Raw genomic sequence first — 43,746 nt, 5'->3', positions numbered from 1 at the left:
CAGAGCGAAGGGCTCGGTCGGAAGACCGGGCCCTTTGTTTTGGGTTTTCGGGGGAATGACCGGTTGAGCCGGGTCAAGGCACCCAGCGCGCACTGGTTAACACCGGGGCTTTACTGGATATCGTCTGGGCGGCAGCCTGAGACAGCGGGTCAGTCACCTCTACAGTGTCATATGTGGACTTCTTCACCCGGGCATCGGTTCCACCCTCGCTCTCATACCTCATCCGTTCTCCTCTATATCCTTGTTGTTTTTCCCCCATTATCGAGGCTTCACTAAACCCCACTCTGCCTTGATCTTCGCTCTTATGCTAAAGATGGATATACAAATCGAATTTCTTATGAAAGATTTTCAACCAGAGGGTTATGCGCTCGACATTGCCGCTGAAAATCGCTATCTTTGGCTGCCTAGAAGTCTAAACGTATAAACGTATAAACGTGTGCAGTGAGGTGTAGGCTATGCCAATCCGGGTTCCTGATGAGTTGCCAGCAGTCAGCTTTTTGCGTAATGAAAACGTCTTTGTGATGGCGTCTTCCCGAGCAAAGACACAGGAAATTCGCCCTTTGAAGGTGTTGGTGCTTAACCTGATGCCAAAGAAGATCGAAACGGAAAACCAGTTTCTGAGGTTGCTGTCGAACTCACCACTGCAGATAGACATTCAATTGCTGCGTATCGATAGCCGAGAGTCGAAGAACACGCCGGTAGAGCACCTCAACAACTTTTACTGCGATTTTGAAGATATCGAGCACGAGAACTTTGACGGCCTGATTGTGACCGGCGCACCGTTGGGATTGGTCGATTTTTGTGATGTGGTGTATTGGCCACAGATCGAGCGTGTTGTTAAGTGGGCCAAAGAACATGTTACGTCCACCCTGTTTGTGTGCTGGGCGGCTCAGGCGGCATTGAATGTCCTGTACGGTATTCCTAAGCTGACCCGCGATGCGAAATTATCCGGTGTATATTCGCACCTTACGCTGCAGCCTCATGCCTTGCTGACGCGTGGTTTTGATGAAACCTTTCTGGCTCCGCATTCCCGTTATGCCGATTTTCCTTCCAGTGTTATCCGCGAGCATACCGATTTGGATATTCTGGTAGAGTCTGATGAAGCAGGCGCCTATTTGTTTGCCAGCAAGGACAAGCGGCTGGCGTTTGTTACCGGCCATCCTGAGTATGATGCGTTGACCCTGTCGGGTGAGTATTTCCGTGACCGTGAAGCAGGTCTGGAGCCGGTGATCCCGGTAAATTACTTTCCAGACGATAACCCTGAGAAAACCCCAAGGGCGACCTGGCGTAGCCATGGGCATCTGCTGTTTTCCAATTGGCTGAATTACTACGTTTACCAGATCACGCCGTTCGACTTGCGTCATATGAACCCTACACTGGACTGATTCTCCTTACCTCCATTTTTCCTGTCAGGCGCCTAACGGCGCCTTTTCTTTTTCCTGTTGGTATACGACAGGCTCCTCCTTGTACCTGTTTTTATAATGTATGAAATAGGTTTCTCTATTGCATAAAAATTTAACTTTTTATTAATCAAATAGTTGTTTGTTATTTTTTTATAAAATGGAAATAGTTTTTGATTTTTAATTTTATTGGATTAGGCTTAGTTCTGTTGGCTGAAAAACGTTCGAGTTAAGTTCGCAGATTGAGCAGCCAATAAGGCGAAGATGGCGGAGCAAAAAGGAACGACGACATGACACAACAGACGATAAGCAGGGAACTGGTATTCACCGCAGCGTTAGGTGACGCGGAACGGCAGATTCTGACGACGGAAGCGGTTGATTTTCTCACTGCGCTGGTAAGCCGGTTTACATCGCAGCGCAATCACCTGCTGGCCGAACGTCAGGTAATACAGGCGCGGATTGATAGTGGTGAATTACCGGGTTTTATTTCGGAAATGGATTCCATAAAAAATTCTGACTGGAAAATTCGTGGTATTCCGAATGACTTGTTGGATCGCCGGGTAGAGATTACCGGCCCGGTGGAACGCAAAATGGTGATTAACGCCCTGAACGCCAATGTGAAAGTCTTCATGGCAGACTTTGAAGACTCACTGGCACCCAGTTGGTCAAAAGTGATCGAGGGGCAAATCAACCTGCGTGACGCTGTGCGTGGCTCCATCGCCTACACCAACGAGGCAGGAAAGATTTATCAGCTCAAGCCCAATCCCGCGGTGTTGATTTGTCGGGTTCGTGGGTTACACCTGCCGGAAAAACATGTGCTGTGGAATGATGAGCCTATCCCCGGTAGCCTGTTTGATTTCGCGCTCTATTTTTTCCACAACTACCGCCAACTGTTGGCAAAAGGCAGCGGCCCGTATTTCTATTTGCCGAAAACCCAATCCTGGCAGGAAGCAGCCTGGTGGAGCGAGGTGTTCAGTTATGCCGAAGACCATGTTGGTTTAGCGCGCGGCACTATCAAAGCCACCGTATTGATTGAAACCTTGCCTGCTGTGTTCCAGATGGACGAGATCCTGTATCACCTGCGTGACCATATCGTCGGGCTGAACTGCGGTCGTTGGGACTATATCTTCAGTTACATCAAAACGTTGAAGAATCACCCGGACCGCGTATTACCAGACCGTCAGTCAGTGACGATGGACAAACCGTTTCTGAGCGCTTACTCGCGTTTGTTGATCAAAACCTGTCACCGGCGCGGTGCATTCGCCATGGGCGGTATGGCTGCGTTCATCCCCAGTAAAGAGGCGGAACGCAACGCGTGGGTGCAAGAGAAGGTCAGGCAGGACAAAGAACTGGAAGCCCGCAATGGTCATGACGGCACCTGGATTGCCCACCCCGGTTTGGCTGACACCGTGATGCCGGTGTTTGACCGCTTACTGGGTGATCGCCCCAATCAGTTGGATGTGCTGCGTGAGGATGATGCCCCGGTGACCGCTGATGAACTGCTGGCCCCTTGCCCAGGCGAGCGCACCGAAGCGGGTATGCGCGCCAACATCCGCGTAGCCGTGCAATACATCGAAGCCTGGATTTCCGGCAACGGTTGCGTACCGATTTACGGTCTGATGGAGGACGCTGCCACCGCAGAGATCTCCCGCACCTCCATCTGGCAGTGGATTCACCATGGCAAAACCCTCAGCGATGGCCGCGTGGTAACCAAAGCCTTGTTCCGCCAGATGCTGGCTGAAGAGATGCAGGTTATCCGCGGTGAGCTGGGCGATACCCGCTTTGATGGCGGCCGTTTCGAGGATGCAGGCCGACTGATGGAGCGTATCACCACGCAAGACGCGCTAATCGATTTTCTTACCTTACCCGGTTACGACTTACTTGATTAATCCTGTTTAAAAAAGGAATCGCTATGAGCACCTCTCGTACCCAACAAATCGAGCAACTGGAAAAAGAGTGGAATACCCCGCGCTGGGAAGGCATCACCCGCCCGTATCGCGCTGAGGACGTGGTGAATTTGCGTGGTTCAGTGAACCCTGCCTGCACACTGGCGCAACTGGGAGCGGAAAAACTGTGGAAGTTATTGAACGGTAAGTCACGTAAAGGCTACGTCAACTGCCTTGGCGCGCTCACCGGCGGGCAGGCATTGCAGCAGGCGAAAGCCGGGCTGGAAGCGGTGTATCTGTCCGGCTGGCAGGTGGCGGCTGATGCCAACCTGGCCGCCAGTATGTACCCGGACCAGTCGCTGTATCCGTCTAACTCGGTACCGGCGGTGGTGCAGCGCATTAACAATACCTTCCGCCGTGCGGATCAAATCCAGTGGGCTAACGGTATCGGGCAGGATGACCCGCGTTACACCGACTATTTCTTACCGATCGTGGCCGATGCGGAAGCTGGTTTTGGCGGGGTGTTGAATGCGTTTGAGTTGATGAAATCGATGATTGAAGCCGGTGCGGCCGCCGTCCACTTTGAAGATCAACTGGCGTCGGTGAAGAAGTGCGGCCATATGGGTGGCAAAGTGCTGGTGCCGACGCAGGAAGCGGTTCAGAAGCTGGTAGCGGCCCGTCTGGCGGCCGATGTATTGGGCGTACCGACATTGCTGGTAGCACGAACTGACGCTGATGCGGCGGATTTGCTGACCTCGGATTGTGATGATTACGATCGGGATTTTGTTACCGGTGAACGTACGGTGGAGGGTTTTTACCGCACCCGCGCCGGTGTAGAGCAGGCCATCAGTCGTGGGCTGGCTTATGCCCCTTACGCCGATTTGGTGTGGTGTGAAACCTCTAAGCCGGATCTGGAACAGGCGCGGCGTTTTGCCGAGGCGATTCATGCCCGCTTCCCCGGTAAGCTGCTGGCGTATAACTGCTCGCCGTCATTCAACTGGAAGAAGAATCTGGACGATCGCACCATCGCTCATTTCCAGGATGAACTGTCGGCGATGGGCTACAAATACCAGTTCATTACGCTGGCGGGTATTCACAGCATGTGGTTCAACATGTTCGATCTGGCGCATGCCTATGCGCAAGGCGAAGGGATGAAACACTATGTGGAGAAAGTACAGCAGCCGGAATTTGCGGCCATTCAGCAAGGTTACACCTTCTCTTCTCATCAGCAGGAGGTGGGGACCGGTTACTTTGACAAAGTGACTACGCTGATTCAGGGAGGTGTGTCGTCGGTGACGGCGCTGACCGGATCGACAGAAGAACAACAGTTCTGATGCGGATTATCCGCCCTATCGCGGCCAGCCTGATGCTGGCCGCGTGTCGTTATGTCGATGGACAAAGAGGAGAGTTGGATGAGTCGGGGACGGGAAAAACTGGTGGCACAGACCATTCTGCAAGGATTCGATGCGCAGTATGGTCGGTTTCTGGAAATCACCGCCGGGGCGCAGCAGCGCTTCGAACAGGCAGACTGGCATGCGGTACAGCAGGCGATGAAGCAGCGTATCCAGCTCTACGATCACCATGTCGGGCTGGTCGTCGAACAACTGGGTTGTATCACTGACCAGCAATGTTATGACGCCACCTTCGTTGCCCGGGTTAAACAGATTTACACTGCCTTGTTGCCGGATTATCCCCGTTTCGAAATTGCCGAGAGTTTCTTCAACTCCGTGTATTGTCGGTTGTTTCATCACCGGGAACTGACGCCGGATAAGCTGTTTGTATTCAGCTCGCAGCCCGCGAGACGCTTTCAGGAGATTCCACGACCACTGGCCCGAACTTATACGCCTGACAATGGGTGGGCGTCCATGCTGGAAGCGGTGTTGACGGCACTGCCGTTGCGGTTGCCGTGGGAAGATCTGGCACGGGATATCGGCTATGTGGAGCGATCGCTGCGGGAGGCGTTTCCGACGGCATCGCTGGCTAAAGCCTCGCTGCAGGTAGCCAACGAGCTTTTTTATCGCAATAAAGCGGCCTGGCTGGTGGGGAAACTGCGTTTACCGGGGGGGGTATTTCCCTTTTTACTGCCGATTCACCATAACGAACGCGGTGCGTTGTTTCTTGATACCTGCCTGACTCGTCACGCAGACGCCAGCATTGTATTTGGTTTCGCCCGTTCCTACTTCATGGTCTACGCGCCGTTGCCGTCGGCACTGGTGGCCTGGTTGCGGGACATTTTGCCGGGCAAAACAACGGCCGAGTTGTATCTGGCGATTGGGTGTCAGAAGCACAGCAAGACCGAGTACTACCGGGAGTATCTTGACTTTATTGCCAGCACGCAGGAGCCATTTATTATCGCGCCGGGCGTGAAGGGCATGGTGATGCTGGTGTTTACACTGCCGACGTTTGATCGGGTGTTCAAGGTGATTAAAGACAAGTTTGCGCCGCAAAAAGAGGTCAGCGAGGCACGGGTACGCGAGTGCTATCGGCTGGTGAAGGAGCATGACCGAGTTGGACGCATGGCCGATACGCAGGAGTATGAAAACTTCGTGCTGGAGAAAACGCGCATCAGTCCTGAACTGCTGGCGGAGCTGTGGCGGGAAGTGCCGGACAAGCTGGAAGACTTGGGCGACCGGCTGGTCATCCGCCATCTGTATATGGAGCGGCGAATGACACCGCTGAATCTTTATCTGGAGCAGGCTAGCGGGCAGGCGCTGCGCGATGTGATTGAGGAGTACGGCAACGCCATCCGGCAACTGGCGGCCGCCAATATTTTTCCCGGCGATATGCTGTTCAAGAACTTCGGTGTGACCCGTCACGGCAGGGTGGTGTTTTATGACTACGACGAAATCTGTTACATGACCGAAGTGAATTTCCGCGATATACCTCCACCGCGCGATCCGGCGGACGAGCTGGCGGCAGAGCCCTGGTATAGCGTTGGGCCGAATGATGTCTTTCCCGAGGAGTTCCGCCAGTTTTTGTGTAGCGACCGCCGTTTGCTGCCGCTGTTCGAAGAACTGCACGCGGACCTGTTTCGGGCCGAGTACTGGCGGGCGTTACAGCAGCGGATCCGCAGCGGCCATATCGAGGATGTCTACGCCTATCGGCGCAGAAAGCGCTTTAGTTTGCGCTATGCCGACCCGGTGACGTCAGACAGAGTGCTGACGTCATGATGTGCTGATGTCGTGATGCAGCTTAACGAGCGCCGCCGTATTGGTAGCTAATCTCTTTGGCGGCCTTAATCACCAGTGCACCCAATTCGGTAATGCGGCTGTCGGTAATGCGGGACACCGGCCCGGAAATAGAGATAGCGGCAAAGGCTTCGTGGTGTTCATCCAGAATGCAGGCGGCGACACACCGTAAGCCTAACGCATGTTCTTCATCGTCCAGCGAGTAACCCTGGCGGCGAATCGCCGTCAGATTCTCTTTCAGCGTCTGGGCGCTTAGGGTGTGTGGGGTATAGCTGTGTAACCCTTTGCGGTGCAGTAACTGGGTGACTTTGTCATCCGGCAGCATGGCGAGAAACGCTTTTCCGGCACCGGAGGCGTGCATCGGCAACTTGCCACCGATAGGCGCTGACATACGCATCAGCGCGGTACACTGCACCTGATCGATGATGATCGCCTGATAATCGGTTTGGTCCAGCACAGCCAGATTCACCGTTTCACCGGAGCTTTCCATCAACTGACGCAGCATCGGGTGCACCAGGCTGAGCAGATTTCGGCTTTGCAGAAAGCTACTGCCGACGATAAACGCATGAGTACCGATGGTCCATAACCCTAAATCACCTACCTGACGAACAAAGCCCTGCTGTTGCATGGTGGTCAGTAATCGGTGTGTGGTGGAGTTGGGCAGGCCTGCTTGTTGGGCCAGATCGGTCAGCGCGATGCTGCCGTTGGCTTTGGCGATATATTCCAGCAGTGTCAGGCCACGGGTCAGCGATTGTACCTGACCGGCGGGCTGCGCTGTGCTGGCTGTGGTAGCGCGGGGTTTTTTACCGCGTTTGGCGGGTTCGGGTGGCGTCATCATCGGTTTCCTTTTTCATATCATGGAATCGATTTTCGTTTTTTTAGCGCAGAATGCAACCGTCTTATCAGATGGGGTTATCAACGGCGCGCAGCGCTGGCACGACGCACTCTTGTGCTAGGATAAGTATTCGCACAGACGAGGGTAATAACGAGAATAAGATGATGGCAAATCGGTTACAGGCATTACAGCAGCAACTGGCGCAGCGCATTATGATTCTGGATGGCGGCATGGGCACCATGATCCAGAGTTACCGTCTGCAGGAGGAAGATTATCGCGGTGAACGTTTTGCCGACTGGCACTGCGACCTGAAAGGGAATAACGACCTGCTGGTGCTGAGTAAGCCGGAAGTCATCACCGCCATCCATCACGATTATCTGGCCGCGGGCGCGGATATTCTGGAAACCAACACCTTCAACGCCACCCGTATCGCCATGGCCGACTACGAAATGCAGGCGCTGTCGGCGGAAATCAACACGGTTGCTGCCCGGCTGGCGCGTGCCTGTGCCGATGAATGGACGGCACGTACTCCAGAGCGTCCACGCTATGTGGCCGGGGTCTTGGGGCCGACTAACCGCACCGCGTCAATCTCACCGGATGTGAATGACCCGGCGTACCGTAATGTCAGTTTTGACCAACTGGTGGAAGCCTACCGGGAATCGACCCGCGCGCTGATTGACGGCGGCGTTGACATCATCCTGATTGAAACGATTTTTGACACGCTGAACGCGAAGGCCGCTATTTTTGCGGTCGAAACCGAATTCGAGGCGCTCGGTGTCACGCTGCCAGTGATGATTTCCGGCACCATTACTGACGCTTCCGGCCGTACCCTGTCCGGGCAAACCACCGAAGCGTTTTATAACTCGCTACGCCATGCCCGGCCGCTGTCGTTCGGTTTGAACTGCGCACTGGGGCCGGATGAGCTGCGCCAGTATGTGGCGGAGTTATCGCGCATTGCTGAATGTTATGTCACCGCGCACCCCAACGCTGGGCTGCCGAACGCCTTTGGTGAATACGATCTGGATGCGGATGAAATGGCGCGCCAGATTGGCGAATGGGCACAGTCTGGTTTTCTGAATATCATCGGCGGGTGCTGCGGTACCACGCCAGAACACATTGCTGCAATGGTGAAAGCCGTCGAGGGTGTCGCGCCGCGCGTTCTGCCGACGCTGCCGGTCGCCTGCCGCCTGTCCGGGTTGGAGCCGCTGAATATCGGGGACGACACGCTGTTCGTTAACGTCGGCGAGCGTACCAACGTTACCGGCTCTGCCAAATTCAAACGCCTGATCAAAGAAGAGAAATACAGCGAAGCGCTGGATGTGGCGCGTCAACAGGTGGAAAGCGGCGCGCAAATCATCGACATCAACATGGATGAAGGGATGCTTAACGCCGAAGCGGCGATGGTGCGTTTCCTGAATCTTATCGCTGGCGAGCCGGATATCGCCCGTGTGCCGATCATGATCGACTCCTCAAAGTGGGACGTGGTGGAAGCTGGGCTGAAGTGCATTCAGGGCAAAGGCATCGTCAACTCGATCTCGATGAAAGAAGGTGTGGAAGCCTTTGTGCATCACGCCCGGCTGGTGCGCCGTTACGGTGCTGCCGTGGTGGTGATGGCGTTTGATGAAGTGGGGCAGGCGGATACCCGCGCGCGCAAAATTGAAATTTGTCGCCGTGCTTACCAGATCCTGACCGAAGAAGTCGGTTTCCCGCCAGAAGACATCATTTTCGACCCGAATATTTTTGCTGTTGCCACCGGTATTGAAGAGCACAACAACTATGCGGTGGATTTCATTGAGGCCTGCGCCGATATCAAAGCCCAGTTGCCGCACGCGCTGATTTCCGGCGGTGTGTCTAACGTGTCGTTCTCGTTTCGTGGCAATGAACCGGTACGTGAGGCGATTCACGCTGTGTTCCTGTATTACGCCATCCGTAATGGTATGGACATGGGCATCGTCAACGCCGGTCAGTTGGCTATCTACGACGACCTGCCCGCTGAACTGCGTGACGCCGTCGAAGACGTCATTCTCAACCGGCGCGACGACGGCACCGAGCGGCTGCTGGAGATTGCTGAGAAATACCGGGGCAGTAAATCCGACGACGACAGCAACAAAGGCGCGGCTGAATGGCGCGGCTGGCCGGTGAAAAAACGACTGGAATACGCGCTGGTTAAAGGGATCACTGAGTTTATCGAGCAGGATACCGAAGAGGCGCGAGCGCAGTCGGCGCGCCCCATTGAGGTGATCGAAGGGCCGTTGATGGACGGCATGAACGTGGTCGGCGATCTGTTCGGTGCCGGTAAGATGTTCCTGCCGCAGGTGGTGAAGTCGGCGCGGGTCATGAAGCAGGCGGTGGCGTACCTGGAACCGTTCATCCAGGCCAGCAAAGACCAGGGTTCCAGCGCCGGTAAAATTCTACTGGCGACGGTGAAAGGCGACGTACACGACATCGGCAAGAACATCGTTGGCGTGGTGTTGCAGTGCAACAACTACGAAATTATTGATTTGGGCGTGATGGTGCCGACCGACAAGATCCTCAAGACCGCCCGCGAAGAGAAGGTCGATATCATCGGCCTGTCGGGGTTGATTACCCCGTCGCTGGATGAAATGGTCAACGTCGCCAAAGAGATGGAGCGACAGGGTTTTACGCTGCCGTTGCTGATTGGCGGGGCGACGACCTCCAAAGCGCATACTGCGGTGAAGATCGAGCAGAATTACAGTGGCCCGACGGTGTATGTACAGAATGCGTCGCGCTCGGTGGGCGTGGTGTCGGCGCTGCTCTCGGATACGCAACACGACGATTTTGTGGCGCGTATCCGCAAAGAGTACGAAACGGTGCGTATCCAGCACGGTCGTAAAAAACCGCGCACACCGCCGGTGTCACTGGAGGTAGCACGCAATAACGCGATGCCGATCGACTGGGACAGTTATACACCGCCGGTGGCGCACCGCCTCGGCGTTCAACCGGTGACCGCCAGTATCGAGACCTTGCGTAACTATATTGACTGGACACCGTTCTTTATGACCTGGTCGCTGGCAGGCAAATACCCCAACATTCTGGAAGACGAGGTGGTGGGGGAAGAGGCCACGCGGCTGTTTGCGGATGCGAATGCCATGCTGGATACCCTGTCTGCCAACGGCACGCTGAATCCGCGTGGTGTAGTGGGGCTGTTCCCGGCTAACCGGGTAGGCGATGACGTTGAAATCTATACCGATGAGCGACGCACTGAGGTGCTGACCGTCAGCCATCATCTGCGTCAGCAAACCGAAAAGACGGATTTCCCTAACTACTGTCTGGCAGATGTAGTGGCACCGAAAGCCAGCGGCAAGCCGGATTACCTCGGCGCGTTCGCGGTGACCGGCGGTCTGGAAGAGGACGAACTGGCAGCACAATGGGAAGCGCAGCATGACGACTATAACAAGATCATGCTCAAAGCGCTGGCGGACCGGCTGGCGGAAGCGTTTGCCGAGTACCTGCATGAGCGGGTGCGCAAGGTCTACTGGGGGTATGCGCCGAACGAGAACCTCGGTAACGACGAGTTGATCCGCGAAAATTACCAAGGCATCCGCCCGGCACCGGGCTACCCGGCTTGCCCGGATCACACCGAGAAAGCCGTCATCTGGCAATTGCTGGACGTGGATAACACCGTTGGCATGAAGCTCACCGAGTCCTACGCCATGTGGCCGGGGGCGTCGGTGTCTGGCTGGTACTTCAGCCACCCTGACAGCAAGTATTTCGCCGTGGCGCAAATCCAACGCGACCAGGTGGAAGATTACGCGGTTCGTAAGCAGATGCCGGTACAGGAAATTGAGCGCTGGCTGGCGCCGAATCTGGGGTATGACGCAGACTGATTAACCAGTAGCGTCGATAAGAAAAAACAGGCCGGGGTAACCCGGCCTGTGCTTTTTTTGATGTCTGACAGGCTTAGTAAAGGCCGATGGTTTTCCACCATAACAGGCCAACGGACATGAATATGGCCTGATTAATCAGGCTGATGATAAAGCCAGTGCGCCACCAGACGGCGGTGGGGACGTAACCGGCACCGAACAGAATCGGACCACGGGCGTGGGTGTATTGGGTCAGCGAACAGTACAGGCTGCTGGTGAACGCCAGCATCAGGGCCATCGGTGCCGCAGGGATATGCAGATTAATGCCGACGCCGAGAAACACCGCGTACAGCGCTGCAATTTGCGCGTTACCGCTGGCGAAAAAGTAGTGGGTGTAGAAATAGGCGGCATTGAGTAACAACAGCACCAGCACCCAACTGGTGCCTTGCATCAGGTGACCAATATTATTGCCGATCAGGTCGCCAAACCAGTTAGTAAAACCGAGTTTCTTCAACTGGTTAGCCATCATCAGCAACGCGGCGAACCAAATCAGCGTATCCCACGCGCCCTTTTCGCTCTTGATGTCTTCCCAATTGAGTACGCCAGTCAGCAATAAGAAGGACAGGCCGACAAAGGAGGCGGTGGTGGCATCCACTCCCAGCATGTCGCCGAAAATCCACAAGACCAGCAGGATCACCACGGTGGCTGCCATCAGCCATTCGCCGCGCGACATGCGCCCCATTTTTTCCAGTTCGCTATGTGCCAGTTTCGGCGCATCCGGTGTGTGGCGGATTTCCGGTTTCGCCAGCACATACACACACAGTGGTACCAGCAACAGCGAAATCACACAGGGTACTACCGCAGCGACAAACCAACTGCCCCAGGTGATGGTTACACCGGCGTTGGCTGCCAGTTTCACCGCCAGCAGGTTGCCGGTGTAACCGGTCATGAACAAAGCAGCGGTGACATCATTCACGTTGCCGATACAGGTAATCAGGAAGGTGCCGATCTTACTGCGGGAGGCGTCTTCCGGTTTGGAGTCGAAACTGCGCGCTAACGAGTCGGCAATCGGGTAAATGACCCCGCCACAGCGTGCGGTGTTACTGGGCATGGCGGGGGACAGCACCAGATCGGCGAAGGCTAATCCATAAGCCAGCCCTAGCGTGCGTTTTCCCAACAGGCGGATCATTTGCAAAGCGATACGGCGACCCAGACCGGTTTTGATAAAACCGCGGGCGATCATGAATGCCACTACGATCAACCAGATAAGCGAACTGTTGAGATCGCTCAATGCGGTTTGAATCGAGGCGCTGGCATTGGTGTCGCCAGCGGCATAGGTCAGAGCGAACAACGTGATACTGATGAGGCCAATAGCGCCAATAGGCAAGACATTTGCCACAATGCTGATGATAGTAGCGACAAACAGCACGGCGGAATGCCAGGCGGCGGGTTTCAGTCCGGTAGGTGGCGTCAGTTGCCAGAAGAAGGCGGTCACAATCACAATAATGAGCAATGCGAGCCAGTTCAGGCCATAGGCGGTTTTAGTCTTCATCCGTATTTCCTTTGCTCAGGGCTGAAACGTTACCGTTACCGGTATTGACTGCAACGGCTGATGAAAAAAGCATAACGCCAGAAATGGGCGGCGTGGGGGAAATACACCTTGTTTTTGATTTAGACCGTGTTTTTAAAAAATTACGTGTATTTACCCCCGTTAGCTCACGTAAGAATAGATAAGATATCAGTAAGATGGCAGCCTCAAGAACGGATACAGGCAGGAGGCGCCTGGTTTAGGGAGGGATACCTGTGTTAATCACCACGGTTTTAACTGAAGGAGGCCGGGCTCTGTGCTGACGTTGTTGAATTTGCTGTCTGCCATCGCATTGTTGGTGTGGGGGACGCATATTGTTCGTACCGGAATTATGCGGGTGTATGGCGCGCGTCTGCGTCGCACCATCAGTGATAGTGTGAGCCGCAAGCCGCTGGCCTTTCTCGCCGGGATCGGCGTCACGGCGCTGGTACAGAGCAGTAATGCAACCGCGCTGCTAACCATTTCTTTTGTCTCGCAGGGGTTGATCGCACTGGCTCCGGCGCTGGTCATCATTCTGGGAGCCGATGTCGGCACCGCCTTGATGGTTCGTGTGCTGACGTTTGATCTCTCCTGGTTGTCACCCTTGTTGATATTCCTTGGCGTGGTGTTCTTCCTCGGCCGAAAACAGACCCGTGCCGGTCAACTGGGGCGTGTTGCTATCGGGCTGGGGTTGATTCTGCTGGCGCTGGAATTGATTGTGCAGTCGGCGACACCGATTACCCAGACTGCGGGTGTTCAGGTGCTGTTTTCGTCCCTGACCGGGGATGTGATGCTGGATGCGTTTGTCGGCGCGGTGTTTGCTGTAGTGAGTTATTCCAGTCTGGCGGCGGTATTGCTGACGGCGACATTGACCGCCAGCCATGTGATTTCCCTTGATGCGGCGCTGTGTCTGGTCATCGGTGCCAATCTGGGCAGCGGCATTGTGGCGCTGGCGAATGCCAGTGCGCAGGGCGCGTTGGCACGGCAGGTGGCACTGGGAAGTATGTTCTTCAAACTGATCGGTTGCCTGCCAGCGTTGCCTGCTATCGGCTATCTGGCTGGCCTGATGGAGGCGTTGCCATTACCGGATGCGGAGCGGGTGATTTACTTCCATCTGTTGTACAACCTGGTGCGCTGCCTGCTGCTGTTGCCGTTTGCCGGACGTATGGCAGAGTTATGCAGCAATCTGGTGCGGATTGAGCCCGATCTCGACCCACGACTGCGCCCCCGTCATCTCGATGCCAGCGCGCTGGATACCCCGACGCTGGCGCTGGCTAACGCCGCGCGGGAAACGCTGCGCATTGGCGATGTGATTGAACAGATGTTGAAGATGTTTCAGGATGCACTACAGGGCAATCGCCCGCCGGTGCGCGAGATCCGTAAGCTGGATGATGATGTGGACGTGCTCTACAACGCCATCAAGCTCTATCTGGCGCAGATTGAAAAAGCCGGCCTGCATAAGCGTGATTCCCAACGCTGGGCGGAAGTGATCGAAATGGCGCTCAGTCTGGAACAGGCTGGCGATATTATCGAACGGGTGATTTGCGATGTAGACGCCCACGCGCCTGACGGGTTGCGCGGATTTTCAACGGCAGGCCAGGACGAGCTGAACACCTTGTATGAGCAACTGATGAACAACCTGCGTCTGGGGATGTCGGTATTCCTGTCGTCGGATGTGACCAGCGCCAGACGCCTGCGCCGCGCCAAACACCGTTTCCGTATTCTGAACCGGCGTTATTCCCATGCGCATGTTGACAGGCTGCATCAGCAAAATGTGCAAAGTCTGGAAACCAGTTCGCTGCATCTTGGATTACTGGGCGATATGAACCGACTGAATTCATTGTTTTGCGCGGTGGCCTATAACGTGTTGATGATGAACGAAGACGAGGATGACGGGCGGGAAGAGTCTTCTGCGTCGGCGTAACGCTGTGGTAATCGTCAGTGAAGGTAAAAAAGCCGAAACCCTATGGATTTCGGCTTTTTTGTTACGGCAGTCTGGAAGACTTATTCGAACAGGTTGTGGTGCAGTGTCTGTACTACCTGCTCGGCATCGCTGGACGGTACCAGGAAGCACAGGTTATGGCTGCTGGCACCATAGCAGATAAGGCGAATGTTGAACGGCTCCAGTACCCCGAACACTTCTTTGCCGACACCGCAGGCTTGCGACAGCTTGTTACCGATCAGCGCTACCAGCGACATGTTCTCTTCCACTTCCACCCGACACAGCGAGGAGAGTTCAGTCAACAGAGCGCTGGACAGCAGGCTGTCGCCGGTGGAGGTTGAGCCGGTTGTATCCAGCGTCAGCGCGACATTGACCTCAGACGTGGTAATCAAATCTACCGAGATATTGTGGCGAGCCAGAATGCTGAACACTTCCGCCAGAAAGCCGCGTGCGTGCAGCATGTTGAGGCTGTGCAGGGTCAGTAGCGTCTGTTTGCGGCGCAATGCCAGCGCACGGAACAGCGGCGGGTTTTCGGTGTTGTTGCACACCAGCGTGCCGCCCGCCGCCGGGTCTTTGCTGGAGCCGACAAATACCGGAATATCGCTGCGCACGGCGGGCAACAGCGTCGCCGGGTGCAGCACTTTGGCACCGAAGGTTGCCATTTCGGCGGCTTCTTCAAAGGTAATCTGGTCGATGCGGTGGGCTGATGGCACCACGCGCGGGTCGGTCGTATAGATACCGGGTACGTCAGTCCAGATATCAATGCGGCTAACGTTTAACGCTTCGCCCAGCAAGGCGGCGGTGTAATCACTACCGCCGCGGCCCAGTGTGGTGGTGCGGCCTTTGGCTTCGCTGCCGATAAAGCCCTGGGTAATGATCAGACCTTGTGCCAGACGCGGTGCCAACTGGCTGCGGGTTAACTCGCCGAGCGTGTCGCAGTCTGGTTCGGCGCGGCCGAAGCGATCATTGGTGCGCATGATTTTACGCACGTCAAACCATTCTGCAGCGACATTACGCTCACGCAGGATTTCCACAAACAACAGGGTGGACATCAGTTCGCCGTGGCTGACCAGCTCGTCGGTCAGGGCATTGGAGGTCGCCAGTGACGCTGCTTCCGACAAGCGGGCTACGTTTTCCAGCATGCGTTCAATTTCTTCGCGGATAACCGCAGGCTGGTTGAGACGGTTGATAATGGCGTATTGGATCTGGCGTAGTTTTTCCAGTTGCGCCGCACGTTCCTCCGGCGGCAAACCTTCAGCCAGCGCGACCAGCAGGTTGGTGACGCCAGCAGAGGCAGACAGCACCACCACGCGTACCTGAGCGTCAGACAGCACAATGTCGGCGCTGCGGTTCATGGCGTCGAAATCTGCGACGCTGGTGCCGCCGAATTTGGCGATAATCAGTGAGTTATTCGTATTAACAGACATTCAAAAAACCTCGTGTCAGGGGCGTCATCGTCGTTATCGACAACAGCATTCCATCGTTAAGCCTTGGCACAAGGGAAGAGCGGTAAGCAGGGGGCAGGCGTAGGAACTGGCTACGGCACACCCAGAAGCGCTCCACCTTGCTGATCGTTTCGCGTTGCGAAGCGATGCGGGTGACAACCCAGGGGATTCAGCCCCTGCAGTCGACAGCGTAAACACCGTAGGTTACGTCCGTCTCGGCGCTGCTCCCCCTCTGGTATCGTCATCGGATACGGTTCCTCCGATACCTTGCCTGGGCGGCGCTCCTCTTCTGGCTTGCGCAACACGTGCGCAAGTAGTCTTTTACAAATAGCGGGTAACGCGTCGGCTGTCAATCAACATTGGATGGGGGCGGGGCATTTCGCAAGAAAAGGGCTTCCCAGCACGGCGTTAAGGGATACAATCGGGAAAAAGTGGGTGGGGTTTCCCGCCTGTCGACCTATTTATTATTAAACCGACTTGTTCTCAAACCGAAGAGTAGTGTGATGAAAAATATCAACCCAACGCAGACTGCCGCCTGGCAGGCATTGCAGCAGCATTTTGCCGCGATGAAAGAGGTTCAGATTAGCGATCTTTTTGCCCAGGATCCTGATCGTTTCTCGCATTTTTCCGCCACGTTCGGCGATTTGATGCTGGTGGATTATTCCAAAAACCGCATCACTGCTGAAACGTTGGAAAAACTGCAGGCGCTGGCGCGTGAAACCGAACTGTCCACGGCCATTAAATCCATGTTCTCCGGCGAGAAGATCAACCGTACTGAAGATCGTGCCGTGCTGCATGTCGCGTTGCGCAACCGCAGCAATACGCCGATCGTGGTTGATGGTAAGGATGTGATGCCGGAAGTGAACGCCGTGCTGCAAAAGATGAAGCAGTTCAGCGAGCGCGTTATTGGCGGGGAGTGGAAAGGGTATACCGGTAAGGCGATTACCGATGTGGTGAACATCGGTATCGGTGGGTCCGACCTGGGGCCGTTCATGGTGACAGAGGCGCTGCGCCCCTACAAAAATCACCTGACCATGCACTTTGTTTCCAACGTTGACGGCACCCACATTGCTGAAGTGCTCAAACGCGTCAACCCGGAAACCACCCTGTTCCTGGTGGCCTCCAAGACGTTCACCACCCAGGAAACCATGACCAACGCCCACAGCGCGCGTGACTGGTTCCTCAAGGCTGCCGGTGATGAAAAACATGTCGCCAAGCACTTTGCCGCGCTGTCTACCAATGCGAAAGCGGTTGGCGAATTCGGCATCGATACCGATAACATGTTTGAGTTCTGGGACTGGGTCGGTGGCCGCTACTCACTGTGGTCCGCCATTGGTCTGTCGATTGTCCTGTCCGTCGGCTTCGATAACTTCGAACAATTGCTGAGTGGCGCACATGCCATGGACCAGCATTTCGCTACTACCCCGGCTGAGAAAAACCTGCCGGTACTGCTGGCGTTGATCGGCATCTGGTACAACAACTTTTTTGGCGCGGAAACTGAAGCGATTCTGCCGTACGATCAGTACATGCATCGTTTCGCGGCTTACTTCCAACAGGGCAACATGGAGTCCAACGGTAAGTACGTTGACCGCAACGGCAATGCCGTAGATTACCAGACTGGTCCTATCATTTGGGGTGAGCCGGGTACCAATGGTCAGCATGCGTTCTACCAGTTGATCCATCAGGGGACCAAGTTGGTGCCGTGTGATTTCATTGCACCGGCGACGACCCACAACCCGTTGAGCGACCACCACAGCAAGTTGCTGTCGAACTTCTTCGCGCAGACTGAGGCGCTGGCATTCGGTAAATCCCGCGAGGTGGTGGAAGCTGAGTTCTCCGCAGCGGGCAAATCCGCCGCTGATGTGGCGCATGTGGCACCGTTCAAGGTGTTCGAAGGCAACCGCCCGACCAACTCCATCCTGTTGCGGGAAATCACGCCGTACAGCCTGGGGGCGTTGATCGCGCTTTACGAGCACAAGATCTTCACGCAGGGCGCTATCCTGAACATCTTCACCTTCGATCAGTGGGGTGTGGAGTTGGGCAAACAGCTGGCTAACCGTATCCTGCCTGAACTGCAGGATGACGCGGTGGTCAGCAGTCATGACAGCTCCACCAACGGGCTTATCAACCGCTTCAAACAGTGGCGTGCGTAATGACGGCGGCGCAGCGGTGTATTGAGCGCTGCGCTATCGCTGTCACGTCATGACGATAAGTCATAAAACAGGCCCCGATTCCGGGGCCTGTGAGTTCGTAGGGGACGTGATCGCCGTCATGGTGACAGAAATAGTTGCGCCATGAACAATGACTGCCATGCTGATGGTGGTAACATGAGACTGTTTCGGCATAAGTTTTCGGTTGTCGGGTCGGGTTAGCCCGGCTTCGGCCAGTGTATCGATCATCACGGAGAGAAGCATGCGGACTCGAATACTGATGGGATTGGCTGCCATCACGCTGTTGGCAGGGTGCAGTACGAATAACGATCTCAGTGCTGCCGGTCAGGCGGTGCGTTTTACTGACACCAAACCGGCAGCGCAATGCCAGTTATTGGGTAGCGTTACTGGCACACAGTCTAACTGGTTGTCGGGCAGTGGTAATGAAGGCAGCTCCATGCGTGGTGCGGCGAACGATCTGCGCAATAAAGCGGCAGCCATGGGCGGTAACGTGATTTATGGCGTGAGCACGCCGAGTCAGACGTTCCTGTCCAGCTTCGCGCCGCTGGACAGCAAAATGCAAGGCCAGGTTTATAAGTGCCCTTGATATTCAAGACTGTCAGCGCCATGGGCAAATAACCGTGGCGCTGACAGCGTTTCAGCCCTGATTTTCCTGGCGCATACCAATATCCAGCAGTGTTTTGCTGGCCTCACCGCCGATTTCCCGCGTCAGGTTCGGCACCAAATAGCCCGAAACCTGCGTCATCAGCCCCCGAACCAACGTACGAGCTTCATCATCCGGTACCAGAAAGTGCGCGGCACCTTGAACCTTATCCAGCACATGCAGGTAGTAGGGCAGAATACCGGCATCAAATAAGGCGTTGCTGAGTGCCACCAGCGCGTCAACACGATCGTTAATGCCACGTAGCAAGACACTTTGGTTGAGCAATGTCACCCCGGCCCGACGCAGACGCGCCATACTGTCGGTGAGTTCCGCGTTGATTTCATTGGCGTGGTTGATGTGGGTGACCAGCACCACCTGCAGCGGAGATTGCGCCAGCCGCTGGCAAAGCTCCGCCGTGATACGTGCGGGGATCACCACCGGCAGGCGGGTATGGATGCGTAAGCGCTTGAGATGCGGAATCTGTTCCAGTTCGGTTAGCAACCAGTCCAGCTCGTGATCCTTGGCCATCAACGGGTCGCCGCCGGAGAAGATGATTTCGTCCAACTGCGGGTGCTGGCGGATATAATCCAGCGCCTGACGCCAGTTAGCTTTGTTGCCCTGATTATCCTGATAAGGGAAATGGCGGCGGAAACAGTATCGACAGTTGACCGCGCATCCACCTTTCACCAGCAGCAGGGCACGGTTGTGGTATTTATGCAGTAACCCCGGAACCACACTCTGCTGTTCGTCCAGTGGGTCTTGGCTAAAGCCCTGCGCGACAATAAACTCGTCTTGTGCGGTCAGTACCTGTAGCAACAGTGGGTCGTGGGCGTCACCGGGCCGCATGCGAGCGGCAAAGGCACGGGGTACCCGCAACGGAAATAGCGTGCGAGCTTCGCGTCCGGCGGTCAGTTGCGGATGCTTATCCAGTGCCAGAAGTCTCAGCAATTCATCGGGATCGGTAATAACGTCGGCGAGTTGCTGCAACCAATCTTCTCGGGAGGGTATATTTAGGGTTACAATGTGTGCCATTTTTTTGGCTAAGTACCAGTATCAATGTAGAGGGCCATTATGGCGACTTATTTTAGCAACGATTTCCGTTCCGGTCTTAAAATCATGTTCGAGGGCGAGCCGTATGCTATCGAATCCAGTGAGTTTGTGAAGCCGGGTAAAGGCCAGGCTTTTGCTCGTGTCAAAATGCGTCGTCTGTTGACGGGCTCCCGCGTTGAGAAAACCTTCAAGTCTACTGACTCGGCAGAAGGCGCTGACGTAATGGATACCAACATGAACTACCTGTATAACGACGGGGAGTTCTTCCATTTCATGCACCCGGAAACCTTTGAACAGCATCAGGTTGACGCGAAAACCGTAGGTGATTCCGCCAAGTGGTTGCAGGACAACGCTGAATGTATCGTTACCCTGTGGGATGGTCGTCCGATCGCCGTTCAGCCGCCGAACTTTATCGAAGCTGAAATCACCGAAACCGATCCGGGCCTGAAAGGGGATACCGCCGGTACCGGTGGCAAACCGGCAACGCTGTCTACCGGCGCTGTGGTGAAAGTACCGTTGTTCGTACAGATCGGCGAAGTCATCAAGGTCGATACACGTTCTGGCGAATACGTTTCCCGCGTGAAGTAAACCTTCCCGGCGCGTAAACTGTCCATCGGGCGGTTTACGCGTTGCCATTGCTCTGATTCCCGTCTGAAAAACTCTTTCACACAACCAGAATGTTCCCTGATGGTATTTTATCCCGGCTAACGTAATAATGCCGCGTCTTGGTTAAGGAGAGAGCAGAGCTATGTCCCCACTTATTATCACGGTATTCATGCTGACCCTCAGCAATGTATTTATGACCTTTGCCTGGTACGGGCACCTTCGCTATTTTAGTGGACGGACCTGGATGGTGGCTGCGCTGGTCAGTTGGGGGATTGCACTGTTTGAATATTTGTTGCAGGTGCCTGCGAACCGTATTGGCTATCAGGTCGCCTCAGCCGGACAACTGAAAATCTTGCAGGAAGTGATCAGTCTGTCGGTGTTTATTCCTTTCTCGATAGTGATTCTCAAAGAACCCTTCCGTACCGACTATATTTGGGCCGGACTGTGCCTGTTGGGCGCGGTATTCTTTATGTTCCGCGACAAAATTATGGGCTGATCGGCCGTTACGTTATTCGATAAAACAGCCGGTATAACAACCGGCTGAAAATACGCCGATGAACGGCATTAGCATGACCAGAAATAATAATATCAAAACGATGTTTTATTTATTTTCTCTTTCTGTTGGTTCCCGCTGTTTATTTCCCTGTACTGGCTTTCGTGTTTACCCAAATTAATTTATCCGTCTGAAAGCCATTACGTTGCGCGCTCGCCAGCAGCGCCTGCTTCACAAGGGGATGAAGGTCGGGTGTCCGGGAGAGAATCCACAGGTATTCACGATTTGGCCCGCAAACCAGTGCATAACGGTAGTCGCTGTCCAGTGCTATCACATTGTAGCCGCCATAGAATGGCCCGAAGAAAGACACTTTCAGCGCAGCGCGTTGTGGCGAGCCGGTGAAGTACCCCTTGCCAATACTTTCGCGCCAGACGCGTTTCACCGGGTCGAAGCCACGGTTCACCACGGTGATGCCGCCATCGTCCCGTGGGCTGTAAGTCGCGGTAACCTGCTCCAGACCACGCTCGAAACGGTTGTCCAACCGGGCGATTTCATACCAGGTTCCCATATAGCGAGCAGGGTCGAAATTATCCACGACCTGAACGCCCTGCGGCGGTGTGGTGCTGCAGGCTGTCGTGAATAAGGTGATCAATGAGGTCAGCAATACGCGCCAACTTTTCATTTGCGGCTTCCTGTGTTGGTTAATCTCGGGGTTAAAGGTAGGAAGCGGAATGCAAAGATGCAATAAAAAAGGCCCGCATAGTGCGGGCCGTGACGCATAACAATTAAGTCGGTGTTACAGCGTTGCCACACCAATGACGGTGACGACGGAGAGGATGGCCGCCAGACCGTAGAACACCCATTTACCGGCCGGAACATGAATCTTCAGGTCATGCATGGCGTGGTGGATACGGTGCAGACCGCACCACAGCGGCAGTACAATCATCAGCAGCAGGAATGCACGGCCAATCAGGCTGTGGCTGAACGCGGCGATACGATCGTAGGTCAGCGCCTGTGGGAACAGGCCAAGCGGCAACAAAATCCCGATAAGCAGGATGATAACCGGCGCGAACATCGCGCTCCACATGCCGCCAGCGCCGAACAGGCCCCAGAACGGTGGTTCGTCGGAACGTTTGGGTTGTTGATTACTCACGAGATTCCTCCTGTTCAGAACAGCAAGGCGATGGCCAGCACCGCCAGCGTGATGACCACAGTGGCCGCCCACAGCCCTTTAACGACCGGCTCCGGCCCCATTTTTTCATCTTTCACGATGATGATGGAGGCCTTCGGTGCCAGATCAAACCAGGTCTTGGTGTGCAATACCGCCGCCAGCAGGGCGATGATATTGAGCAGCAGCACCAGCGGGTTTTGCAGGAAGCCGATAAACTGGTTCCAGCCTTCTGGACCGGCTTTGAGCGAAAACACGCCATGCAGCAGGACGATGCTGAACCAGACCGCAGGCACCGCAGTACCTTCGCGCAGCATATAGAAACGGTAGAAACCGAGCTTCTGCCACCAGGTGGGCGTCATGCCACGGACATACGCTTTACGTTTGGTGATCATTTGTTGCCTCCCTTATTGTGGTCTCAGCATGGCGATCATGAAGTCTTTGGCGCTTTCCACTTTGCTTTGCTGGATAGCAGCCGCCGGATCGACGTGCTTCGGACACACTTCAGAGCAGTAACCGACGAAGGTACAGGACCAGACGCCGTTGTCGCTGTTCAGTTGCGGCATACGCTCTTTCTTACCGTGGTCGCGATTGTCCAGATTGTAACGGTGTGCCAGTGTAATCGCGGCAGGACCGATGAACTCTGGATTCAGGCCGAACTGCGGGCAGGCGGCATAGCACAGCCCACAGTTGATGCAACCGGAGAACTGATGGTATTTCGCCATCTGTGCCGGTGTCTGTGTGTTCGGGCCCTGATCCGGTGTGCGGTTGTTGCCGATGATATAAGGCTTGATAGCTTCCAGACTTTCGATGAAGTGGGTCATATCCACCACCAAATCGCGTTCAATCGGGAAGTTGCCCAGCGCTTCAACCTTCATGCCGCTGCTGGCATAGTCACGCAGGAAGGTTTTACAGGCCAGCTTCGGCACGTTATTGACCATCATGCCGCAAGAGCCGCAAATCGCCATACGGCAGGACCAGCGGTAAGACAGGTCCGGTGCCAGGTTGTCCTTGATGTAGCCGAGCGCATCCAGCAGCGAGGTTTCGCGGGTATACGGCACGTCGTAGGTATCGAAGTGCGGGGCGTTATCCTGCTCTGGGTTATAGCGCATGACTTCCATTTTCAGGGTTTTCATATCAGCCATTCGCTTGCTCCTTCTTGTTTTTCTCCTGAGCTTCTGCTTCGGCACCGTAAACGCGTTTTGCCGGCGGCAGCTTGGTGATTTTCACATCGCTGTATTCCAGACGTGGTGCGCCTTCCGGGTTGTAGAACGCCAGCGTGTGCTTCAGGAAATTGACGTCATCACGTTCGGTGCAGCCTTCATCCAGACGCTGGTGTGCACCACGTGATTCTTTACGGTTGATGGCGGAATGCGCCATACACTCGGCGACGTCCAGGCTGTGGCCCAGTTCGATGGTGTAGAGCAGATCGGTATTGAACACGCTGGAACGGTCGGTGATTTTCACGCGTTTGAAGCGTTCTTTCAGCTCGGCCATCTTGTCGACGGTTTTCTGCATCAGCTCGGTGGTACGGTAAATACCGCAGCCTTCTTCCATCGACATACCCATTTCGTCGCGGATTTTAGACCAGCTTTCGGTACCTTCCTGCTTGAGCAACGCGTGCAGGCGCTGTTCCACGTCTTTCGCCTGAGCATCCAGTGCGCTGGCGTTGGCCGGTGCGGCTGACTGCGAACGTTCTACGGCTTTTTCACCGGCTACGCGGCCGAACACCACCAGTTCTGCCAGTGAGTTGGAGCCAAGGCGGTTGGCACCGTGCAAACCAACGGACGAACATTCGCCAACGGCGAACAAGCCCTGAATGCGGGTTTCACACTGCTGATCGGTTTCGATACCGCCCATGGTGTAGTGCGCAGTCGGACGAATTGGAATCGGCTCTTTGACCGGGTCGACGCCGACGTAGGCTTTTGCCAGTTCGCAAATAAACGGCAGACGCTCTTTCAGTTTCTTCTCACCCAGATGACGCAGGTCGAGGTAGACCACATCGCCCAGCGGGGTCGATACGGTGCGTCCGGCGCGCCATTCGTGCCAGAAGGCTTGCGATACTTTATCGCGCGGCCCCAGTTCCATGTATTTGTTTTTCGGCTCGCCCAGCGGCGTTTCCGGCCCGAGGCCGTAGTCTTGCAGATAGCGGTAGCCGTCTTTGTTGACCATGATACCGCCTTCACCGCGGCAGCCTTCGGTCATCAGAATACCGGAACCCGGCAGACCGGTCGGGTGGTACTGAACGAATTCCATGTCACGCAATGGGACGCCGTGACGGAACGCCATGCCCATACCGTCACCGGTGACGATGCCGCCGTTGGTGTTGTAGCGATAAACGCGACCCGCGCCGCCTGTTGCCATTACGATGGCGTTGGCACGAATCTGAATCAGTGACCCTTCCATCATGTTGATGGCAACGACCCCACGGGCATGTCCGTCATCCACCAGGATGTCCAGAACGAAATGCTCGTCGAAACGCTGAATCTGTGGGTATTTCAGAGAGGTCTGGAACAAGGTGTGCAGCATGTGGAAACCGGTTTTATCCGCAGCAAACCAGGTCCGTTCGATCTTCATCCCGCCGAAACGACGTACGTTAACCGAACCATCCGGTTTACGACTCCACGGGCAACCCCACTGCTCAAGCTGGGTCATTTCGCGCGGGCAATTCTGCACGAAGTGGTCCACCACGTCCTGTTCACATAACCAGTCTCCCCCTGCCACGGTGTCGTGGAAATGGAAGTCGAAGCTATCATGATCCTGTGTGACCGCCGCCGAACCACCTTCTGCCGCCACCGTGTGGCTACGCATTGGGTAGACTTTGGAAATCAGCGCAATCTTGAGTTGGGGATTTGCTTGCGCCGCAGCAATCGCGGCCCGTAAACCTGCTCCCCCGGCCCCGATAATGGCCAAATCGGCATTAAAGGTTTGCACTGCATGCCTCCAGTTACTTAAGTTAAATAAATTAAATTAAGAAAATAATATGCAATCCAACGTCGTCACTTATTTTCCGTTTTAATTTCAAGACAGTAAATCGAGTGAAAAAATATCTGATCTACCTATAAAGAGAGATTCAATCACTCTTTTTTTGTATGGGAATGATTATAGCGATTTGAAGATGTCTGAAATTTGATGTGATCCAGTATTTTGCTGTTTTTTAATATCCGCACGGACATATTCCGGAAAACGTGACGGGAAATGTGATTTATTCATAAATATCACTTTTATTTCTTTAATAATCTCGACAAATCAAATTGAAGAAAGTCTTCCGCTGGATAAATTTGTCTGGTTGTGGGGATACGGGTAGACTGCATCTCCAGTTTGAGTGTGGAGTGGAAATCATGAGCGAAACGGCCAGTTGGCAACCCAGTGCCCCTGTCGCCAATCTGTTGAAACGGGCGTCGATAATGAAAGAAATCCGACGTTTCTTCTCAGACCGTGGCGTGCTGGAGGTGGAAACACCGGCCATGAGCCAGGCGACGGTGACGGATGTGCATCTGTTCCCGTTCCAGACCCACTTTGTTGGCCCCGGTGCTGCGGATGGCATGGCGTTGTATCTGATGACCAGTCCGGAATACCACATGAAGCGCTTGCTGGCAGCGGGGAGTGGACCGATTTACCAATTGTGTCGCAGCTTTCGCAACGAAGAGTCCGGCCGTTATCACAATCCTGAATTCACCATGCTGGAGTGGTATCGCCCCCACTACGATATGTATCGCCTGATGAACGAAATGGATGACCTGCTGCAACAGGTGCTGGAATGCGACAGCGCCGAAATGCTGTCTTATCAGCAGGCGTTCCAGCGTCATCTGGAAGTAGACCCGTTGTCGGCCGATAAAGCACAGCTGCGTGAAGCGGCGGAGAAAATCGGTGTCGGTGATGTGGCGAACCGGGAAGAGGATCGCGATACCCTGTTGCAGTTGCTGTTCGCATTTGGCGTCGAGCCGCAGATCGGCCGTGATAAACCAGCATTCGTCTACCATTTCCCGGCCACGCAGGCCGCGCTGGCGGAAATCAGCACCGAGGATCACCGCGTGGCGGAGCGGTTTGAGGTGTATTACAAAGGTATCGAGCTGGCCAACGGTTTTTGCGAACTGACGGACAGTAAAGAGCAGCGTCAACGCTTCGAGCAGGACAACCGCAAGCGCGCCGCGCGTGGGCTGCCGGTACAACCGATTGACGAAAACCTGCTGGCGGCCTTGGCCGCGGGTATCCCGCCGTGTTCCGGCGTGGCGCTGGGCGTGGATCGTCTGGTGATGCTGGCGCTGAATGCCGAGTCTATCGGCGAGGTGATGGCATTTACGGTGGATCGCGCCTGATACCGTTTTCTCTTATTCAGAATCGAGTTTGACAGAAACCACGGAAGCCATTGCTTACCGTGGTTTTCTTTATTCAGCGAAATAACAGCATTCAGTGAAATGACCACGTAAGCGCCATTACAACCCCCCCGTAGTACGGGTGGCGGTTGTGGCGTTGCGCCCGGCGATTTGTACTGAGTCCATCTGCACCTGGAACGGTGGGAACGGCATCACCAGATTGTGTTCGCGGTAGCTTTCCAGAATCAGCTGGTGCAGTTCGTGGCGCAACGGCATACGGTGACCCATCTCGGCGGCGAAAATACGCAGCTCGAAAATTTGGATGCCCTGACGCAGGTCGACCAAAAACACTTCCGGTGGCGGGTTATCCAGCACCAGCGAACAGCGTTTCACCGCATCCAGCAGTAGTGTGGTGACTTCCTGCGTGCTGGCATCGGCGGGAGCGGGAATGGTCAGAACCACACGGGTGACCGAGTCAGACAACGACCAGTTGATGAACTGTTCGGTGATAAAGGCTTTGTTGGGTACGATGATCTCTTTGCGATCCCAGTCGGAGATCGTGGTAGCACGAGTATTAATGCGCATCACACTGCCGGTCAGATCACGAATGGTCACGGTATCGCCAATACGGATCGGCTTTTCGAACAAAATGATCAACCCGGAAATAAAGTTGGCGAAGATCTCCTGTAAGCCAAACCCCAGCCCCACGCCGAGTGCCGCCACCAGCCACTGCAATTTCGACCACTCGATACCGATCAGTGAGAACCCCATCAGCCCGCCAACCAACATCATCAGGTACTTGCTGATGGTAATAATGGCGTAGCCGGTACCGGGCGACAGTTCAATGTGTTGCAATACCGCCAACTCCAGCAACGCGGGCAGATTCCGCACCAACTGGGCGGTAATAATAAACACCAGCAGCGCTATCAGTACCGAGCCCAGCGTAATCGGTTGTACGCTTTCTACACCTTTCACCGTGCTGGTGACGTCCCACAGGCTGATATTCTCCATAAACGCAAAAGCGGAATGGATTTCCGACCACAGCGCGATGACCGATACCAGCGCGACCAATGTCAGGATAGACCGCACCAGTTTCAGTGAGCGCGCGCTGATGGCATCCAGATCCACCACCGGTTCTTCCACCACGTCACCGCTGGCTTCGTGTGACGACAGTGTCGTATTGTCGTCTTCGCCCCGGGCACGTTGCGCCAGCATGTCGGCCCGGCGTTGTCTGGCGCGGTCAAACGCGATGCGGCGGCGTTGTATCAGCATCCAACGGCGGATGATGTGATAAATCACCAGCAGGAAGAACCAGATAGCGACCGAGGTTTCCAGTCGTGCCAGCAATGCCTGCGATGTGGTGAGATAGCCCAGGCAGGATGCCAGCGCGGCAATCAGTGGAATGCAGATCATCAGATTCCACATCGCACGGTTTAACGGGTTCTCACCGGATCCTTCTTTATCCAGATACAACGGGATCCCGGCGCGTTTTAAGCTGGTGGTCACCAGACTGAGCGCCATGCACAGCAGGATAAAGCACAGCCGCCCCAGCGTACTGGAAAACGCCCGATCGTTGAGGTTATCGAAGGTGATCAACGCCATCACCAGCGGCACGATAAAGCCGATAGAAAGGCGGTAGTAGCGCATGGCGCGCGCCACCTGCTTCGGCGACCAGCCGAAATGCACGATGAACAGTCCCTGACGGTGAGAAAACGCAGCGCCAATCATCACCACCCACATCAGCGGCACGGTGGCGGTCACACTGTCGCCAATGGCAACGGCGACCGGGTAAGGCCAGGCGTTTTGTAACCCGTAGCCGAGTGCTGCCCACAGTACCGGCAGCGGCATCGCTACCATCACCGACCAGAACACGGTACGCAGCGTCAGCATGAAGTAATCGAGCGTCACCTTACCGACCCGGCTACTGGCACGGTCCAGAAAGGCGTGGTAATGACGACGCGAGCTGATGCTAAGACCAACCAGCAGTAACGCGCCCAGCAGCGGTAACAGGGTTCCCTGACTGGTGACCATCATCAGCATGGCGCCACTGAGTTGGGTGAGGGTATCGAGCGAGAGCAGGCGCGACAGATCGCGTAACAGGTTCAGCGGGTAGGCAAAACCAATCGGGTCGACATCCGCCACCCAGAACAGGTAGCGGTGTGCTGCATCGCGGATCTCAATCAGGGCGTCTTCCAACTGGTTGCTGGCGACCTTCAACTTGGTCAGTTCCAGAATTTGCGTGTCGCAACCGGAAATCAGCGACGTGAGTAGATCGCGCTGGGTACGTTGCTGATCGTTGACGATCTTTTGCTGAGCGGCAGTCAACGGGGTACCGTTATCCTGCCGGGTGGGATCACCATTTGCCGACAGCTTGTTGAGCTGATCTTCATAATGCAGGCGCTGGGCGCGCAACTGCGCCATGTCGCCATCGAGTTGCTGGGGTTTGGGCATTTCCGGCAGTCTGGCGACCTGAGCGCGCAACGTTTCTCCTAGCGCGGGTGAGGAACCGAGCCATTGCGCCTGTTCGCGCAGCGTACTCAGCGCCTGACGCACCTGTAGCGTTTGGGCAGCGGTCTGGCGCTGGCGGGCGGCAATCTGATCCATGCGCTGTGCCTGCTGGTTTAACGCCATGGACAGTTCACGGTTGGTTTGCAGCAGGCTGGCGACGGCAATAGGTAACTGACCTTCCTGCTCAGCCAGTTGCTCCGTTCTTTCTAATGCCTGCTCCGCCTCACGCTGGCGTAAGGTATTCAGCGTGCTGCGTAATAATTGGAGCTGATTATCCAGCCGGTCACGCCGCTTTTTATAGACCTCTGCTTGCAGACGCGAGAGCTCCTGACGGTTACTGGCGGAAAGCTGCGCCAGTTCCAGCTCTTCCAGCCGACTTTTACGCAATGCGGCTTCAGCCTGTAACGCGGCCAGTTGTGCCTGACCGAGGGGGGTCGTGGGGTTGCCCAGCGCCTGCACGCGCCGCTCGACGTCGCTCAGCGCGCGGTTGGCTTCGGTTTGCTGCTGTGGCAACTGGGCCAGCGAGTCGCTGATTTCACGCTGGTGGTCCTGCTCTTGTTGTAACTGGCGGGTTTGCTCCAGTAACTGGCTGCTGATCTGGACGATTTGCTGTTCCAGGTCGTTAACCGAGGTGGTTTTGGGGGGGGCCGCCGGTTTAGCGTCTTCCGCGTCAGACTGCTGGCGCAGTTCGCGGGTCAGTTTGGGGAAGTCATCAATCGCACGCTGGTACTGGTCGGCCCGTTGGCGGGTCTCCCGGCGCTCATCCAGCAGCCGCAACGCCGATTGTAGCTCTTTGACGATGTCGGCTTGCGCCGGAGCGTTCTTATTGGTTTCAGCCTGTTGCAGCTCCTGTTTCAGTTGCGTTTCGTCAGGCAACTGGGCGGCCAGCGACGTGGTTGATAACAGGCATCCCATCAGGAAAATCAGAATCAGACGCACGGCTGGCCTCCTCAGGTTATTGATGGGGTCAGGGGGTGGTATCGGTTGTATCGCTGTCGTTGGCCGCACTCATGCGTGCCCGTACACTCTCATCCAACGCTTCGGCCATGGCTTCCCCCATACGGGTAATGCTCTGGCTGGCCAGTCCGGGCATTAACTCTACACGACCTTTCGCGAACAGGTTAATGACCGTGGAGCCGAGTTTGAAACGGCCCATTTCGTCGCCTTTTTCCAGAATAACCGCGTCTTCGCCTTCCAGCGGATAGGCCCAACGTTTGATGATGCCTTCACGCGGCGGCGTAACCACACCCGCCCACACCGTTTCGATACTGCCGACGATGGTCGCGCCCACCAGTATCTGCACCATGGGGCCGAATGGCGTATCGAACAGGCAGATCACCCGCTCGTTGCGGGCAAACAGGTTCGGCACGTTGGCAGCGGTCAGTGGGTTAACGGAAAACAGGTCACCCGGCACGTAGATCATGTCGCGCAAAATACCGTCACACGGCATATGCACGCGGTGGTAATCACGCGGTGAGAGATAAGTTGTGACGAACACGCCATCGCGAAACAGGTCAGCGAGAATGACGTTACCGGCCAACAGCGCTTCCAGCGAATAGTTGTGCTGTTTGGCTTGCAAGACCTGAAGATCGTCAATGGTGCCCAACTGAGAAATGGCGCCATCGGCAGGGAATACTAACCGGTTCGCCAGCGGGTCAACCGGACGGATCCCCGGTTTTAGCGGGCGCACAAAAAAGTCGTTGAACGTACGGTAGGATGCGGCCTTGGGTTGCTGCGCTTCCTGCATATTGACCTTGTAGATGCGCGCAAACAGTTCAATCACCAGTCTGGTAAGCAGGCCAGCCTGGCGGTTGGCTCCCCAACCGGCCAGCTGCGTCAGCCAGACCTTCGGGAGCAGATGTTGTAGAGCAATCTTGATTCTGTCCAGCACAGTGAGCCTCGTCGTTTTCTAAGGGTACGCCGTAAAAAGGGGCGCATTGTAGCGGTGGATACGATAAATGTCAGTTATCCGAAGCAGAAAAGGATTTACGCGTTTTTACCTGCGCCATGCTCTCCAGAATGCGGTGGTAGTTATCAAAACGCTCAGCGGCTATCTCACCTCGCTCCAGCGCGGCGCGGATGGCGCAGCCAGGGTCGGTATCGTGTTTGCAGTCACGGAATTTACAACTGCCCAGATAGTCGCGAAACTCGATAAAACCCCGTGTGACCTGCTCAGGCTCCAGATGCCACAGGCCGAATTCGCGTACGCCCGGTGAATCGATAACGTCGCCGCCGTGGGGGAAGTGGTACAACCGTGCGGCGGTGGTGGTGTGCTGGCCAAGCCCTGAAGCATCGGACACATCGTTGACCAGAATTTTGGCGTCATCAGGGTAGAGTAACGCATTGAGCAGGCTCGACTTGCCGACGCCGGACTGCCCGGCAAAGATACTGACTCGGCCGGTCAACGCGGCTTCCAGTTCGGCGATGCCCTGTTGGGTGTGGCTGGACAGCATCAGCACCCGGTAGTGCAGGTTGCGATAGATATCCATCACCTCTTCTACGAACGCCCGGCCTTCGTCATCCAGCAAGTCGGTTTTGTTGAGCACGATCAGCGGCTCGACTTCCAGCGTTTCACAGGCCACCAGATAGCGGTCGATAATATTGAGTGACAGCTCCGGCAAGATGGCGGAGACAATCACAATCTGGTCGATGTTAGCGGCGATCGGTTTGATACCGTCATAGTAATCCGGCCGGGTCAACACCGACTGACGTGGGTGTACCGCTTCGACAATACCGCTGATGCCAGCCAACGTTTCATTACCGGCGCGCCAGACGACCCGGTCACCGGTGACCAGTGAGGGGATAGTACGGCGAAGATTACAGCGGTGCACCTCGCCATCCGGCGCTTCCACATCGGCATGCATGCCAAAGCGGCTGATAATGATGCCTTCCTGCGGTTCGCCCAATTGGTTGTCATCCCACTCGACCTTGCTGTCGGCATGCTTCAGGCGGCGCTGATGGTTGGCGCTAACCCGCCGTTGCTGACCTTTTGACAGTTTCTTTTTACTCACGCAGTCTCTCTTGGTTCGGCGCTTATCGCCGGTGGCGATGGAAGCGACTATAATACACGCTATTTTATTTTAATTAACCGCCGCCGGGCCTGTCAGCCTGCTGGCGGTGAAACTTTCAATAGCAAGGGCGACACGGGAACGCGACGATGGTAAATGAAAACAACCTGATCTGGATCGATTTGGAAATGACGGGGCTGGATCCTGAACGGGATCGGATCATCGAGATCGCAACACTGGTGACCGACGCTAACCTGAACGTGCTGGCAGAAGGCCCGACGCTGGCGGTGCATCAGCCTGATAGCCAGCTGGCGCTGATGGATGACTGGAACGTGCGTACCCATACCGCCAGCGGGTTGGTGGAGCGAGTGAAAGCCAGTCGCGTTGACGAAGACGCGGCGCAGCGGGAAACCATTGCCTTCCTGCAACAGTGGGTACCGGCGGGCAAATCGCCGATTTGCGGCAACAGCATCGGGCAGGATCGTCGTTTCCTGTTCCGCTACATGCCGGAACTGGAAGCCTACTTCCACTACCGCTATCTGGATGTCAGTACGCTCAAGGAACTGGCGCGCCGCTGGAAACCCGAGATTCTGGCGGGCTTTAAAAAGCGCAATACTCACCAGGCGCTGGACGATATCCGTGAATCGGTCGCGGAACTGGCGTACTACCGCGAGCACTTTATTCAGTTGTAACGGTTGGCTGTCGCGGAGATTTTCAGCGTATTGCTGATTTTGTCGGCACTTGCACACAATTTTTTGTCAGGGGGGTTGCGGGAGAGAAAGTTTCTCGTATAATGCGCTCCCCGTAACGACAGTAAATTACGTTACGTCACACCCCTGCGGGAATAGCTCAGTTGGTAGAGCACGACCTTGCCAAGGTCGGGGTCGCGAGTTCGAGTCTCGTTTCCCGCTCCAAATTCAGTTGTGCAGATGAATGTCTGCATAATGCAGAAAGCCACCGAAAGGTGGTTTTTTTGTGCCTGCGGTTTGGTGCTCGCTAATCATATTGCTTGTGCTCTGTCGTCTGGCGATTACGTCGTTGTTGATCCTCTCAGCAAATTCATAACCTGATTCTATCTCTCATCGCATTCCCGTTTCTGCTGATTGACTATACTTGCCAAAATAACCAGGGCTAATCGGTGAAAATTCAGGGGCTTGTTCTTGATGTCTTCTGATGGGTACACATCTTTGCGCAACCAAGGCAGGTTAGTGTGAACAATTTCAATCACGCCGTTTTCCGTCGGGCGCTTGGGCTGATGGCGGTTTGTGCTCTGGCTTATCATGTGCAGGCGCAGGCTGATGACCCGCTATTGATTAATCCGGCTCATCCAAATCAGATGGCGGCATCGTCGGACAATCAGGCGCGTGGAATAGTGGTGGCGGTGGATCAGGCGACCATTTCCAGCGACCTGGCCGGACGCATTGTGGAGATGCCGTTCAGAGAAGGGGAGTCGTTTAAAAAAGGCGATCTGCTGGCGCGTTTTGATTGCGCTATCTATCAGGCGCAATTGTCGGCATCGCAGGCGGCGATGCGGGCGGCGGAAGCAGAACTGAGCCAGAACCAGCAACTGGCGGAGCTCAAATCGGTGGGCAGACACGCTGTAGCTTTATCTGCCGCTCGTCTGGCGCAGGCGCAGGCAGAAAGTCAGGTCTACCAGATTCAGGTCAACCGTTGCCGCATTCTGGCACCGTTTGACGGCCAGGTGGTCAGGCGTCGTGCGCAGGCGTATGAAAGCGTAGCGCCGGGGGCGCCAGTGCTGGATATCGTCAACAATCGCCATCTGGAAATTAACCTGCTGGTGCCATCTCGTTGGTTGCCCATACTCAAGTCCGGCCTGGCCTTCACCTTTACGCCAGATGAAACCGGCACGCCGTTACAAGCCCGCGTTGCCCGACTAGGTGCACGCATTGATGAAAGCAGCCAGACACTTAGCCTGACGGGGGTGATTGAAACCAAAGACGCCGCGCTGATGGCTGGGATGAGCGGCACGGCACATTTTCCGGAGAAACCGTGAGTACTACGCCCCCCGTTTCCGGCGAACGCATCTTCGCCCGTTTTCTCGATATCGAACGTCAGGCGCGTTCGGCTGACACGGTCGACGAGCTGGCGTATTGCATCGTCAATGACAGCCAGACGTTGTTTGGCTTTCGTCATGCCGCGTTGGTGATCAACGGCACGGTGCGAGCGGTGACCGGCGTGACCCAGCCTGCGCCCCATGCCCCTTTTGTGGCGTTTGTTGAACGCGCCTGCACGCAACTGCTGCGAGAACCGCAATACGAGCAGTGTGTGGTGGTGGAAGCGACAGCGTTAGATGATCAAAGCCGTAACGACTGGCTGGCGTTATCGGTGCCCGAAGTGCTGTGGGCACCGCTGAAAGACAGGCAAGGGCGTTTGTTTGGCGGCATCTGGTATGCCCGTGAGCAGCCCTGGCAGCCCGCCGAGCAATTGCTGTCGGAACAACTGGCCCATGCGTTCAGCCACGCCTGGCTGGCGCTGGAGCCGCAACCGGTCTGGCGGCGCACGCGCTGGCGCTGGAAACTGGCTATCCCGCTTTTGGTTGTGGTGGGGTGTCTGTTTATTCCGGTGCGGCAGTCGGTGCTGGCACCAGCCGAAGTGATCCCGCTTAACGGGCGTGTGGTCGCCGCACCGCTGGATGGGGTGATTCAGGCGTTTGCCGTTCAACCTAATCAGAATGTGCGAAAAGGCGATGTGCTGGTGCGTATCGACGATACCACACTGAAAGCGCAGGCGGATGTGGCTGAAAGATCGTTGAACGTGGCGGAAGCGGAGTACCGTGCCAGCTCGCAACGCGCTTTTCAGGATGCTGACTCCAAAGCCCGGCTGGATTTTCTTGCCGCGCAGGTGGCGCAGAAGCGTGCCGAGCGCGATTATGCCAACGCGTTGCTGAGCCGTACCGAGATTCGGGCGGAGCGGGATGGTATCGCGGTATTTGCCGATGCCGAACGCTGGACCGGTAAACCGGTCCGCACCGGCGAACGGCTGATGGATTTGGCCGACCCGGCTTCCGTCTCCTTGCGTATTGAGCTGGATGTCGGCGATGCGATCCGGCTGGCGCCGGATGCGCCGATCACCTTGTTTCTTGATAGCGATCCGATAACGCCGCATGGCGCACTGCTGGATCGTATTGCGTATGAATCGGAACTGACCCCGTCGGGCAACCTGGCTTACCGGCTGGATGCGCGTTTCACCGGTGAGCCGCCGCGCATTGGGCTGCGTGGTACGGCGAAAATTTCTGGTGAATATGTACCGCTGGCAGTGTATCTGTTCCGACGGCCACTCGCCGTTTTACGTCAGTCGGTTGGATTATGACCCGTAGCGGAACGGGGCAGCTTTTGCCCGCGCTGAGAACAGATTTGCAATTGGTGGAGTCGGCGACCGGTCTCGATGGCGCACCGCAATGGGTGCTGGCCGACCCGGTGACCGGACGTTATTTCACACTAACACCTTCGGCAATACGTCTGTTACGGCACTGGTCGTTGCGTCATCCCCAATCGGTGTTGGAGGCGGCTAACCGTGAGCCGGGCTTGCCGTTGCAGAGCCGCGAGCTGGAGCAGTTATTGCGGTTTCTGCGTAATTACGACTTGATAGCCGCCAGTGACCCGGTGCAACGACAAGGGTATGCCATCAAAGCAGCGGCATGGCGTGTCAGCCTGTGGAAAACCCTTCTACATCAATATTTGTTTTTCCGCATTCCGCTATGGCGCCCTGATCCGGTGCTCAACCGTTGCTGGCCCTGGCTGCAACGTTACGGCCTGCTATTTTTGCGGGTGGTGTTACCGTTAATACTGCTACTGGGGGGCTTTCTGGTGAGCCGTGACTGGGTGCGTTATACCCACTCGTTTCCTCACTTGTTCAGCCTGCAAGGGGCCGCGGCCTTTGGTGTCGCATTGGTCTTCGCCAAGTTTATCCACGAACTGGGGCATGCTTTCATGGCTAAGCGTGCCGGTTGCCGGGTGCAGACCATGGGCGTGGCGTTTATCGTGCTGTTCCCGTTGTTTTATACCGATGTCAGTGATGCCTGGAAACTGAAAGAGCAGCGCGCCCGATTATTGATTAGCGCAGGCGGTATTCTGGCGGAACTGATGCTGGCTGGTGTTGCGTTACTGGCCTGGGCGCTGTTACCGGATGGTCCATTGCGTACTGCGGCCTTCATGCTCTCCAGCGCCACCTGGATAACAACGCTGGTGGTTAACCTCAACCCGCTGATGCGTTTTGACGGGTACTTTTTGCTGAGCGATTTCTGGCGGGTGGAAAACCTGCAGGAGCGCGCCTATGCCCTGTGCCGATGGCGGCTGCGCGAGGCGTTGTTTGGTTATGGTCATCCGGCACCGCATACCTGGTCGCCATCGATGCAGCGCAAGCTGTTGATATGGGGTTATGCCTCGTGGGTATGGCGCTTTTTTCTGTTTTTCGGCATTGCGCTGATGGTGTACCACTTTTTCATTAAGGTGGTTGGTATTGTGTTGATGTCGGTGGAAATTGGCTGGTTTATCGCGCTTCCGGTGGTGAAGGAGGCCCGTATCTGGTGGTCCATGCGTAAGAATGCTCATCCCGTTAACCTGTTGCGTTCAGGGTTAATTGTGGCGGCGGTATTAGTACTGCTGCTGTTTCCCTGGCGCGGCAGCATCCGTATTCCCGCTGTGCTGGAGGCAGAAAATGTCAGCGCGCTGTATGCCCCTATTCCTGCGCAGGTCAAAGCGCTGTATGTCGCTGACGGTCAGCAGGTGCAAGCCGGTGAAAAACTGCTGGATCTCACCTCGTCCGATTTGGACTACCGCATCAATATCGAACGTCAACAAATTGCCATTTTGCAACAGCAGCGGCAGCGGGGAGCCGGGCGTCAGGAAACTGCCAGTGAAACCCAGGTGCTTGATCGCCAGCTGGCGGAATCATTGGCCCGCTATCGGGGGCTGGATGCGCAACGCCAGCGTTTGTCTCTCACCGCGCCGCAGGCAGGCCAGGTGAGGGATGTGGTGCGAGATATGACGGAAGGCCGTTGGCTGACGTCGGATATGCCATTGCTGCGTGTGGTCGGGCTGGGGGCTGGCAAAGTGCAGGGGTATTTACCCGACGACACGCTAAAACGCGCGAAAGTGGGGATGCAAGGCTATTTTATCGCCGATGACCCCGCGTATCCCCGCCTGGTCGTACAACTGAAAGAGATTGCGCCCACCGGTACCGCCTGGTTACAGCAGGAAATGCTGGCGTCGGATCGCCACGGCCCGATCGCTGTGCGTCGCGACCGCGACCACAATCCTCAACCCGTGCAGGCGCAGTACCGTGTACGTTTCGCGGTGCAGGAGGGGCAATTCTCGCCACCGCAACAGCCGTTACGGGGCAGCGTGATGCTGGAAGGGGAAACAGAATCCATTCTTGGCGCGGTGTGGCGTCGGATTGCTGCATTGGGTATCCGGGAAAGCGGATTTTGACACGTTGAAAGTAAAACCTGTCGATAGTGATAAATGTATTATTCGGTTAATTCTATTAAATAGTTTTTTATGTGACGCTATAAGAAATAATTTATTCTGCCAGCGGAAAATCTCTCCCACCTGGACTATGTTCTTATTGTGGTTGGGTTTCTAACCACATCACCGTTTTACGACATGACATCCTGATTGCCCCGCCCTCTGGGGGTTACAACAATATGATTAAAATTATCAGATGCGCTTCACTATGCGGTGAGGCCGCCATCTGCCTAAGGAGAGATGTGTAATGAAGCGAGTTCAGCGTTTGCTTATCAAATCAGTTCTTGCTGGCGCATTAGGTTTTGCCATGCTTCCGACGTCAGCAAATGCGTGTGCTTACGAGCCTTATTTGGGTTCCGTTTGTTACATGGCGAGCAATTATTGCCCAGAGTCCTACTTGCCTGCCGATGGTCGAACGCTGAACGTATCTCAAAATCAGGCGCTCTATGCAGTGATTGGCAACCTTTACGGTGGTAGCGCGCCTAATACCTTCGCGTTGCCTGATTTGCGGGGAAGGACGGCGATAGGTACTGGTCCACTGAATGGTTCTGTTCCAGTTTATAGTTCTGGGCAGAAAGTCGGGCAGGAAGGTTCAACGGTTATTGCGTCTACATCAGTCACGCTGGCTGCTCCTCAGGTACCACCGCATACTCACCCCGCCACCCTGACGTTGAATGGGACTGCCGGTACGACGCCTGTGGCCAGCGGTTCCGTTTCGTTGGCGCTTTCTGGCAGTATCACCAACCTGCCTTTTAGCGCCGTAGCCAGTCTTCCTGTCACCGGTATCGCCAAAATTGGTTCGTCCACCACCACCGCGCGTAGCGCTAACCTGACCGATAAAGCCTTGTTGACCACGGTTGTTGGGCCGGCGGCCCAAATCTACGCCCCTTCTGGCACCAACGATCGGCAGGTGGGGCCGGATGGCGGCGTGACGGGTACCGCGAGTGGCTCGGTCAGTGGTACGGCTAATGGCGGGCAGTTGTCGGGAACGGCGTCTGGCAATGTCAGTCTGCCGTTAACCGCTGCCGTTTCGGTGGGGCCGAATGCGACGGCTCCTGCTCCGGTAGTCATTCAAGTGCCCGTACCGTTGCCGGTGCGCGATCCGTCGTTAGCGTTGACAGCCTGTATCGCGGTGAATGGTATTTATCCGGTTCGCCCTTGATGTGACGGCTTTCACAAGGAAAGCAGGTAACCTGCTTTCCTTTTGAGTAGATGGCAACGCGTTGCTAAAGTAATACATACAAAAATACAAATTGAAAAAAAGTACCTTGCTTGCAAGGTGGATATCGATGACATCCTTCTTGTAAATCCCAACTGTCATTCCCGATTTAAATGGTTATGTTTTTATTATTTAACGGTTTTTTAATTATAACCTTTTTGTGAGCAGTTATTTCTGGTGTCGGGGTGTTTTTATGTTATGGCGTCATTTGTTTCGTAAGAAAAGCAGCCATCCGGCTTGCTCTGTTGAACCGGTTTCCGACATCCCGATAGGGTATGCACTGGAAGCCCGTATGTTATTTGATGGCGCGATTGTCGCTACGGCCGAGCAAACCACAGAAACGCAAACGACGACTTCGCAAACAACAACCACGCAAACCGCCTCGGCTGATACAGCAACTCAGTCCGACAATAGCCACGCCGATGGCACAACCGATCAATCCGATACCTCTTCTCAACATACCAGCACGCAGAGCGCCACGGCTGATAGTCACGATGTGGCAGCCGTAGCGACGGGGGCAACGGCCCACAAAGAAGTGGTGTTTATCGATACCTCAGTGGCGGATTACCAGACCTTGGTTGACCAGGTGCCTGCCGGAACGGAAGTCGTATTGCTAGACAGCAGCAAAGACGGACTGACCCAGATGGTGGAATGGGCGCAAACACACAGCGGCTATGATGCGATCCATATCATCAGCCATGGCAGTGAAGGGCAGGTTTCGCTGGGGACGCTGACGTTAAATACGACGACGGCAGCGTCACGCTCTGCTGATTTAGCGACGCTGGGTTCCGCGTTGACGGAAGATGGGGATCTGTTGCTGTACGGATGTGATATCGGTGCCACGGGTAGCGGCGCGTTTCTGCAATTGCTGCATGATACAACAGGCGCTGACATTGCGGCTTCCAACGATAACACCGGTGCTGCTGCGCTAGGCGGCGACTGGGTACTCGAAACCTCCGTGGGCGATATTCAGGCCCATTCCCTGAGTGTATCCGATTACTCACATTTGCTCTCAACGGTGACATTTGTCGACGGTTCGCAAGAAGATAGCGATGCGAATAGTAATAACATGTTCGTGCGCACTATCGACGGGGCGAGTTTCACGTTTAAAGCAGGCTCAACGATCACAGGAAAGAACGCGAGTTATCTCGATATTCAGGAAGATACAAACCCTAATTATCAGACCTCTGGTGGTGGGATCGGCCCGGGGATCTATTCGCTATCTGACCGTAATGGCGGCAGTGGTATAGATTTCGAGATCTCGGTACAAAGTGGCTATACCTTTGATGTGACGGGATTCGAAACGCAGCTTCGAACCGGCACCGTGACGATTTATTATGTTAAAGATGGCGTTACCAGTTCTTTCTCTCTTACTCCTGGCGCGGATGCATTTCATACCTACAGTGGCTTAACCACGCTGAATGATGTCACGTCGGTGGTATTTACCTCAGAAGACTATGGCCTTTTTCAAAACATCATTATCACCGATGTTAAAACTGCTGCGCCAAAAGACTCGACCTCCACGCTGACTGCGGGTGCTGCCAGCGAGGCGACCACGTTTTCTACCACGGCGACGTCAGTGGGCAGCGCGACGTCACTGATGGATTTCACGATTACGGATACCGGTGCGTCGGACGGGGTAGCCACGACCGTCAGCGCGTTATACGCCAACGTCAGTGGAAGCGCGACATCATCAGAATTGAGCAAGATGACCTTTCTGCTCAGTGGGCCTGATGCCACTAACGTCGCGGGTACATACGACAGCAGCACCGGGCGAGTCACGTTTTCCGGGCTGAATGTGTCGATTGCTGATGGCGGTAGCGAAACTTACACCATTAAGGCGTATTACAACGACAACACCAGTAGTAATGACATTACCGATCACCACACGGTGGTACTGTCTATCAATGCCAGTAATGTGACCACCGGGTCGGGAAGCTCCACCTTTGCGGGTGCCCAGAGCAGCGTGACCAACGGTAGCGGTGCCAGCATTGATGTGGCGGCAACCCAACTGATTTACAGTCAGTCGCCATCCACCTCAGTGGTCAGTGGTATTAATTTCACTACTCAGCCGGTGGTGTACGCGGTTGACGCTCGAGGCAATATCGACACCGATTTCAATGGCTCGGTAACGCTAAGCGAAAATGGCAGCGGCTCGCTGACCGGTACCACTCAGGTGACCGCTTCAAACGGTATTGCTACCTTTAGCGGTGTGAAGTACACCTCGGCCAGCGATGCTGACGCTAACTTCGTGCTGACGGCGGCATCTGCTAGCCTGGCCAGCGTCACATCCGCATCGATCAATCCGGATGTGGTAGCGACACGACTGGTTTTTTCCACCCAGCCAGTCCCCACAACGATTCAGAACGGACAAAGCACCAGTTTTACCACGGTACCTGTCGTTCAGGCGGTCGATGCGAATGGCATGGTGGATCAGGATTACACCACCAATATCGTGCTCTCGGTGACTGACCCTAACGACAGTGTCGTCGATGGTACCGTCAATAGCCTGACGGTCACCTCGGGCGATAATGATGGCAGCGCTACGACGGTAACATTAACGCCGTCTGGCGGTATCGCCACCTACACGGGACTCATCATTCAGTACACCAACAGCGGCAGTTCCAATACGCTGGCGCTACGTGCCACATCAGGCGGCCTGACGGCGATTAACAGTTCGTCGATAACCTCAACCACCAACACCGCCCCCGTATTCAGCAACCTGAACGGCGGAGCCACCTATACCGAAAATGGCAGCGCGGTGGTGATAGACAATGATGTCACGGTCGCAGATACCGAGCTGAATAACCAAGGCAACTATAACGGTGCGTCTATTTCAATCGCCCGTAACGGTGGGGCGAACAGTGTCGATACCTTCGGCAATAGTGGGCTGCTGGGGACGCTGACTCAAGGGCAAAACTTCACCTATAACGGTACGGCGGTGGGCAGTGTCACAACGAATTCCTCCGGCACGCTGACGCTGACGTTCAATAGCAATGCAACGTCGGCGATAGTGAATGCGGTACTGCAATCCCTGACCTATGCCAACACTTCTGACGACCCACCGGCCAGTGTGACGCTCAACTGGACCTTTAATGACGGTTCGCTCAACAGCACGGGTACCAATCAGGCGGTGCTGAGTATCACGCCGGTCAACGACTCACCAACGCTATCCAGTGGTGCGACGGTCACCCTGACTTCCACGACGGAAGACGTTACCTCGTCGTCCACGACAGTGTCGTCGTTGCTGAGTTCTGCTGGCTACGCGGATGTGGACAGTGGTTCTGTGAGCGGTATTGCGCTGACGGCACTGACCGGCAACGGAACGTGGCAATACTCGACGGACAGCGGGACTAACTGGTTTAGCGTCGGTACGGTATCCAGCTCGTCGGCGCTGCTGCTCAGTTCGACGGCACGAGTCCGCTACGTGCCGGACAGCGTTAACGGCGAAACCGCTACCTTCAGTTTCAGAGCCTGGGATCAGACCAGTGGTACAGCAACAACGGGGGCGACCAAGGGGCTGGCGGATACCTCGACCACGGGCGGCAGCAGTGCGTTCTCTACCAATAGCGCGCACGCGTCACTGTCGGTGAGCGACGTCAACGATGCGCCGACGTTAGTCCAGTGGCACGACGGTGACGTTGACCACCACGACGGAAGACGTTGCATCATCGTCCACGACGGTATCGTCGTTGCTGAGCTCTGCTGGCTACGCCGATGTGGACAGTGGTGCTGTGAGCGGTATCGCGCTGACGGCGCTGACCGGCAACGGAACGTGGCAATACTCGACGGACAGCGGGACCAACTGGTTCAGCGTCGGTACGGTATCCAGCTCGTCGGCGTTGCTGCTCAGTGCGACGGCGCAAATTCGCTACATGCCAGACAGCGCCAATGGCGAAACCGCCACCTTCAGTTTCAGAGCCTGGGATCAAACCAGCGGTACGGCAACCAACGGTGCCACCAAAGGGCTGGCGAATGCCTCGACCTCCGGCGGTAGCAGTGCGTTCTCCGCCAACAGTGCACAGGCATCACTGACGGTGAGCAGCGTTAACGATGCGCCAACGTTATCCAGCGGCGTGACGGTCACCCTGACATCAACGACGGAAGATGTGACATCGTCTGCTACTACCGTCTCGTCGTTGCTCAGCAATGCGGGTTATGGGGATGTCGACAGTGGGGCGTCCAGCGGCATTGCGATTACGGCGACGGCAGGGAACGGTGGCTGGCAGTATTCCACGGATAGTGGCGCGAACTGGTTTTCTATCGGGACGGTATCAGGCTCATCGGCATTGCTGTTAGGGTCGACGGCGCAGGTTCGCTATGTGCCGGACAGCGCCAACGGTGAAACCGCAACCCTGAGTTTCCGCGCGTGGGATCACACCAGCGGTATCGCGACGACGGGGAGCAGCAAAGGCCTGGCGGATACCTCGACCACTGGCGGCAGCAGTGCGTTCTCTACCAATAGTGCGCAGGCATCGCTGGTGGTAACCAGCGTGAATGACGCTCCTACCGTGGGGAGCCCGGTCAGTATCCAAAGCGCCACCAAAGACACGGCGTTCAGTTTCACCGTGCCTGGCGGTACCTTTGTCGATGTGGATAGCGGCGGTACCTTGACGCTGAGCGCGACACAGTCGGATGGCTCGGCACTGCCGACCTGGTTGAGCTTTAACCCGTCCACCCGTACCTTCTCCGGCACGCCGGGCCACAGTGATGTCGGCAACCTGACGATCCGGATAACCGCGACGGATGGCAGTAATGCATCGGTCAGCACCACCTTCGGGCTGACGGTGAATAACAGTAATCTCCCGCCGGTGGTGTCCAACCCGGTTACCGATCAGTCCATCGCACAAAATGGCAGCTTCAACTTCACTGTTCCTGGGGGGACTTTCACCGACCCGGATACCGGCGACACGCTGACGCTGAGTGCGACTCAGGCAGATGGCTCGGCACTGCCGGGTTGGCTGAGCTTTAACCCGGCTACCCGCACCTTC

At 55.6% G+C, this 43,746-nt stretch carries 29 protein-coding genes, 1 tRNA gene, 1 pseudogene and 1 riboswitch; of the genes and pseudogenes, 18 read left to right on the top strand and 13 right to left on the bottom strand.

The features are described from left to right. Positions 1-73 precede the first annotated feature (73 nt). On the bottom strand, positions 74-223 hold the full coding sequence (locus DZE2538_RS21050; protein WP_161624059.1) for a hypothetical protein: 150 nt from the start codon (positions 221-223) through the stop codon (positions 74-76). A gap of 232 nt (positions 224-455) precedes the next feature. Here DZE2538_RS21050 and metA point away from each other — a divergent pair, with 232 nt between their 5' ends. The 4 genes from metA (at position 456) to aceK (ending at position 6,456) form a co-directional block, all read left to right on the top strand. Continuing rightward, positions 456-1,385: a homoserine O-acetyltransferase MetA gene (gene metA, locus DZE2538_RS17390; protein WP_012886323.1), complete on the top strand. Its 930-nt coding sequence runs from the start codon at positions 456-458 to the stop codon at positions 1,383-1,385. Positions 1,386-1,690: 305 nt separating this feature from the next. After that, positions 1,691-3,289: a malate synthase A gene (gene aceB / locus DZE2538_RS17385; RefSeq protein WP_012886322.1), complete on the top strand. Its 1,599-nt coding sequence runs from the start codon at positions 1,691-1,693 to the stop codon at positions 3,287-3,289. Between the two features lie 23 nt (positions 3,290-3,312). After that, positions 3,313-4,620: an isocitrate lyase gene (aceA, locus tag DZE2538_RS17380; protein WP_019843260.1), complete on the top strand. Its 1,308-nt coding sequence runs from the start codon at positions 3,313-3,315 to the stop codon at positions 4,618-4,620. A 78-nt stretch (positions 4,621-4,698) separates the two neighbouring features. Beyond that, positions 4,699-6,456 carry a bifunctional isocitrate dehydrogenase kinase/phosphatase gene (aceK, locus tag DZE2538_RS17375; protein ID WP_038916877.1) on the top strand — a complete coding sequence of 586 codons (1,758 nt, stop codon included), beginning with the start codon at positions 4,699-4,701 and terminating at the stop codon, positions 6,454-6,456. 22 nt (positions 6,457-6,478) lie between these two features. Here the strand turns inward: aceK and iclR are convergent, their stop codons facing one another. Then, positions 6,479-7,309, bottom strand: a complete 831-nt coding sequence (iclR, locus tag DZE2538_RS17370; RefSeq protein ID WP_012886319.1) for a glyoxylate bypass operon transcriptional repressor IclR — start codon at positions 7,307-7,309, stop codon at positions 6,479-6,481. A gap of 164 nt (positions 7,310-7,473) precedes the next feature. On the opposite strand from iclR, the gene metH reads away from it, so the two are divergent. Next, a complete protein-coding gene (metH, locus tag DZE2538_RS17365) occupies positions 7,474-11,157 on the top strand; it encodes a methionine synthase (RefSeq protein ID WP_038917218.1) in 3,684 nt (1,227 codons plus the stop codon). Positions 11,158-11,230: 73 nt separating this feature from the next. Here metH and DZE2538_RS17360 read toward each other — a convergent pair whose 3' ends face one another. Further along, entirely contained in the window at positions 11,231-12,685 is a 1,455-nt protein-coding gene (locus DZE2538_RS17360) for a DASS family sodium-coupled anion symporter (RefSeq protein ID WP_038916876.1), read from the bottom strand. Between the two features lie 292 nt (positions 12,686-12,977). On the opposite strand from DZE2538_RS17360, the gene DZE2538_RS17355 reads away from it, so the two are divergent. Continuing rightward, positions 12,978-14,624 carry a Na/Pi cotransporter family protein gene (locus tag DZE2538_RS17355; protein ID WP_019843267.1) on the top strand — a complete coding sequence of 549 codons (1,647 nt, stop codon included), beginning with the start codon at positions 12,978-12,980 and terminating at the stop codon, positions 14,622-14,624. A gap of 80 nt (positions 14,625-14,704) precedes the next feature. Here the strand turns inward: DZE2538_RS17355 and lysC are convergent, their stop codons facing one another. Beyond that, entirely contained in the window at positions 14,705-16,069 is a 1,365-nt protein-coding gene (gene lysC / locus DZE2538_RS17350; RefSeq protein ID WP_023640855.1) for a lysine-sensitive aspartokinase 3, read from the bottom strand. 117 nt (positions 16,070-16,186) lie between these two features. After that, positions 16,187-16,384, bottom strand: a riboswitch (Lysine riboswitch). 206 nt (positions 16,385-16,590) lie between these two features. On the opposite strand from lysC, the gene pgi reads away from it, so the two are divergent. Further along, positions 16,591-18,240, top strand: coding sequence for a glucose-6-phosphate isomerase (pgi, locus tag DZE2538_RS17345; protein ID WP_038916875.1), 1,650 nt, complete (start codon positions 16,591-16,593; stop codon positions 18,238-18,240). 259 nt (positions 18,241-18,499) lie between these two features. Beyond that, positions 18,500-18,844 carry a DUF4156 domain-containing protein gene (locus tag DZE2538_RS17340; protein WP_012886313.1) on the top strand — a complete coding sequence of 115 codons (345 nt, stop codon included), beginning with the start codon at positions 18,500-18,502 and terminating at the stop codon, positions 18,842-18,844. A gap of 51 nt (positions 18,845-18,895) precedes the next feature. On the opposite strand, the gene epmB is transcribed toward DZE2538_RS17340, so the two are convergent. Further along, positions 18,896-19,933, bottom strand: a complete 1,038-nt coding sequence (gene epmB / locus DZE2538_RS17335; protein WP_038916874.1) for an EF-P beta-lysylation protein EpmB — start codon at positions 19,931-19,933, stop codon at positions 18,896-18,898. A gap of 39 nt (positions 19,934-19,972) precedes the next feature. Between epmB and efp the strand changes: the two genes are divergently transcribed. After that, on the top strand, positions 19,973-20,539 hold the full coding sequence (efp, locus tag DZE2538_RS17330; protein ID WP_019843271.1) for an elongation factor P: 567 nt from the start codon (positions 19,973-19,975) through the stop codon (positions 20,537-20,539). Positions 20,540-20,699: 160 nt separating this feature from the next. Continuing rightward, complete coding sequence (locus DZE2538_RS17325) at positions 20,700-21,053, top strand: DMT family protein (RefSeq protein ID WP_012886310.1); 354 nt, start codon at positions 20,700-20,702, stop codon at positions 21,051-21,053. 139 nt (positions 21,054-21,192) lie between these two features. Here the strand turns inward: DZE2538_RS17325 and blc are convergent, their stop codons facing one another. From blc to frdA, 5 genes are all read right to left on the bottom strand, one after another. After that, entirely contained in the window at positions 21,193-21,732 is a 540-nt protein-coding gene (gene blc / locus DZE2538_RS17320; RefSeq protein WP_019843272.1) for an outer membrane lipoprotein Blc, read from the bottom strand. Positions 21,733-21,846: 114 nt separating this feature from the next. Next, the gene (frdD, locus tag DZE2538_RS17315) at positions 21,847-22,203 is read right to left on the bottom strand and encodes a fumarate reductase subunit FrdD (protein WP_019843273.1); all 357 of its coding nucleotides are present in this window, start codon (positions 22,201-22,203) and stop codon (positions 21,847-21,849) included. Positions 22,204-22,217: 14 nt separating this feature from the next. Next, entirely contained in the window at positions 22,218-22,613 is a 396-nt protein-coding gene (gene frdC / locus DZE2538_RS17310) for a fumarate reductase subunit FrdC (protein ID WP_023640851.1), read from the bottom strand. Positions 22,614-22,625: 12 nt separating this feature from the next. Further along, positions 22,626-23,363, bottom strand: coding sequence for a succinate dehydrogenase/fumarate reductase iron-sulfur subunit (locus DZE2538_RS17305; protein WP_012886306.1), 738 nt, complete (start codon positions 23,361-23,363; stop codon positions 22,626-22,628). After that, a complete protein-coding gene (gene frdA / locus DZE2538_RS17300; RefSeq protein WP_016940762.1) occupies positions 23,356-25,152 on the bottom strand; it encodes a fumarate reductase (quinol) flavoprotein subunit in 1,797 nt (598 codons plus the stop codon). Before frdA ends, DZE2538_RS17305 begins: the two co-directional genes overlap by 8 nt. Positions 25,153-25,559: 407 nt before the next feature. Here frdA and epmA point away from each other — a divergent pair, with 407 nt between their 5' ends. Continuing rightward, positions 25,560-26,537 carry an elongation factor P--(R)-beta-lysine ligase gene (epmA, locus tag DZE2538_RS17295; RefSeq protein WP_012886304.1) on the top strand — a complete coding sequence of 326 codons (978 nt, stop codon included), beginning with the start codon at positions 25,560-25,562 and terminating at the stop codon, positions 26,535-26,537. Positions 26,538-26,654: 117 nt separating this feature from the next. Here the strand turns inward: epmA and mscM are convergent, their stop codons facing one another. The 3 genes from mscM to rsgA form a co-directional block, all read right to left on the bottom strand. Continuing rightward, entirely contained in the window at positions 26,655-29,981 is a 3,327-nt protein-coding gene (gene mscM / locus DZE2538_RS17290) for a miniconductance mechanosensitive channel MscM (protein WP_038916873.1), read from the bottom strand. A 28-nt stretch (positions 29,982-30,009) separates the two neighbouring features. Further along, the gene (asd, locus tag DZE2538_RS17285) at positions 30,010-30,933 is read right to left on the bottom strand and encodes an archaetidylserine decarboxylase (RefSeq protein ID WP_038916872.1); all 924 of its coding nucleotides are present in this window, start codon (positions 30,931-30,933) and stop codon (positions 30,010-30,012) included. 70 nt (positions 30,934-31,003) lie between these two features. Continuing rightward, entirely contained in the window at positions 31,004-32,053 is a 1,050-nt protein-coding gene (gene rsgA, locus DZE2538_RS17280) for a small ribosomal subunit biogenesis GTPase RsgA (RefSeq protein ID WP_038914691.1), read from the bottom strand. Positions 32,054-32,199: 146 nt separating this feature from the next. Between rsgA and orn the strand changes: the two genes are divergently transcribed. The 7 genes and pseudogenes from orn to DZE2538_RS21320 all read left to right on the top strand — a co-directional run. Next, the gene (gene orn / locus DZE2538_RS17275) at positions 32,200-32,742 is read left to right on the top strand and encodes an oligoribonuclease (protein ID WP_019843278.1); all 543 of its coding nucleotides are present in this window, start codon (positions 32,200-32,202) and stop codon (positions 32,740-32,742) included. A gap of 146 nt (positions 32,743-32,888) precedes the next feature. Further along, positions 32,889-32,964, top strand: a tRNA-Gly gene (locus DZE2538_RS17270). 296 nt (positions 32,965-33,260) lie between these two features. Beyond that, positions 33,261-34,064 carry an efflux RND transporter periplasmic adaptor subunit gene (locus tag DZE2538_RS17265; RefSeq protein ID WP_023640848.1) on the top strand — a complete coding sequence of 268 codons (804 nt, stop codon included), beginning with the start codon at positions 33,261-33,263 and terminating at the stop codon, positions 34,062-34,064. Beyond that, entirely contained in the window at positions 34,061-35,380 is a 1,320-nt protein-coding gene (locus tag DZE2538_RS17260) for an efflux RND transporter periplasmic adaptor subunit (RefSeq protein ID WP_038916871.1), read from the top strand. Before DZE2538_RS17265 ends, DZE2538_RS17260 begins: the two co-directional genes overlap by 4 nt. Next, complete coding sequence (locus DZE2538_RS17255) at positions 35,377-37,500, top strand: HlyD family efflux transporter periplasmic adaptor subunit (RefSeq protein WP_038916870.1); 2,124 nt, start codon at positions 35,377-35,379, stop codon at positions 37,498-37,500. Before DZE2538_RS17260 ends, DZE2538_RS17255 begins: the two co-directional genes overlap by 4 nt. Positions 37,501-37,783: 283 nt before the next feature. Continuing rightward, complete coding sequence (locus DZE2538_RS17250; protein WP_038916869.1) at positions 37,784-38,698, top strand: phage tail protein; 915 nt, start codon at positions 37,784-37,786, stop codon at positions 38,696-38,698. Positions 38,699-38,948: 250 nt separating this feature from the next. Beyond that, a pseudogene (locus DZE2538_RS21320) lies at positions 38,949-43,746 on the top strand (DUF4347 domain-containing protein); the annotation flags it as partial.

The sequence above is a fragment of the Dickeya zeae NCPPB 2538 genome (assembly GCF_000406165.1).
GTDB lineage: Bacteria > Pseudomonadota > Gammaproteobacteria > Enterobacterales > Enterobacteriaceae > Dickeya > Dickeya zeae.
Note: the sequence above shows the minus strand (reverse complement) of the source record. Positions and strands in the feature narration are given on the sequence as shown.

Bases quoted from the DNA above. Each gene is read 5' to 3' on its own strand.
- frdC (WP_023640851.1), bottom strand. From the start codon at position 22,613: ATGATCACCAAACGTAAAGCGTATGTCCGTGGCATGACGCCCACCTGG.
- aceB (WP_012886322.1), top strand. From the start codon at position 1,691: ATGACACAACAGACGATAAGCAGGGAACTGGTATTCACCGCAGCGTTA.
- DZE2538_RS17305 (WP_012886306.1), bottom strand. From the start codon at position 23,363: ATGGCTGATATGAAAACCCTGAAAATGGAAGTCATGCGCTATAACCCA.
- orn (WP_019843278.1), top strand. From the start codon at position 32,200: ATGGTAAATGAAAACAACCTGATCTGGATCGATTTGGAAATGACGGGG.
- epmB (WP_038916874.1), bottom strand. From the start codon at position 19,933: ATGGCACACATTGTAACCCTAAATATACCCTCCCGAGAAGATTGGTTG.
- metA (WP_012886323.1), top strand. From the start codon at position 456: ATGCCAATCCGGGTTCCTGATGAGTTGCCAGCAGTCAGCTTTTTGCGT.
- epmA (WP_012886304.1), top strand. From the start codon at position 25,560: ATGAGCGAAACGGCCAGTTGGCAACCCAGTGCCCCTGTCGCCAATCTG.
- aceK (WP_038916877.1), top strand. From the start codon at position 4,699: ATGAGTCGGGGACGGGAAAAACTGGTGGCACAGACCATTCTGCAAGGA.
- efp (WP_019843271.1), top strand. From the start codon at position 19,973: ATGGCGACTTATTTTAGCAACGATTTCCGTTCCGGTCTTAAAATCATG.
- DZE2538_RS17360 (WP_038916876.1), bottom strand. From the start codon at position 12,685: ATGAAGACTAAAACCGCCTATGGCCTGAACTGGCTCGCATTGCTCATT.
- DZE2538_RS17255 (WP_038916870.1), top strand. From the start codon at position 35,377: ATGACCCGTAGCGGAACGGGGCAGCTTTTGCCCGCGCTGAGAACAGAT.
- DZE2538_RS21050 (WP_161624059.1), bottom strand. From the start codon at position 223: ATGAGGTATGAGAGCGAGGGTGGAACCGATGCCCGGGTGAAGAAGTCC.
- aceA (WP_019843260.1), top strand. From the start codon at position 3,313: ATGAGCACCTCTCGTACCCAACAAATCGAGCAACTGGAAAAAGAGTGG.
- lysC (WP_023640855.1), bottom strand. From the start codon at position 16,069: ATGTCTGTTAATACGAATAACTCACTGATTATCGCCAAATTCGGCGGC.
- DZE2538_RS17325 (WP_012886310.1), top strand. From the start codon at position 20,700: ATGTCCCCACTTATTATCACGGTATTCATGCTGACCCTCAGCAATGTA.
- metH (WP_038917218.1), top strand. From the start codon at position 7,474: ATGGCAAATCGGTTACAGGCATTACAGCAGCAACTGGCGCAGCGCATT.
- DZE2538_RS17340 (WP_012886313.1), top strand. From the start codon at position 18,500: ATGCGGACTCGAATACTGATGGGATTGGCTGCCATCACGCTGTTGGCA.
- blc (WP_019843272.1), bottom strand. From the start codon at position 21,732: ATGAAAAGTTGGCGCGTATTGCTGACCTCATTGATCACCTTATTCACG.
- iclR (WP_012886319.1), bottom strand. From the start codon at position 7,309: ATGACGCCACCCGAACCCGCCAAACGCGGTAAAAAACCCCGCGCTACC.
- pgi (WP_038916875.1), top strand. From the start codon at position 16,591: ATGAAAAATATCAACCCAACGCAGACTGCCGCCTGGCAGGCATTGCAG.
- DZE2538_RS17250 (WP_038916869.1), top strand. From the start codon at position 37,784: ATGAAGCGAGTTCAGCGTTTGCTTATCAAATCAGTTCTTGCTGGCGCA.